46 protein-coding genes and 4 pseudogenes (2 of these 50 only partly in view) are annotated in these 57,671 nt (G+C 60.9%); 27 read left to right on the top strand and 23 right to left on the bottom strand.

Annotated features, from left to right (window positions below; genetic code table 11):
• From NKL06_RS09940 to NKL06_RS09915, 6 genes are all read left to right on the top strand, one after another.
• A protein-coding gene (locus NKL06_RS09940; RefSeq protein ID WP_023692463.1) for an SIR2 family protein crosses the window boundary here: on the top strand, nt 1-12 show its 3' portion. 1,806 nt of this gene lie to the left of the window's left edge; 12 of the gene's 1,818 nt are visible here — the last part of the coding sequence; its start codon lies off the left edge, out of view; the stop codon is at nt 10-12.
• Nucleotides 12-1,463, top strand: a complete 1,452-nt coding sequence (locus NKL06_RS09935; RefSeq protein ID WP_023692462.1) for an argonaute/piwi family protein — start codon at nt 12-14, stop codon at nt 1,461-1,463. The genes NKL06_RS09940 and NKL06_RS09935 overlap by 1 nt, the downstream gene beginning before the upstream one ends.
• Nucleotides 1,464-1,790: 327 nt before the next feature.
• Nucleotides 1,791-4,139 (top strand): sacsin N-terminal ATP-binding-like domain-containing protein, encoded by a 2,349-nt coding sequence (locus NKL06_RS09930; RefSeq protein ID WP_502903735.1) that lies wholly within the window; start codon nt 1,791-1,793, stop codon nt 4,137-4,139.
• A 256-nt stretch (nt 4,140-4,395) separates the two neighbouring features.
• Nucleotides 4,396-5,613, top strand: a complete 1,218-nt coding sequence (locus NKL06_RS09925) for a hypothetical protein (RefSeq protein WP_156939140.1) — start codon at nt 4,396-4,398, stop codon at nt 5,611-5,613.
• Nucleotides 5,532-5,924, top strand: coding sequence for a protein NO VEIN domain-containing protein (locus NKL06_RS09920; RefSeq protein WP_198027051.1), 393 nt, complete (start codon nt 5,532-5,534; stop codon nt 5,922-5,924). Before NKL06_RS09925 ends, NKL06_RS09920 begins: the two co-directional genes overlap by 82 nt.
• Nucleotides 5,925-6,212: 288 nt before the next feature.
• On the top strand, nt 6,213-7,793 hold the full coding sequence (locus NKL06_RS09915; protein ID WP_023692458.1) for a trypsin-like peptidase domain-containing protein: 1,581 nt from the start codon (nt 6,213-6,215) through the stop codon (nt 7,791-7,793).
• 356 nt (nt 7,794-8,149) lie between these two features.
• On the opposite strand, the pseudogene NKL06_RS09910 reads toward NKL06_RS09915, so the two are convergent.
• A pseudogene (locus NKL06_RS09910) lies at nt 8,150-9,340 on the bottom strand (IS256 family transposase).
• A gap of 256 nt (nt 9,341-9,596) precedes the next feature.
• Here NKL06_RS09910 and NKL06_RS09905 point away from each other — a divergent pair.
• From NKL06_RS09905 to NKL06_RS09850, 12 genes are all read left to right on the top strand, one after another.
• Entirely contained in the window at nt 9,597-11,627 is a 2,031-nt protein-coding gene (locus NKL06_RS09905; protein ID WP_023692457.1) for a conjugal transfer protein TraG, read from the top strand.
• 119 nt (nt 11,628-11,746) lie between these two features.
• The gene (locus NKL06_RS09900) at nt 11,747-12,160 is read left to right on the top strand and encodes a CopG family transcriptional regulator (RefSeq protein ID WP_023692456.1); all 414 of its coding nucleotides are present in this window, start codon (nt 11,747-11,749) and stop codon (nt 12,158-12,160) included.
• Entirely contained in the window at nt 12,157-13,125 is a 969-nt protein-coding gene (gene trbB, locus NKL06_RS09895; RefSeq protein ID WP_023692455.1) for a P-type conjugative transfer ATPase TrbB, read from the top strand. Before NKL06_RS09900 ends, trbB begins: the two co-directional genes overlap by 4 nt.
• An 11-nt stretch (nt 13,126-13,136) precedes the next feature.
• Nucleotides 13,137-13,445, top strand: a complete 309-nt coding sequence (locus NKL06_RS09890) for a TrbC/VirB2 family type IV secretion system protein (protein ID WP_023689362.1) — start codon at nt 13,137-13,139, stop codon at nt 13,443-13,445.
• Nucleotides 13,445-13,717: a VirB3 family type IV secretion system protein gene (locus tag NKL06_RS09885; protein ID WP_023689361.1), complete on the top strand. Its 273-nt coding sequence runs from the start codon at nt 13,445-13,447 to the stop codon at nt 13,715-13,717. Before NKL06_RS09890 ends, NKL06_RS09885 begins: the two co-directional genes overlap by 1 nt.
• Nucleotides 13,711-16,161, top strand: coding sequence for a conjugal transfer protein TrbE (gene trbE, locus NKL06_RS09880; protein WP_023692454.1), 2,451 nt, complete (start codon nt 13,711-13,713; stop codon nt 16,159-16,161). Before NKL06_RS09885 ends, trbE begins: the two co-directional genes overlap by 7 nt.
• Nucleotides 16,158-16,883 (top strand): P-type conjugative transfer protein TrbJ, encoded by a 726-nt coding sequence (gene trbJ, locus NKL06_RS09875; protein ID WP_023669263.1) that lies wholly within the window; start codon nt 16,158-16,160, stop codon nt 16,881-16,883. Before trbE ends, trbJ begins: the two co-directional genes overlap by 4 nt.
• Before the next feature lie 36 nt (nt 16,884-16,919).
• Complete coding sequence (trbL, locus tag NKL06_RS09870) at nt 16,920-18,242, top strand: P-type conjugative transfer protein TrbL (protein ID WP_023692453.1); 1,323 nt, start codon at nt 16,920-16,922, stop codon at nt 18,240-18,242.
• Complete coding sequence (gene trbF / locus NKL06_RS09865; protein ID WP_023692452.1) at nt 18,243-18,974, top strand: conjugal transfer protein TrbF; 732 nt, start codon at nt 18,243-18,245, stop codon at nt 18,972-18,974. It begins immediately after the preceding gene.
• Nucleotides 18,964-19,992, top strand: a complete 1,029-nt coding sequence (gene trbG / locus NKL06_RS09860; RefSeq protein WP_031210500.1) for a P-type conjugative transfer protein TrbG — start codon at nt 18,964-18,966, stop codon at nt 19,990-19,992. Before trbF ends, trbG begins: the two co-directional genes overlap by 11 nt.
• A gap of 10 nt (nt 19,993-20,002) precedes the next feature.
• A complete protein-coding gene (locus NKL06_RS09855) occupies nt 20,003-21,220 on the top strand; it encodes a TraB/TrbI/VirB10 family type IV secretion system protein (protein ID WP_023692450.1) in 1,218 nt (405 codons plus the stop codon).
• Between the two features lie 13 nt (nt 21,221-21,233).
• Nucleotides 21,234-21,512 carry a DUF2274 domain-containing protein gene (locus tag NKL06_RS09850; protein ID WP_023692449.1) on the top strand — a complete coding sequence of 93 codons (279 nt, stop codon included), beginning with the start codon at nt 21,234-21,236 and terminating at the stop codon, nt 21,510-21,512.
• Nucleotides 21,513-21,681: 169 nt separating this feature from the next.
• Here NKL06_RS09850 and NKL06_RS09845 read toward each other — a convergent pair whose 3' ends face one another.
• The 5 genes from NKL06_RS09845 to NKL06_RS09825 all read right to left on the bottom strand — a co-directional run bounded on the left by NKL06_RS09845 (nt 21,682) and on the right by NKL06_RS09825 (nt 24,632).
• Nucleotides 21,682-21,765, bottom strand: coding sequence for a MucR family transcriptional regulator (locus NKL06_RS09845; protein ID WP_081731033.1), 84 nt, complete (start codon nt 21,763-21,765; stop codon nt 21,682-21,684).
• Between the two features lie 115 nt (nt 21,766-21,880).
• Nucleotides 21,881-22,186: a hypothetical protein gene (locus NKL06_RS09840; protein ID WP_155922416.1), complete on the bottom strand. Its 306-nt coding sequence runs from the start codon at nt 22,184-22,186 to the stop codon at nt 21,881-21,883.
• A 370-nt stretch (nt 22,187-22,556) separates the two neighbouring features.
• Nucleotides 22,557-22,772: a hypothetical protein gene (locus tag NKL06_RS09835; RefSeq protein ID WP_023692447.1), complete on the bottom strand. Its 216-nt coding sequence runs from the start codon at nt 22,770-22,772 to the stop codon at nt 22,557-22,559.
• Nucleotides 22,773-23,075: 303 nt separating this feature from the next.
• Nucleotides 23,076-23,471: an avidin/streptavidin family protein gene (locus NKL06_RS09830; protein ID WP_023692446.1), complete on the bottom strand. Its 396-nt coding sequence runs from the start codon at nt 23,469-23,471 to the stop codon at nt 23,076-23,078.
• Between the two features lie 393 nt (nt 23,472-23,864).
• Complete coding sequence (locus tag NKL06_RS09825) at nt 23,865-24,632, bottom strand: hypothetical protein (protein WP_023692445.1); 768 nt, start codon at nt 24,630-24,632, stop codon at nt 23,865-23,867.
• A gap of 123 nt (nt 24,633-24,755) precedes the next feature.
• On the opposite strand from NKL06_RS09825, the gene NKL06_RS09820 reads away from it, so the two are divergent.
• The 4 genes from NKL06_RS09820 (at nt 24,756) to NKL06_RS09805 (ending at nt 32,594) form a co-directional block, all read left to right on the top strand.
• Nucleotides 24,756-24,971 carry a hypothetical protein gene (locus tag NKL06_RS09820; protein WP_023692444.1) on the top strand — a complete coding sequence of 72 codons (216 nt, stop codon included), beginning with the start codon at nt 24,756-24,758 and terminating at the stop codon, nt 24,969-24,971.
• 296 nt (nt 24,972-25,267) lie between these two features.
• Nucleotides 25,268-25,855, top strand: coding sequence for a hypothetical protein (locus NKL06_RS09815; protein WP_023692442.1), 588 nt, complete (start codon nt 25,268-25,270; stop codon nt 25,853-25,855).
• Nucleotides 25,856-26,151: 296 nt separating this feature from the next.
• Nucleotides 26,152-31,083 carry an AAA domain-containing protein gene (locus NKL06_RS09810; protein WP_023692441.1) on the top strand — a complete coding sequence of 1,644 codons (4,932 nt, stop codon included), beginning with the start codon at nt 26,152-26,154 and terminating at the stop codon, nt 31,081-31,083.
• Nucleotides 31,080-32,594, top strand: a complete 1,515-nt coding sequence (locus NKL06_RS09805; RefSeq protein WP_023692440.1) for a hypothetical protein — start codon at nt 31,080-31,082, stop codon at nt 32,592-32,594. The genes NKL06_RS09810 and NKL06_RS09805 overlap by 4 nt, the downstream gene beginning before the upstream one ends.
• A gap of 321 nt (nt 32,595-32,915) precedes the next feature.
• On the opposite strand, the gene NKL06_RS09800 is transcribed toward NKL06_RS09805, so the two are convergent.
• The 10 genes from NKL06_RS09800 to NKL06_RS09755 form a co-directional block, all read right to left on the bottom strand.
• Nucleotides 32,916-33,899: a PAN domain-containing protein gene (locus NKL06_RS09800; protein ID WP_023711806.1), complete on the bottom strand. Its 984-nt coding sequence runs from the start codon at nt 33,897-33,899 to the stop codon at nt 32,916-32,918.
• A gap of 55 nt (nt 33,900-33,954) precedes the next feature.
• Entirely contained in the window at nt 33,955-34,572 is a 618-nt protein-coding gene (locus NKL06_RS09795; protein WP_352581192.1) for a PAN domain-containing protein, read from the bottom strand.
• A 55-nt stretch (nt 34,573-34,627) separates the two neighbouring features.
• Complete coding sequence (locus NKL06_RS09790; RefSeq protein ID WP_023692438.1) at nt 34,628-35,815, bottom strand: glycoside hydrolase family 3 protein; 1,188 nt, start codon at nt 35,813-35,815, stop codon at nt 34,628-34,630.
• A 3-nt stretch (nt 35,816-35,818) separates the two neighbouring features.
• Entirely contained in the window at nt 35,819-36,751 is a 933-nt protein-coding gene (locus NKL06_RS09785; protein WP_023692437.1) for a PAN domain-containing protein, read from the bottom strand.
• The gene (locus tag NKL06_RS09780) at nt 36,748-37,491 is read right to left on the bottom strand and encodes a PAN domain-containing protein (protein ID WP_023692436.1); all 744 of its coding nucleotides are present in this window, start codon (nt 37,489-37,491) and stop codon (nt 36,748-36,750) included. The genes NKL06_RS09785 and NKL06_RS09780 overlap by 4 nt, the downstream gene beginning before the upstream one ends.
• A gap of 61 nt (nt 37,492-37,552) precedes the next feature.
• A complete protein-coding gene (locus tag NKL06_RS09775) occupies nt 37,553-38,506 on the bottom strand; it encodes a hypothetical protein (protein ID WP_023692435.1) in 954 nt (317 codons plus the stop codon).
• On the bottom strand, nt 38,503-41,256 hold the full coding sequence (locus NKL06_RS09770) for a virulence factor SrfC family protein (RefSeq protein ID WP_245267107.1): 2,754 nt from the start codon (nt 41,254-41,256) through the stop codon (nt 38,503-38,505). Before NKL06_RS09770 ends, NKL06_RS09775 begins: the two co-directional genes overlap by 4 nt.
• Nucleotides 41,253-44,378 (bottom strand): virulence factor SrfB, encoded by a 3,126-nt coding sequence (locus NKL06_RS09765; RefSeq protein WP_023829579.1) that lies wholly within the window; start codon nt 44,376-44,378, stop codon nt 41,253-41,255. Before NKL06_RS09765 ends, NKL06_RS09770 begins: the two co-directional genes overlap by 4 nt.
• Before the next feature lie 37 nt (nt 44,379-44,415).
• Complete coding sequence (locus tag NKL06_RS09760; RefSeq protein WP_023692432.1) at nt 44,416-45,678, bottom strand: hypothetical protein; 1,263 nt, start codon at nt 45,676-45,678, stop codon at nt 44,416-44,418.
• Complete coding sequence (locus tag NKL06_RS09755; RefSeq protein WP_245261318.1) at nt 45,675-47,303, bottom strand: S1C family serine protease; 1,629 nt, start codon at nt 47,301-47,303, stop codon at nt 45,675-45,677. The genes NKL06_RS09760 and NKL06_RS09755 overlap by 4 nt, the downstream gene beginning before the upstream one ends.
• Before the next feature lie 496 nt (nt 47,304-47,799).
• Between NKL06_RS09755 and NKL06_RS09750 the strand changes: the two genes are divergently transcribed.
• Nucleotides 47,800-48,597 carry a PAN domain-containing protein gene (locus tag NKL06_RS09750; protein ID WP_023692429.1) on the top strand — a complete coding sequence of 266 codons (798 nt, stop codon included), beginning with the start codon at nt 47,800-47,802 and terminating at the stop codon, nt 48,595-48,597.
• Between the two features lie 157 nt (nt 48,598-48,754).
• Here NKL06_RS09750 and NKL06_RS09745 read toward each other — a convergent pair whose 3' ends face one another.
• Nucleotides 48,755-49,501, bottom strand: a complete 747-nt coding sequence (locus NKL06_RS09745; RefSeq protein ID WP_023692428.1) for a hypothetical protein — start codon at nt 49,499-49,501, stop codon at nt 48,755-48,757.
• Between the two features lie 319 nt (nt 49,502-49,820).
• Between NKL06_RS09745 and NKL06_RS32680 the strand changes: the two are divergent.
• A pseudogene (locus NKL06_RS32680) lies at nt 49,821-50,051 on the top strand (hypothetical protein); the annotation flags it as partial.
• 185 nt (nt 50,052-50,236) lie between these two features.
• Nucleotides 50,237-50,868: pseudogene (locus NKL06_RS09740) on the top strand (tyrosine-type recombinase/integrase).
• 62 nt (nt 50,869-50,930) lie between these two features.
• Here the strand turns inward: NKL06_RS09740 and NKL06_RS09735 are convergent.
• Nucleotides 50,931-52,058: pseudogene (locus NKL06_RS09735) on the bottom strand (IS30 family transposase).
• Between the two features lie 229 nt (nt 52,059-52,287).
• Between NKL06_RS09735 and NKL06_RS09730 the strand changes: the two are divergent.
• Entirely contained in the window at nt 52,288-52,800 is a 513-nt protein-coding gene (locus tag NKL06_RS09730) for a hypothetical protein (protein ID WP_023829574.1), read from the top strand.
• A 129-nt stretch (nt 52,801-52,929) separates the two neighbouring features.
• Here NKL06_RS09730 and NKL06_RS09725 read toward each other — a convergent pair whose 3' ends face one another.
• Nucleotides 52,930-53,820, bottom strand: a complete 891-nt coding sequence (locus NKL06_RS09725) for a LysR substrate-binding domain-containing protein (protein WP_023692425.1) — start codon at nt 53,818-53,820, stop codon at nt 52,930-52,932.
• A 677-nt stretch (nt 53,821-54,497) separates the two neighbouring features.
• Nucleotides 54,498-54,776 carry a DUF1127 domain-containing protein gene (locus NKL06_RS09720; RefSeq protein ID WP_023697496.1) on the bottom strand — a complete coding sequence of 93 codons (279 nt, stop codon included), beginning with the start codon at nt 54,774-54,776 and terminating at the stop codon, nt 54,498-54,500.
• A 152-nt stretch (nt 54,777-54,928) separates the two neighbouring features.
• Between NKL06_RS09720 and NKL06_RS09715 the strand changes: the two genes are divergently transcribed.
• Nucleotides 54,929-55,375, top strand: coding sequence for a winged helix-turn-helix transcriptional regulator (locus NKL06_RS09715; protein WP_081730871.1), 447 nt, complete (start codon nt 54,929-54,931; stop codon nt 55,373-55,375).
• 380 nt (nt 55,376-55,755) lie between these two features.
• On the opposite strand, the gene NKL06_RS09710 is transcribed toward NKL06_RS09715, so the two are convergent.
• The 3 genes from NKL06_RS09710 to NKL06_RS09695 form a co-directional block, all read right to left on the bottom strand.
• Nucleotides 55,756-55,983: a DUF982 domain-containing protein gene (locus NKL06_RS09710; RefSeq protein ID WP_245263944.1), complete on the bottom strand. Its 228-nt coding sequence runs from the start codon at nt 55,981-55,983 to the stop codon at nt 55,756-55,758.
• Between the two features lie 172 nt (nt 55,984-56,155).
• Nucleotides 56,156-56,344: a hypothetical protein gene (locus tag NKL06_RS09705; RefSeq protein ID WP_023692422.1), complete on the bottom strand. Its 189-nt coding sequence runs from the start codon at nt 56,342-56,344 to the stop codon at nt 56,156-56,158.
• 1,092 nt (nt 56,345-57,436) lie between these two features.
• Nucleotides 57,437-57,671, bottom strand: the final stretch of a protein-coding gene (locus tag NKL06_RS09695; RefSeq protein WP_196814803.1) for a tyrosinase family protein. It continues 1,142 nt past the right edge of the window; the window shows 235 of its 1,377 coding nt (coding positions 1,143-1,377); its start codon lies off the right edge, out of view — the gene reads right to left on this strand; its stop codon occupies nt 57,437-57,439.

Here is a 57,671-nt window from a genome sequence, read left to right as displayed (position 1 = left end):
AGGACCACGTAATGAACGCTCCTGCCTCGTTGACAAAACTTCCGCCGTTCACGCTGCTGGACGAGCCGGACCTGTCCTTCTCGCCTTCGGATGCTACCCAGGTCGACGTCCATCCGCTCCGGGGGCTTGCGAATTTCGGGCCCTATTCGAAGGGGACGTTCGGCAGCTTCACCTCCCGGATAAGGATCGCGACCGTGGGCCCGCAGAGCGCCTTTAAGCGACGAGGCGAGTTGATGCTGTTGCTGCGCAACGTGCATCGCCCGACTGACAGGTCGGAATATGTTCCGCAATATCCGGGCTTTGAGCGGCTCTTCCATGTGGCACTAGAGTCAGCCCCACGCGACGCCCACATCAAATGGCCCGAGCATCTGCATGAGCTGCCCGGTGAGGGCGATCCGCAAGCCCGGCTCTACCTTGCGATGGAGGCGGCGCTCCGGCGGCTCGACATGGTTCGCAACGCGTTCGATGTCGTGTTGGTCCACTTCCCCGACAGTTGGAACCCGGCCACCCGCAGCAAATCCTTCGACGCGCATGATGCACTCAAGGCGCTGGGCGCCAGATACAATATCCCGACCCAGGTGCTGAACGATCGGGCCTTCACCTTCACCCATAAAGCGTCGCTCGCATGGCGGCTGGCGACCGCCCTCTATGTAAAGGCCGCCGGCACGCCTTGGAAGCTAGCACCTCTGAATGGCGTGCCGGCCGATACTGCCTATATCGGGCTGGCCTATGCGCTACGCGGCGACCAGCGGGACGCGCATTATGTAACGTGCTGTTCGCAGGTGTTCGACATGGACGGCGGCGGCATGCAGTTCGTGGCATTCGAAGCCCAGGACCCCGTCGCTGACGTTGCCGAGGCGCGCAGAAATCCGTTCCTGAGCCGCGACGACATGCGCGCCGTTCTTGCACGCAGCCTAGAGCTCTACCAGGGACGCAATGGCGGCAACTTGCCTAAGCGAATGGTCATCCACAAGACCACAGCCTTCAAGGACGGCGAGATTGAAGGGGCCTTCGATGCGCTAGCTGGCGTCCCAGAAATCGAGTGCGTCGAGGTCAGTTCGGCGTCGTGCTGGCGCGGCGTCTGGCTGATCGAGTCGGGCGTGACAAGGCCCCCTACCAAGCCGTCAGGCTATCCGGTGCCGCGGGGAACGATGGTGGTGCGGTCCGGCAATTCTGCGCTGGTCTGGGTCGCGGGCAACGCGCCCGACGTCTCGACCAAGGGCGATTATTATCAAGGCAAGAAGAGCATCCCAAGGCCGTTGCAGTTAATCCGACATGCCGGCAGGGGCCCGCTCGAACTGATTGCTCACGAAGCGCTGGCGTTGACCAAGATGGATTGGAACAACGACGCGCTCTACGATCCGGTGCCGGTTAGCATCCGCTACTCACAAAGACTAGCGCGCACGATCGCGAATGTCCCGGACCTGCCGCGGAACGTCTATCCCTATCGCCTGTTTATGTGAGTTTCTTTCGCGCCCGCTGCCGCCAAGTTCACCTGATAGGATCGGCCCTTTGCCGTTGTGCGAATCGCAGCCAGTTCAGCACATCCGCTCCTATCCGAACATGCCGCCGGCGGCCGAGCTGCCCGATCCAGGCACTGTCATCCAATCGGTCCCAAGTGATGCCCTGAGAGCTGCCGTTCGTGAGCCGCGCCGGCGGTCGGACTGCAATAGTCGAGCCCTTCGAACTGTTACGGACCAGCAATAAAGGGATGGCGTCCGATCGGTCCCCCGGACATAAGGTGTTCATGGAATCTTTATCACTTAGGGAACAAAGCTCCGCCGCCGAAAGTGAACCCACGCCTCTCGGCGCGGCGCATTGGGGCGAATGGATCAAGGCGCGGATCGAGGAGACGGACACCGCCTATCTTGCCAAACCGTTCGACAGCCCGGGATTATGCTGGCCGCGAACTTCTAGAACTAGTCCAAAACGCTGCGGACGCGGCCGCCGAGCACCAAAATCATGGACGTGTCCGCATCGAAATAACGGATCACGGCCTGTGCGTCGCGAACAGTGGCATGCCATTCCGAGCGGGCGGAGTACGATCACTGATGACAGCGCACACCAGTGACAAGCCGGATCGTCAGGCAACGCTGATAGGAGCCAAGGGTCTGGGCTTTCGAGCTCTACTGAACTGGTCGGCGGAACCGTTCATCACCAGCGGCGCGCTCGAGATCGGCTTCTCTCGGGCGCATGCCGTGCGGCACACCCGGAGGCTCGCCGAACGTAGTTCCCAATTGGCTCAACTAGTCGCGTCCGCCCGAAAGCCGTTGGCGCCAATTCTCGCATTTCCGGTCTTCGGCCCCACGCTCGACGAACTCGACGGTGAGGCAATTTGCGCGTTGATGGCGCGTGCACGCGCACTTCGCGCCGACGGCTATGACACCGTGGTGGCTGCCGCATTCGATAGTCGGAAAGCCCATGATCGGGCGCTCGCCCAATTGACGGAGTTCCACCCCGATTTTCTGCTCTTCGTAGAGGCGCTCGACGAAATCATTCTTGTGGTCGAGGACAAGCCTGACGTCATTTGGAAGAAGACTGAGACCACGGCTGGCGATTTCGTCCTTGAAATCACCACGGGCAACGAGAGCGAGAAGCAGCGATGGGTCTGTCATCGCCGGCGCCGGACCGTTCCGGATCCTGAGGATGCCGACGGTGGTCACCGACCCTGCGAATTTGCCATTGCTCTGAAGCGAGGCCCAGACAATCAGGGTGGCTACCTTCATTCCTATTTTCCAACGTCCGTGAAACTGCCGTTTCCGGCACTTTTCCATGCGACACTCGAACTCGATTCCAACCGCAAAACTCTGAACGTGAACTCGGACATCAACACTACCGTGCTGTTAGAGCTCGCCGATTTTTATGCAGACTTCCTATTGGAGCTGTGCGAGTCTGGAGTGATCGCGGATCCGATCGTCTTTCTCTCGCGAGACGAAAGCTTTCCCGATGCGCTCCGCCCCTTCGAGGAAGCCGTCCATAGCGCTGCCCAATTACGCGACTTAATCCCGACGATTGCGGGGCGCCGCGTCGCCGCCATCAAAACTCAGCTCGGTCCAATCGGTTACGCTGAGTTCCTGCCCCAACGGTTCTTCGGATCTCTAGCGAGATGCAGAAACGACCGCGATCGCAAGACTCTTGAACGCCTCGGCGTAAGCCAGCTGGATTCTGGCGTGATGATATCCAACCTCAAGACATCGTCCTTGACGATCGCTGAGCGGGCAAGCGCCATCGTCGGCATCGCGAAAGGATTGCCTCCGAAGTTTCACGACCGCGGACTACTGCTCGATGCCAATGAACGTCCGCTCACCCGCGACAATAGCTGCTTCCCGCCGCCGACAAACGGTCGCCCCCCAGCGTTGCCGCGCTGGGCGCGTGCGAAGTTCCTCCACCCTGAGCTTTGGGCAAAAATCAGCGCAGGTCTCGGTGGGTCATTGCGTGAGCGGTTCGACCGCCTTGGCGATTTCGGGATCCAAGAATTCAACGCTGCCGGGGTCATTACATCCTTGCGGAGGCAGGCTGCCGATACGATGAGGCGAGGAAGAATCGATGCCGACAAGGTCCGCCTCGAGTTTCTGAATGCGCTATTCGACCTGCGCCAGACTGTTGCGAAGGATTCCCTGTACCCGACTGGGCGCACCGAGGTAGTCTCGGCCGATGGATCATGGCGCGACGCGACGGAGGTCCATCTGTCGACTGGATACAGCGCAAAAGGTCAGATCGTCTCCACGCTTTACGCCTCGCAGCCCGGGTTTTTGCTGGGAAGTTCGTCGGCGAACGGGTTCGAGCGGGACGCATCTGAATTGGCCGAGTTCTTTCGCTGGATTGGGGTCCATGACTGGCCCGCACCCAGACCGCAACCTGTGCCACCAACCTTGCAAGCCACCGTTCTTGCGCCGCTGCCAGCGACCTTCGATGTTTCGGACGAAAATCAGAGGCGGTCGATAAAACGGAGCGAGCTCTATTGGGGATCGACCTGCCGCGCCGACCATCTCTGGCTGGCTGGCCCTCGACGGGATTCTAGATTCGGCGCCCAGCGCCGCCATCCTCGCCTGGCTTGCATTCGACCCGCGATTCGACCCTGTCACGGGGATCAAATTCTGGACCCGTTTCTGGGCAACATCAGGGCGCGCCACCTCTAAGCAGTATCATGGCGAGCTGCCGGACCTTGTCAGGCATGCGCTGTCCATCCGCCCTTGGCTTGAAGTAGCGAACGGCGTGCGTGTCGCGCCACGCGACTCGATGGTGTCACCTGGACGACTGGGGGAACTGTTCCATACGCCGGCGCGTCCACGGGAAAGCGAGGTAGCAGATTTTAGCCTTACCCGAGACGTCTGGTCGAAGGGCCTCCTACACGCCAAGGTGCCCAATCGCCTGCCAGATCTGGACGAGGCGCAGGTGTACAGGGTCCTGGGGGCGCTCAAAAGCCGCAACCTGGGGTCCGACATCGTGCGCAGGCTCTATGCGCAGATTCTTGATCTCGAGGGGTTTACGCCGGGGCGGGCAATGGAAGACGCGCAGCGATTTTGGAGTGAAGGCGAGGTACAAGTCAGGAAGGGTGGGGTAGTATCGTGGGTACCGGTCGGCGAGGCCCTGTATCTCGATCGGGACAATTTCCCCGCAGCCGCACGCGACTATTTCAGTCTCATCGACCTACCGCCGAGACGCAACGCCACCGAAGTGTTCGCTCGCTTTAAGGTCGCGCCGATGAGCAAGCAGAATTTCAGCCTCACGATCACGCGTGTGGTCGAGGAGGACGGCGTGATCGCGGCGCGGCTGCGCACACGTCTCGCGGCAAGCCTCCCCTTCATCAAGGCCCATCGGGCGGCAAATTCCGTCGACACGCAGCGCTTGAGGCGCCTCGATGCCATCGGCGTGAAGGCCCTCGTTGAGGCGGATCTCGAGTTCAGCCTTGGAGGCGACCTGTTTCAAGGGCAGCTCGAACCGGGCCTGCTGACGGGCGATAGCTTGCTGATCGGCGTGAACGTAACAGAAGGCGAGGAAGAACTTATGCTGCGCGCGATCACCGCCATGAGTGACGGTCTAGCGGAGTTCTTCGAGCTGCAGAGTGGCGATGATTTCGAGAAACTGCTTGCGCCAACGGCCAACGGTCTTCGGATGATGCAGCTCAAGCGCTTGCTTAACAACCAGACTCCTGAAGAGATTGAGCGCCTGATAGTGACCTTGGACGCGGAGATCGCCGAAACCGATCATCAGGGCGGAATCGATGCCGCGACCTTTGCTCGCGGCGCTGGTCCTGGCGAAACGAGGACCAAGGAGGCACAAAACGTACCCTCATCGAGCGTCGTCGATAGTGGCGCGTCGACGACAGGATCAGTCACGCCTCAATCCCCGCCACCTCCTACGGAGCGGACGCCAGCAACGGCGGTCACTGTCACGAAGCTTGAGATCCACGATGGTGGTCGCGGCGGGGGTGGCGGCACCATCGGCATGCGAGTGGCCGGGGAACAGGGCCGACGGGTGGCAAACCTTCCGATATCTACGCTCCGTCCGACGCTGAACAATGGGCGATCTTGTTCGAGCACAGCGAAGGTCGCTTTCCAATCCAGGTCTCGCGTCTGCAAGGCGGGGACGCGTTCGGCTGTGATTGCCTGAGCTTTGCAAGCCCCGATGACCGCGAAACTTTCAAGGAGGATCCGACGCGTCTTTCCCTAATCGCGCGCTTTATCGAGGTGAAGTCGGGTACCGTCCGATTGACCCCAAATGAGGTGGCGGCTGCAGAGCGGCACAAAGCGAAATACTTTATCTATCAGATCGCGTTCGATGCCGGCTCGCGAGCCTCGGCGCATCTGACAATCATCGCCGACCCGCTTAGCCATAAGTCGGCGCTCGCGCGGGAGTGCGAGGTTCGGATCGAAGAGATCCGCGGCCGCCTGAAGCTGCGTCTGAACGCGGTCGCGAGCTAGGGGCTGCGCTCTACACGCGCTCGAAGGGCGCGACAGTACATACTAAGGGTGCGGCGGAGGTGAAGGCAGCGTTTTCCGGCGGCGAGGAAGACCGCTGCTTGAGAGCATCTGCATTTCCAGTGGACATATACTAGGAGGCATAGATCAACTAGGGCGCCGCTGATAAGCAAGCTGGACGGGGTCACTCTTCGCATACGGGCTGTGTAACTGCGGCCTAAGAGCAAACGTTTCGACACATCTTGCCCGCCGAATACCTATGGTGAGCGGCGTGATTGGAAGGGGGGCCCCGTGCCGTCGGCTGCTAGAATTTTCGGCAAGCTCTATCCTATCGATATCCCTGCCGAGTTCAGCGATGAGGCGACGCTACTGGCCCATCTCGGAATCAGCCCTCCCGAGTTGAAGAAGATATGGTGGTATCGCCGCAAGATGTATAGACAGTTCTCGATCGCGAAAGGGCGTGGAAAGACACGTCTGATCTGCGCGCCGGACCGTCGACTCAAGATTCTGCAGCGTAAGCTCGCGCCCTTGCTGGATCAGATTTATCGGGTTCGAAACCCAGTCCACGGCTTCGTGATCGATCGATCCGTCAAAACAAATGCTGAGGCTCATGGAGCGCGACGCTTCGTACTGAACCTTGACCTTCAGGAGTTCTTCCCGACGATCACCGAGAACCGGATCGTTGGCCTGCTGACGTCCGTCGGCCTTGATCGTCGGGTTGCTGAGATCGTGGCGAGACTTGCTTGCTATGACGGCCATCTTCCCCAAGGTGCACCAACGAGCCCAGTGCTGTCGAACATGATCTGCTATCGCCTCGATACGGAGCTTCTCCGCATCGCAAAGAGCGCGAGAGCGATCTACACCCGGTATGCGGACGACATCACTTTCTCAGGTTATCAGCCTCCGGCTCCGCTTTTCGACGCCGGGCCGCCGGCGGTCGGAAAATTCTCCCCAGACTTGCTCTCGGCCGCCTTGCGTGCAGCCATCCAGGGCAACGGCTTCACCGTCAATTCGCATAAGGTCCACTACGCCGACCGAAACTCACGGCGTATCGTGACCGGCGTGAAGATCAATTCTGGGCTGAATGTTGATCGCCGTTACGTCCGCGACATCCGAGCAAAGCTTAACTCGATAGAGAAACATGGGCTCAAAGCCTCGCAAGCAAGACATTCTGCTAAAGGCGGCAAAGGTGATATCGGCTCTCACATTCGCGGAAAGATCGCATACGTTGTCCATTTGAAGGGGCTGGCGGACCCAGTCGTTCGCTCGTTGGCTTTGCGCTACAACCGGAGCTTCGCAGATCACCTTATGAAGGTCACACCGACCGACAGTGAGCGGCGGGAACGGTCGGTTTGGATCGTCGAGCATTCCGGGAATGCAGGGGAGCAGGGTACCGCCTTTTTTCTGAGTGGTGTTGGGCTCGTCACGGCTGCTCATTGCGTGGAGGATCCAGAAGATCTACTCGTCTATCATCCGAGCACGCCGTCGAACCAAACGAGAGTCTCGGTCCGCAAGCGATGCAAACATCACGATTTAGCGATCCTCGACCATGCGATAAATTCGAATGAGTTCTTCGAGATGGAAGCGGCGACGGTCGCGGCAGGCGTTGGTGATGACGTCACTGCCTATGGTTATCCTGGATATGGACCCGGTGACCGTCTCAACATTCGAAATGGAAAGGTTACGTCTCTGCCTCGGAAGAACGCGATCGATCGAGTCGAGGTCTCGCAAGAACTCAGTCAGGGCATGTCAGGAGGCCCGGTATTAGATGCCGGCGGGAAGGTCGTCGGCGTCATCCACAAGGGTGGACCGAGCGAAGGCCGGCAAATCGCAACCGCGATCCACGAACTGAGGAAATGGGCGGCGAGCTAGGTGTTTAGAAATATCATGCTCCGCGCATCGGTGAGCACGCCCCGCCCATCGATTACTTCGTCGAATTATTGTCTTAAATCTTGCCAGCCGACGCCTGACCACCTTCGTGACCCGTCGTGAGACCACCAAACCACCCCTTTCGTTCAGACCGCCGCCAGTCATCCTCTGCGCACTGGCTCACGTCGCGACATACGTTCCGGACCCGACGGCCAAGTCGGATCGGTCTTTTTTGCTTCGACTGACAGCTTTCTGCCTACTTCGCCCGATAGCTGTCAGTCCGCTGTCGGCCCCATACAAGTCATTCGCTCGTGGTTGTGTGCGTCAAGTTCTGCAAAATGGGGCGGCCATGATGCTGGTCATGCGGCTTGGCGCAGAGCGAGCTTCTTGTGCTCGCGCAGGTCGTCCATGTTGATGTATAGGTTGGCCTCCATCCAGTTTTCGTTGGTCTCGACGGCCAAGGCCCTGACCAGGCGCAGGCAGCTTTCGGTATTGGGAAGATGCGCACGACATAGGTGCGCCGGCGGATTTCCTCGTTGAGCCGCTCCAGCATGTTGGTGGACTTGAGATGCTTGTGGTGCTGTCTCGGCAGCCTGAAGAAGGTCAGGGTTTGTTCGATGGCATCCTCGGCCCAGCCTGTCAGGCGCGGATAGCGTGCCGACCATTTGGCAAGCCATGCGGCAAGATCAGCCCTGGCCTCTGCGAGATCGCGCCGGTCGTAGAGCCAGCGCAATTCCTGCAGGCAGTCGTCGCCGTGCTTCCTCGGCAGATAATCGAGCGCGTTCCTGAGGAAGTGCACGTAGCAGCGTTGCCAGGCGGCTTCGGGGATCACCTCGCCGATCGCTGCCACCAGGCCGGCGTGATCGTCAGACACAACCAACTCGACGCCCTTGAGGCCGCGCGCCTTGAGGCCGACGATCCCTCCAGGCCGAGCGGCTCTCGCGATTGGCCATCTCCACGGCCAGGATCTGGCGCCTTCCGTCCCAGTCGATACCGACCGCGATCAGCACCGCCTGGCTCATGACAACACCGGCTTCACGCACCTTCTCGTAGCGCGCATCGAGGATGAGGTAAGGAAACGGCTCTTGAAGGGGGCGCCTGGCAAAGGCAGCGAGGCTCTCGTCCAGCCGCTTGTTGATGGCCGAGATCGTCGAGGCCGAGAAGGCATGGCCGCACAGTTCTTCCGTGATCGCCTTCACCTTGCGGGTCGACACGCCCTGGACATACATCTCCGCCAGTGTCGCCACCAAGGCCCGCTCGGAACGCTGGTAGCGCTCGAACAGCTCGGTGGAGAAGCGCCCGGCCCGGTCCTGCGGAACCCGCAGCTCGAGCTTGCCGACCCGCGTCACAAGGGTACGGCCGTAATAGCCCGAGCGATAGCCAAGCCGTTCGGGCGTGCGCTCGCTCTTCGAGGCACCCAGCGCCTCGTCCATCTCGGCCTCAAGCACCTCCTGCATCACCGCACGGAGCACTTCGTGCAATCCATCCGGGTTCGAAAGCAAAATGTCTTTGACGGCAGCGCTGGCGGTCTTAACTTCAGTCTTGGTCATGGCGGCGTTCCTTCGCGGGAATCAGTGACGTGAACAATCACCAGCCTGCCATGACCGCCCCCTCTCAGCGAATTTGCAGAACTCTCAGCACACTACCTCGCTCGTCGCCCTTCGCGATGACACTTCTTGGCGCCCCAGTCTTCCAAGCCTGCAACGTTCACTGCATCGCACGGGCGCGTATATTGGGTATCTTCGATATTCTGAAACGTCACGTCATGCTGCTTCCATCTACTACCAAACAGTGGAGGCTGTGCCCGTGACACCGACGAAGCTCCTTGTCGGCCAGATCGTAGTTGTGTTCGCCATCGTCATCGTTGGCGTATGGGCGGCAACGCAATGGTGCGCCCACATGCTGGACTATCAGCCGCAGCTTGGCGCGCCATGGTTTGCCGCGGCGGCCCGGCCGATCTACAAGCCGTGGAAACTGTTCGAATGGTGGTTTCACTTCGACGCCTATGCGCCTGAGGTCTTCGACAAGGCCGGCATGCTTGCCGGAGCCAGCGGATTCTTGGGGTGTGCGGCCGCAATAGCTGGCTCCCTCTGGCGCGCGCGGCAGAGGGGGTTGGTCACCACCTACGGTTCCTCACGATGGGCCGCGGCTCGGGAAATCGAGAAGGCAGGCCTGTTTGAGCCGGCCGGCGTTTTCCTTGGCAAACTGAAGGATCACTATCTGCGACATGACGGGCCGGAACATGTCATGGCCTTTGCGCCGACACGTTCGGGCAAGGGCGTGGGATTGGTCGTTCCAACGCTTCTTTCCTGGACCGGCTCGGCCGTCATTCACGACATCAAAGGCGAGAACTGGCAGCTGACTTCCGGCTGGCGGTCGAAGTTCTCTTTCTGCCTCCTGTTCAATCCGACCGACTCGAGATCGGCGCGCTATAACCCGCTGCTGGAAGTGCGCAGGGGTTCAGATGAGGTCCGCGACGTTCAGAACATCGCGGACATTCTCGTCGATCCGGAAGGCGCGCTGGAGCGGCGGAATCATTGGGAGAAGACTAGTCATTCACTCTTGGTCGGGGCCATCTTGCACGTGCTCTACGCGGAAGAAGAAAAGACGCTCGCCCGCGTCGCCACTTTCCTGTCGGATCCGCAACGCTCGTCTGCCACGACACTGCTGCGGATGATGACCACCAACCACCTCGGCACGGCGGACAAACCTCGGGTCCATCCCGTCGTGGCCTCGGCGGCTCGCGAGGTGCTTAACAAATCAGAGAACGAGCGCTCAGGCGTTCTCTCGACCGCCATGTCGTTTCTCGGTCTCTATCGTGATCCGACCGTGGCCGCGGCAACATCGGCCTGCGACTGGCGCATTGCCGACCTCATGGATGCGGAACGACCGATGTCGCTCTATCTAGTGGTGCCGCCATCGGATATCTCGCGCACCAAGCCACTGGTGCGACTGGTGCTCAATCAGATCGGCAGGCGACTGACGGAGCGGCTGGAAGGTGACCCGAAGAAGAGCCGCAAGTACCAACTGCTCATGATGCTGGACGAATTTCCGGCTCTTGGCCGCCTCGACTTCTTCGAGACCGCGCTCGCCTTCATGGCGGGTTACGGCATCCGCGCCTATCTGATCGCGCAATCCTTGAACCAGATCTCCAAAGCCTATGGCGAGAACAACGCCATTCTCGACAATTGCCATGTGCGCATTGCCTTTTCCTCCAACGACGAGCGCACGGCCAAACGCATCTCGGATGCGCTCGGTACGGCGACGGAACTCAGGTCCATGCGCAACTACGCCGGCCACCGGCTGGCGCCCTGGCTCTCGCACGTCATGGTCAGTCGCCAGGAGACCGCTCGCCCGCTGCTGACGCCTGGCGAGGTGCTGCAGTTGCCGCAAGCTGACGAATTAATCCTTGTTTCGGGGTTGCCGCCGATCCGCGCCCAGAAGTTGCGTTATTATCAGGATCCGAATTTCACCGAACGGGTGCTGCCGGCGCCGGTGTTGCGCGACGGTCTGTACGCTGACTGTCCTGCGTCGCGCCCCGACGATTGGAGCGGACTAGTCCGCAGTGTTGACCGCCGTCTCGCTGCCGATGACGAAAACGCCGGCGAGGCAATCGAAGAAGAGGGCGGCGTGCAACAGCAGCGTCATCCAGGCCTGCCTGAAGAACACGTCGTCGTCTCTCAGGAGCCTGATCAAGACGACCTCTTCAATCTGGCGGACGATGACGCCGAGGCACTCGCAGACAAGCGCGTCATGGACCGGGTTTCCACCGCAGCCAGCGCCTACGGTATCAACGAGGGAAGGGGCGACGACAAGGACATCATCCCCGGCTTCTAAGCGCTTTCGCAGCTCAGGCGTATCTCAGCGTAGATAACGCCCATAAGCGATTTTTCAGATATCGGCGATGTTCGTTCGCACCGCCGGCGCATCAGCGCCGGCCAGTCGGAACGAGCCCCATGAAGCCCCATCGCATTCGCCACCAGTTTCTGCTCGAACCCGAATTGAGCGAGAAGCTGGAAACGCTCAGCCGCAACCCGTCGACCACAAAATCGGCGATCGTCGCGAAAGCGGTCGAGGCCTTCATCGAGCGGCGTGGCGAGAACGAACTCGACAATCGTTATGGCAGGCGGCTCGACCGTCTTTCCCGCGACCTCGACCATATCCGAACCGATGTCGAGGTGATCCTGGAGAGCCTCGCACTCTTCATACGGTTTTCGATTACGCTTCATTCCCACACGCCGGTCCCGGATCGGGCGACACAGGCGATTGCCCAAGAGCGCTTTGACAAATTCGTCGAGCAGGTCGGTCGCCAGATCGCCTCCGGGAAGCGCTCGCTTGGCAACGGCAATGGCAATGGAGGCGAAGGATGAGCTCTCATCCCGCAGCCGACCACCGCCGCCGAGCCATGCTGCGCACAGCCATGGGCGCCGCGATCACCGAGGCCCTTTCCGATTCGACCGTCATCGAGGTGATGGTCAATCCCGACGGCGCGCTGAGGCTCGACCGGTTGGGAGAAGGCCGGGTCGATACAGGCGTGCATATGCATCCTTCCGAGGCGGAACGCATCATCCGGCTCGTCGCCTCCCATGTACGCGCCGAGGCGCATGCAGATAGTCCGATTGTCAGTGCCGAATTGCCATCAGGCGAGCGCTTCGAGGGTCTGCTACCGCCGGTCGTGCTGGCGCCATGCTTTGCCATCCGCAAGCCGGCAGCAAAACTCTACACGCTGGCCAACTATGTCGCCGATCGCATCATCCTCCCGCTGCAGGCTGATGCCCTGAGGAAGGCAGTGCGTGAGCGGCGCAACATCCTGGTCGCCGGCGGCACGTCGTCGGGCAAGACCACGCTTGCGAATGCGCTGTTGGCAGAAGTCGCCGAATGCGATGAGCGGGTGATCCTGATTGAGGACACCCGCGAGCTGCAATGCGCAGCCGAGGACTGTGTTGCCTTGAGGACGAGGCGGGGGTCGGTCACGCTTGGTGATCTCGTGCGCTCGACGCTGCGACTTAGACCCGACCGCATCATCGTCGGCGAAGTGCGGGGCGCGGAAGCCCTCGACATGCTGAAGGCATGGAACACCGGACATCCCGGCGGCATTGCCACGGTTCACGCCAATTCGGCACGCTCCGCACTCTATCGTATTGAGCAGCTCGCCCAGGAAGCCGTTGTCACCGTTCCCCGCCGGCTGATCGCCGATGCCGTCGACTTGGTCATCTTTATTGCCGGAAGAGGACCCGCGCGCCGCGTTGACGCGATCGCCGAGGTCACGGGTCTCGACGGCAGCGGCGATTACGCCGTCACCCCGCTCACACTTCCGCAACTCCAGCAGCTCTGAAAGGTCACCTCATGCGCAAGAAGCTTCGCTTTCTTTCGTTCGCCGCCGTCGCGCTTCTTCTCACGGCCCAGGCCCACGCTGCCGGCTCCGGCATGCCGTGGGAACAGCCGCTTCAGCAGATTCTGGAATCGGTGCAGGGGCCGGTCGCCAAGATCATCGCGGTGATCATCATCATCACCACCGGCCTGACCCTTGCCTTCGGCGACACGGCGGGCGGTTTCCGCCGGCTGATCCAGATCGTCTTCGGGCTGTCGATCGCCTTCGCGGCCTCGAGCTTCTTTCTTTCCTTCTTCTCCTTTGGCGGCGGGGCAGTCGTCTGATGAGCACCGGAGAGCAGCATATCGAAGGCTTCGAGGTTCTGGTCCATCGGGCGCTCACCGAGCCGATCCTGCTCGGCGGCGCGCCGCGGGCGGTGGCGATCCTCAATGGCACGGTGGCCGCGGCCATCGGCCTAGGCCTGCAGCAGTGGATTGCCGGTCTGATCCTCTGGATCGCCGGCCACACGCTCGCGGTCTTTGCCGCACGGCGTGATCCGGATTTTGCCAGCGTGCTTGTCCGTCATCTTCGTCAAAAGGGCTGGCTTGCATGCTGAAGCTTTCCGAATACCGCGGCAAAGCCGACCGGCTTGCCGACCATCTGCCGTGGGCAGCACTCGTCGCGCCCGGCATCGTGCTCAACAAGGATGGCAGCTCCCAGCGGACATTGCGGTTTCGTGGCCCCGACCTTGAAAGCGCGACGGAGGCCGAACTTATCGGCATATGCGCGCGGGCAAACAATGCGCTGAGAAGGCTCGGCTCCGGCTGGGCATTATTCTTCGAGGCCGAGCGCAGCGAAGCGCTGGGCTATCCGAGCTCGGCGCTTCCCGATGCTGCCTCATGGCTGATCGATGAGGAACGGCGCGCGGCCTTCGAGGGCAAGGTCGCGCATTTCGAGAGCATCTATCATCTGACCTTGGTCTTCATGCCTGGGCCCGATGGCCAAGCGCGCGCGGAAAGTGCTCTCGTCGACTCGCATGACTTGGGAGGGGAAAGAGACTGGCGCCAGGAGCTTGCCCGGTTCCGAGACGAGACTGACCGTGTTCTCGATCTTCTTTCGGGCTTCGTGCCCGAGGTGCGCGCGCTCGACGATGCCGAGACCCTGACGTACCTGCACGGCACGATCTCGACACGCCGTCATCCGGTCGCCGTGCCGGAAACGCCAATGTATCTCGACGGCGTCCTGGTTGACGCGCCGCTGACCGGCGGCCTAGAGCCGATGCTGGGTGACCAGCATCTGCGCACGCTCACAATCCTCGGTTTTCCGAACGTCACCCGGCCAGGAATCCTTGATGCGCTCAATAACCAGGATTTCGCCTATCGCTGGGTGACGCGCTTCATTCCACTCGACAAGGCGGAAGCCACGAAGACGCTGACTCGGCTCCGGCGGCAGTGGTTTGCCAAGCGCAAATCGATCGCGGCTATTCTGCGCGAGGTGGTGACCAACGAACCGGTGCCTCTCGTCGACAGCGACGCCGACAACAAGGCGCTCGATGCCGATGCAGCACTGCAGGCATTGGGCGGCGATCATGTCGGCTTCGGCTATCTCACCACAACGGTGACGGTGTGGGATCAGAACCGTAAAGCCGCCGCGGAAAAGCTTCGCGCCGTCGAGCGGATCGTCAACGGGCTCGGCTTCACCACCATTCGCGAAAGCATCAATGCCGTCGAAGCGTGGCTTGGTTCATTGCCGGGTCATGTCTACGCCAACGTTCGCCAGCCGCTCGTTCACACGCTTAACCTTGCCCATCTCGTGCCGCTGTCGTCCGTGTGGGCAGGTCCAGCGGAGAACGAGCACCTTGCCGAGGTCACCGGCGATTACGCTCCGCCGCTTCTTTTCGCCGAAACCAGCGGCTCGACGCCGTTTCGGCTTTCGACCCATATCGGCGATGTCGGCCACATGCTGATTGTCGGGCCGACCGGTGCCGGCAAGTCGGTTCTGCTTGCCCTGATCGCTTTGCAGTTCCGGCGCTACGCTGGCGCACAAATCTATGTCTTCGACAAAGGCAATTCGGCCCGCGCCGCCGCGCTTGCCATGGGCGGCGACCACCATGCGTTGGGTGCGAATGGTGCGCTTGGTTTCCAGCCGCTGCGCCACATCGACGACCCGGCCACACAGAGTTGGGCGGCCGAATGGATCGCCGGCCTCATAGCCCACGAGAATGTCACCGTCACCCCGGAGGTGAAGGAGGCAATCTGGTCGGCGCTCACCAGCCTCGCCACCGCGCCGGCGCAGGAACGCACGCTGACTGGCCTGTCGGTCCTGCTTCAGTCCAATGCGCTCAAATCGGCGTTGATGCCCTACACGCTCGACGGTCCATTCGGCCGCCTGCTCGATGCCGATGACGACCGGCTGGCCATCTCGGATGTGCAGTGTTTCGAGACCCAGGAGCTGATGCACAGCCAAGGCGCTGTGCTGCCTGTGCTCACCTATCTGCTCCATCGTCTTGAGGACCGGTTTGACGGGCGGCCGACGCTGCTCATGCTCGACGAGGCCTGGGTCTATCTCGACAACCCGCTCTTTGCCGCCCGGATCCGCGAATGGCTTAAGGTGCTGCGTAAGAAAAACGTCTCCGTGATCTTCGCGACGCAGTCGCTTGCCGACATCGCCGGCTCTTCTATCGCACCCGCAATCATCGAGAGCTGCCCGCAGCGCATTTTTCTCCCCAATGATCGTGCGGTGGAGCCGCAGGCACGGGCAGCCTATGAGCGCTTCGGTCTTAATGAGCGACAGATCGAATTGGTCGCCCGCGCCACGCCGAAGCGCCACTACTATCTGCAGTCGCGCCGCGGCAATCGCCTCTTCGAGCTCGGGCTAGGCCCGATCGCTCTCGCGCTTTGCGGCGCCTCCGACCCGGCCGCGCAGACCCTGATCGACAATATTCTTTCCGAAGAAGGGCAGGGCAGCTTTGCCGCCCGTTTCTTCAGTGCGCGCGGCCTGGATTGGGCTGCCGAGCTTCTCCAGCAATTTCCTCAACCTAACAAGGAGCAATCGTCATGATCGGACGCCGCCTTTTTACTAGCCTGGTCACCGTTTCCCTGATCGCCAAACCGATGGCTGACTACGTCCAGCCGGCCTATGCGCTCATCGTGTTTGACCCGTCCAACTATACGCAGAATGTGCTGTCGGCAGCACGCGCATTGGAGCAGATCAACAACCAAATCCAGTCGCTTCAGAACCAGGCGACCATGCTGCAGAACATGGCGCGCAACCTTCAGCGCCTGGATTTCTCTTCCGTGGGCCAGCTTACCGGCTCGCTCCAACGGATTGACGGTCTGATGACCCAGGCGAGCGGCCTGAGCTTCGATCTCGACAAGCTGCAGGACCAGTGGCGCCAGCAATATCCGGAAAGCTACGACGCCACCATCAAGGTCAGCGATGTGGCGAGCGCCGCGCGCGAGCGCTGGCAGAGCGCCATGCAGGCGTTCCGCCAGACCATGAGCGCGCAGTCGCAGATCGTCGAGAACGTGCAGGCCGATGGCGACCTGCTTACCGATCTCGTCAATCGCAGTCAGGGCGCGGCAGGTGCCCTCGAGGCAAGCCAGGCTACGAATCAGCTGATCGCGCTTTCGACCAAGCAGCAGATGCAGATCCAGACGCTGCTTGCGACCCAGTTCCGGGCCGAGGCCGAGGATGCGGCGCGCAAGGCGCAGTCTGAGGAAGCCGCTCGCGAGACGACGAAGCGTTTCCTGGGCACCGGCACGGCTTATCCCGGCAACTGAGCGGCAGTTCTTCAAGACAACGACGAAGGCGGCGACATGAACGACCTCGGAGTCATCGATCGCTTCATGGAGACCTTTACCCGCTACATTGACAGTGGGTTCGGTCTGCTTTCGGGCGACGTCGCCTTTCTCACCACCATTCTGATCGGCATTGACATCACGCTCGCGGGCTTGGTCTGGGCGTTCGGCGGCGAGCCCAACATTCTTGGCCGGCTTGTTCGCAAAGTGCTCTATGTCGGCGCCTTCGCCTTCGTCCTGAACAATTTCAAGAACCTCGCCGACATAATTTACCGCTCCTTTGCCGGTCTCGGCATCAACGCATCGCCCGGCAACCTGTCCGCCGACAGTCTCCTGCGGCCAGGCCGCATTGCCGCGGCCGGCTTCGAGGGCGCCTGGCCGCTCCTCAATCAAGCGAGCCAGCTAGTAGGCTTCCCCGAGATCTTCGGTAACGCGCTCACCATCTTCGTGCTGCTTCTGGCCTGGTTCCTGGTCCTCATCGCCTTCTTCATTCTTTCCATCCAGCTCTTCATCACCATCCTCGAGTTCAAGCTCACCACGCTGGCCGGCTTCGTCCTGGTGCCCTTCGCGCTCTGGAACCGCTCGGCGTTTCTGGCCGAGCGCGTGCTCGGCAATGTGATTTCGTCGGGCATCAAGGTGATGGTGCTTGCCGTCATCGTCGGCATCGGCTCCACGCTCTTTGGCGAGTTCGCTTCCGCCCTGCAGGGCCAGGAGCCGGACCTGGCGGCGGCCATGTCTCAGGTACTGGGTGCGCTGGCGCTGCTTGGGCTCGGCATTTTCGGCCCCGGGATTGCCTCGGGTCTTGTTTCCGGCGCGCCGCAGCTTGGCGCCGGCGCGGCACTTGGAACAACGGCGGCCGCAGCTGGATCAACGCTCGCTGCCGGAGGCGCTGCGTTTGCCGGCGCGCGCATGGCAACAGGCGGCGGCCTCGCCGCAGTCCGTGCCGGCGCCGCCATCGGGTCCGCTGCCACCGTCGCTTGGCAGACGGGGCGCGCGACATCGCCCGAGTCCGGGCTGTCCGGGGTAGCTGCTGGGCTGCAGGGGGTTGCGAGTGCCGCTAGCGGCGCCGCGATGCGGGGAATGCGATCCGCAGCAGAACCATTCCGCCGTAGTGCCGACGCCGGTCGCGATGCCGGCTGGACCGCGACCGGCGGCATGCCGACCAGCTCGATGAGCGGAAGCTCTCCAGTTATAGCTCCCGCGGCCGCGCCTGCCTGGGCAAGGCGTCTGCGTTCCGAACAGACCGCACGCGCCCATCGCAATGCTGCCACGCAGGCGGTGCGCGATGGAGATCGGGGCGGAAGCGGCGCCAATCCCTCCCTCAATGACAAGGAAGACTAGATGCTCTTCAAGCGACCCGTTCAGCGTTATGGAAAGACGCCCGAACCCGTAACACCCTACCAGAAGGCCAGCCAACTCTGGGATGAGCGCATCGGCGCGGCGCGCGTGCAGGCCAAGAACTGGCGCTTCATGGCCTTTGGCTGCCTGGCTCTGACGACGGGGCTTTCCGGTGGGCTTCTGTGGCAGTCGATGCAGGGCCGCGTCGTGCCTTATGTCGTCGAGGTCGACCGCTTTGGCGAGGCGCACGCGGTCGCGCCGGCAGTCCAAAACTACCAGCCCGACGATGCCCAGATCGCCTGGCATCTCAGCCGCTTCATCCAGAATGTTCGTTCGGTTTCCACCGATGCGGTTCTGGTGCGGCAGAATTGGCTGTCGGCCTACGACTTTGCCACCGACCGAGCGGCGCTCTTCCTCAACGAATATGCCAAGGCGAACGACCCTTTCGGCCAAATCGGCACGCGCAGCGTGTCAGTACAGGTGACCAGCGTGGTCAGGGCTTCCGACAGCTCGTTCCAGGTCAAATGGACCGAGCAGGTGTTCGAGCGCGGCAGCCTCGCCAGCACGACGCGCTGGATCGGGATCCTCACCATCCTCATCCGCCCGCCTAGGACAACCGAGCAGCTGCGCAAGAACCCGCTCGGCGTCTTCATCAACGCCATCGACTGGTCGCGCGAGCTCGACAGCGCCGCGCCAACCCCCGTTTCCCCTAAGGAGCCCGCCAATGACAAATAGAGCCCCATTGCTTCGTGCTGCCTTGATCCTGTCGGCGTCTGCTGCGGTTCTTTCGGCCTGTGCCTCGAAGCCAGTGCCGCCGCCTCAGATTTCCTATGACCACGAGGACTTCAAACCAGCCGCGATCGAGAAGGCGCCGGAGAAGCCGGTCAAGGTCGTGGAAGTGCCGAAACCGTTACCGTTGCCTGGTCAGTTGATGCCCGCACCCGGCAAGCCCGCCCCAGATAAGCGCTCGCCGGAAGAACAGGTCGCCGATGCCAACAAGGCGGCGACGCAACAACCCACGAAGTTTGGCTATGTCAATGCGGTGCAGGTTTACCCCTTTGCCGACGGCGCGCTCTACCAGCTCTACGCCGCGCCGGAGCGCGTCACCGATATCTCGTTGCAGCGGGGCGAGAAGCTGACCTCGGTCTCAGCCGGCGATACGGTCCGTTGGGTGATCGGTGACACCGTTAGTGGCTCAGGCGATGACCAGCGCACTCATGTGCTGGTGAAGCCATTCGCGCCGGGGCTTGCCACCAATCTGGTCATCACGACGGACAGGCGATCCTATCACCTGCAGCTTCAAAGCACTGAGAAAACTGCCATGGCGGCGCTCTCCTGGATTTACAGCGAAGACCAACTCGTGGCGCTTCGGCGGCGCAACGCTCAGGCAGAGGCTGAAATGCCCGCGGCCTCGAACGTAGCACTCGAAAACATCCGCTTCCGCTATTCGATCACCGGCGACAAGCCGCCGTGGAGACCGACGCGCGCCTTCGATGATGGCAGCAAGGTCTACATAGAGTTCCCGAAGCGCATCGATCAGGGCGAGGCGCCACCGCTCTTCATCGTCGGTGCTGACGGGGACAACCAGCTCGTCAACTATCGGATGCACGGCAACTACTACATCGTCGAGCGCCTCTTTGCCGCGGCTGAACTCCGTCTCGGCGCCAAGCAGCAGCAGGTGGTGCGCATCACCAGGACCGACGGACGGCAACTGCCGCGGCGGATATCGCTCTTTTCGCGGTTTGGCAGGTGAGGGGAGGCTCATGACCGACACGTCCCGCCCCAATGTTCCGCCCAAACTCGATCCCGAACAGCTGCAGCTGCGGGCCTCACCGCGCCGGGCCGTGCGCTTCAAGCGCGGCATAATCGTCGCGATCGCAGCTGTTGGCTCCGCCACCATCTTTGGCGTCACGATGATGGCGCTGCAGGGGCCGGCACTGCGCCTGAAGCAGCAGGCTGAAGAGCTTTACAGCACCGACCGCAACCCGACCGCCGAGGGACTTGAATCGCTGCCCAAGGACTATTCCGGGAGCAAGCCGAAGGCTCCGGTGCTTGGACCGCCGCTGCCCGGGGATCTCGGCCGTCCTATTCTCGAGCACCAGCGCCAGCTTGGCATCGCACCTGGGCAAGACGTTTCCGCCGAGGCGCAGCGGCTTGCACAACAAGCGATTGAGGCGCGCGAGTCGCAAGTCCTCTTCCGCATCGAAAACCGGCCCCAGCAGACGGAAGCTTTTGGCAATGGGCAGGGCGGACGTTCGCCTTTCGAGACGGCGTCTCCGCAGCCAGATACCGAAGGCCAGCGAGCTTCCGTCGCGCCGGCCGAGGGCGACCAGAACAATCAACAGCGCAAGCTCGATTTCATCGATCAACGGAACACCGGCGGGATCTACAACCCGCATGCACTGCAGACGCCGGCTTCGCCCTATCAGATCATGGCCGGTAGCGTGATCGCTGCAAGCCTGATCACCGGCATCAATTCCGATCTGCCCGGCCTTGTCGTCGCCCAGATCACCGAGAATGTGCACGACAGCGTCACCGGCAGCATCCTGCTCATCCCGCAGGGCTCACGGCTGATCGGCACCTACGACAGCGTTGTAGCCTTTGGGCAAAGGCGCGCTCTGTTGGTGTGGCAACGCATCGTGATGCCGGACGGCTCCTCTACCGAAATCGACAATCTGCCCGTGACCGACGCGGCCGGCTATGCCGGGCTCGAGGACAAAGTGGATTTCCATACTTGGCAGCTGATCAAGGGCGTCGCGGTGGCCACATTGCTGGGGGTTGGTACCGAGTTGAGCTTTGGGGAAAATGAAAGCGACTTGGTCAAGGCAATTCGTGAATCCGCCCAGCAGAACGTCAGTCAAGCCGGCCAACGGATCACGGAAAAGAACCTGAACGTCCAACCCACGATCACTGTCCGCCCTGGTTGGCCGTTGCGCGTCGTCGTGCACAAGGACCTCGTGTTGCGGCCATATACGGGGTGAACAGGAGGACTTGATGGCTAATTTGAAACTCGGAAAACTTCCGGACCGGACACCTTCGAAGATCACCATCACCGTTGGCGCCGACTTGAGCCAAGCACTTAATGACTATGCCGCACTTTACCGTCAGACCTATGGCGAGTCCGAAACCGTGGCTGAACTGATCCCCTTTATGCTGGTCGGATTTCTGGAAGGTGACCGGGCATTTGCCAAGGCCAGAAAGGAAGGTTTACTGGGCGCTGGCGCGTCGGAGAAACCACGAAGGCAATCATCTTCCACGCTGGACAACGGGTAGCGCTTGGTGTCGTTTGGTCGCACGCTAGGTTCTTGATCCTGACCGCGTTGCGGCCGGTCCCAGCGAGCGCTTCGCAAAATTGAGATCAGGCTTTCGCTTTACGCGTTGAGGTAGGTTTTCTTGGCCGGAGCAGCCTTCCTTCCCAAACCTAACGATTTTGCAGCGCTTATCAGGCGGCCGAATAGTTCAGGGCGACCACGGGATAGTCCTTCGCCAGTCCCCACCTCGCCTGGTATGTATCGGGGCCGTGCATGCGTGCGATCTACCGGTGGGAGTTTTTCTCGAGCCTTTCGGCCGCGTCCGCCAGTTCCTTCGATCATTTCTTGAGCAGCGAATTCGCTTCCTCCCGGAAATATTCCCCAAGATGGTCAAGCAAAGCATGGATCGAACGCGGATGGCTTGGGGTCTGCGAGGTGAGCGGGGTCGCCACGCCGAATTAGGGCATGTAGCCAAGCCCACTGCCGCGGTTGCGGTTGGTCCGGCAAAGCGGCGATGCGCTCTGCGGTCTCGGCGTCGGCCTGTTGCTGTCGCAACGCGACCAGAGCCGCCTTTTCAACCGCTTCTGACTCGCCGTCGACCAAGCCTTCGAGAAACTCCACAGACTCCTCGATCGGCATCCATCCCGCAAGTTCGGCGACCATCAGACGGTCTGAACTGTCTGTGCACTCGCTCATGCGAGTGATCGTCTCGACCAAGCGTCGCCGTGGTGCGGCACGGCACAGCAAGCGCCTAATTTGATGGCGAACGGGAACCGGCGCTGCGGCGTGGTCGCCCAGCACGACGTCCGCTGCCCTTTCGGCATGAGCTCCAACAACAGGTAGGCGGCCGACTCTGCGCGGGACGCAGCACGCCGGCGGTGATGAGCCGATCGCGAGTCGCGTCTGCAACGGCCAGTCTGGCAGCAACGCTGGCCGTCCACGGATAGATCGCACTCCCATCAAGTAGCGTGCCAGCGAGACGGAGCAAAGCATATCCGTCGCTGGCATGGAACGCGCCTGGGTGCGGTTCTCTATCGTCGCCCTTCGCCAATATCGATCGATTAGCTCATATTCGCTGACAGCCGGCCCAGCGCTCGCTTCCGGGAATTCGGCAATAGATCGCCGCCAATGTGGGACGTGTAAGCGACAGCAGCACGTCGTCAGGGAGGAACTTAGGATCGCGGCCGGACCGGCGGAGATGTTCACGCACTTGCGCCAAGGTGAAGTCAGGCACGGCCACTTCGCTCAGCCCCTCGGTCGTCTGATGCAGCAGCCTCGTCATACGATTCTCCGCTGAAATCACCGTCCTGATACCCAGGCGCGCCCAGGGCACCGCTGCCAATTCGGCGGCTAGATCCGGATCGGGCCAGGTGGTCGAGGAACAAGGTCAGCCAGACGCCGTCCTTGTTGCCAAGTTGCGGAAATCCTCGCAATTGGCAAGCTGCGGTCAAAATCGGTGCGCCAAATGGTCTGACGAACTTATACATCCGGGACAGGTAAGACCGGCTATTCTAGCCTTCGTCAGATCACAGGTCCACCATCGCCGAACCTTCGAGCGAGAGCAACAGCCGAAACCTGGCAGCGGCTATTCCCGAACGAATTGATCCGCACCTGCGTTGATTGAAGCCCACATATCGTCGGGTTCCTCGGCATCGGCAACGTTTTGCGTCATCTGCCAAAGAGTGTCGAGAACGTCTGAACCATCTGCAGCGGTAGTCAGTTGCCCTACCCAAGCAGTTATCGCTGCTACCGGCCAGGCGACGACAAACGAGATTAGATCGCCATTTACAAATCCGGCCACGTCTCCGGTCAAGGACTTCCCGCTCCCGCTTTTCGCGGTCGTATATGAACCGGACACTTTGTTCCCCACAACGGCAAGAAACATCTTCGAACCAAGCTCGTTTTTCCAATGTCCGGCAAAGTCGGGACCGTTGCCTGAAGTCATCGAAAGCAGCTTGAGCGCCGTCTCAACTTTTCGCACGTTACATTCCTCCCAAGGTCGACCTTGTGTGGCTTATATCCAAAGGGAGCTTGACGAAGCAAGGCACGTTCCGTCAGTTGTGGGAGAAAAAGGGGTGATAAGCAAGCAAGACAGAAAACCAGCCAGCCTAGATTCACCACTCGTCATGGCCGATGAATCCAATGCGCTGACGACGGCGACAAGAGACCGCCGCCCCTCCGGAGCCAATCCATCATTCCAACCAATCTTTCTGTCCCGCATTGCGCTTTGTTGCCGGCAATAGAAGAACGACTCTGTCCAGGATCTGATTTCAGACAGAATTGTTGCCCGCACCGGACGGCAGTTTCTAGACGCAGATATTGAATGCACCCCTCAGATCGGCGCACTCCCCCTGCGCCACTGAACATTCGCTGACTAGCATTGGGCTTGTTCTCGGATTGCCGCTTCGTGTTCGCGTACGAGTTCTTGGAAGCTAGCGAACGCGACGTAGAACAGCATCTGTTCTCGCTCCAGCAAGGTCACAATCTTGGCAAGGTCGAGCGGCTCACGTCCGCCGAACCCGTAACGGACCTGGCCCGTCTTCTCGTTGACGATCCGCGTTACGAGTTGCGTCATTCCAACCACAAACCGCGGCGAGAAACGATGATTGTAGGCATTGCGGAAATCGTCGGTGCCACCGCGGAAGGCACTTGCGCCAATGGCGTCAAGCGCGCGCTTAAGTCCTTTGTAGCCTCGCCAAGACTTGCCATACTTGTCAGCCACGTGGGGATAGATGTCGTAGTCGAGCGGCAGGTCGTCGCTCCAGGTGGCTGGCCGCTTGAGCATATTCGCCTGATGGCACAGATGGGCGGCGGCGAAGCCGAAGCGCCCCTTGACTACATAGGGAGAGTTCAAGGCGTTGGTGGCGAGTGTGTCGATGAATTCATGGGTCGCGTCAAATTGTTTCTTCTGCGTTAGCGACTGGATCACCCTTGACCAAGCTGTCAGGCTATGGACGTCGTTGGTAAATCTATTGATGGTATTGGAGAGCTCACGCCCAAATTCGTCGAGCATCCACGAATACGCCATCCATTGGACGCCAATCGGATTGGGCAAGTTCGACCAATTGTAGGGCATATAGCGCCCGGTGAGCGGCGTCCCCTTTAAGGTTTTCCGGAACTGTCGATAGAGCGAGATCCCCATAGCGAGAGTTGTACTCGACGGCGTTCAAAAAGCCATACGCGTCAGTCGCCATTTCAATCGGATCGCGCCGGTATAATTCGGCTTAGGGATTGGGTTCGAGGGCGTCGCGGATATGACGTTTGCATGGCGAACCAGCGCGATGGCGGCGCATTGACGGTCGGGAAATGGAACTTTTCCGGTGTCCTCTACCAGTTGCTTGCAACGTTGAAGGCCGGCCTCACCGCAATGATCGAAGAAGTGGTAGCCAACCGCGACGGTGCCAGCGTCCGCATCGTCGTCGAGCGCGCGAGAGGCGGCGATGCCCAGACGCTCCAACCTGTGGTCCGCAGGGTCGACTAAATCAAGATCCGCCGGGGAATGGCGCCTTGGACTTCGCGCACGATCGTTGAAGAGGTGCTGCCAGATCTGTTTGAGGCCGCGGGCAATGGTGCACAGCCAACCGAATTCCGGTTCATCACAATCTCGATGGGACGGATGCGTTCGCAAAGTTCGTCGAGTCAATCGGCAACGCGCATCGAAATGGCAAAGGTCCAGCGGATCTCGATACCTTAGAGCTGCGCTTTCGCTGGCGGACGGAAAGAATATCACCGGAAGGTGTTCAGCCACATCGCCGAGACCTTGGACGCTCCTGAAGTGTGGCGTTTCTGGCGACCCTCATAGTGGCGGGCTGGTCGGAGGCAGCAATCACCGATGAGATCGATGCTATGCTGGCCGAACTCGTCGATGAGCGCGAGGAGATCTCCGTCAAGCGCAAGGCGTTTGTGGCGCAGCTCCTCGGCTTAGGCACGGGGTCGGCGTGTCGCTTTTCGCAAACGCCCTGCTTCAAGCGGTCGATCTCATCCTGCGCGGCTGACCTTGGCGCGGCGCATACCGTGGATTCTTCGTCAAATCGAGACGCCCTGCAGGTGGCGAGATATGATCGGACCATTGGATGTGCGGGGCGTGCCGGCGTCGATCGAAGCCCCACTTTCGGTTCCGGACAAGGCAAGACCTGTCGGCTGTGCCGCGCCGCACAGGAGATGATTGATGCCGGCCAATGCGCGATGTTGTTGGCGGCGAGGGGGGAACTTGCCGACATCGAGGCCAAGGAAGGTGTGCTTGTGAAGGTCGGCAACAGGGCGGTATCGCGCTGCGGCGGCGATGAATGCCGCACGGTGCACAGTTGGCTTAGTTGGGCTGTGTTGTGGATCACTGGAGGCTGCACTGCTGAGAGCCTCACTTGACCAAGGCTGCTTCGCGCCCAATTTCGGACGGTGAGGCAAACTTTGCCTTCGCCTGGAAGCAGACATTCCGATCGCCATCTTGATAGTCCACGGCAGAGCCCCGAAGCCGCCGTTCGGTCGAGGACTGCGACGTAGTCGGTCGACCCGCGCCAGTGGCCCGCGATCTTCTGGACAACATTGTTCGCTATGATCTACCCCCTTCCGCCAAGGCGCGTATCCTGCTCAAAGGAAGTTGCCAGCGCAAAAACGAAAGCTAACATCTGGAGTGGCCGCGGTAGCGGCTCGGGGGAATTCGCTTGAAGATCATCAACTGCGGGAACGGCCTACATGTGCGCGAGGTGAAGGGCATCGAGACCTTAGCTTCATTGCCTTCGCACTGGTTCGCTTATACGAACCTCGACCTTGCTACCGCGCCCGGCTCAAGCCGCGAGATCGACGTCATCATCGTGGCGGACGACCGCATACTGGTCGTCGATCTCAAGGATTGGTTCGGCCCGATCGAGAGCCGCGATGGGCATTGGTACAACGCCGGGCGGGACCATGGCCCGTCGCCGGTCGCGAAGATATCTGCCAACGCGCGCCACGTCTTCATTCAGCTCGAGGCCCACCTCAAGCGCCACGCCAAGGGCGCAAAGCCGATCGTCCCTAGGGTACAGGGCCTTGTGGTCCTGACCAAGGCCACAGACCTCAGCGGCATTTCGGAGACCGAGCGGCGGGCGGTAATGCCCGTCGCGGCGTTCACTTCTTCGCTCAAGTCGGTTCCCAAGCGGATCGAGGTGTTCGGCAAAGGGCCACCCGCTGGCATCCTGACCTCGGCGGAGTGGAAGGACCAGCTCTCGAAGTTCTTCAATATGAGCAAGGGCGTCTTCGTACCTGGCCGACGGACCTATGGTGGCTTCTATGCCACGTCCGCCGCACCGGTGTTCGAGCACCCCGAGGGAATCTTCGCGGAGTTCGAGGCGAGCGACGAACGGCAGTCGCCAACCCTCGGAGTCCTGCGGCTATGGGATTTCTCCAAGGCGGAAACTCGCTTCCAGACCGAAGAAGGACGTAGCGAGATCGCCGGTCGCGAGCAGGAGGTCATCGCCTACCTGCAGGACCGAAGCGAACAGTGCGACAGCGTGATTGTCGGCGGCAAGACGCGCGACCCGACCTTCGGCGTACGATACTGGGAGGTCTATGACCGCCGGCGCCGGCTTCACCGTCTGACAGATTTTGGCAGCTCCGAGCTAGCTGACCTTAGCCGGGTCGATCGAATCGAACTGGCTCGCCAATTGCTCTCATCCCTCGACGCGCTTCACCTCGCGGAGGCAGCGCACCTCGACCTCGGACAGCACAGCGTCTGGGTGCAGCGACCGTCAACCGTTCGGCTCTCGCACCTGATGGCGGCAAGCTACCCCGATGTTCGCTCGCTCGGCGAGTCGCGCTTCCAGTTTCTGTCAACAGGCAAGCTGCCAGAGGACATCTTCGGAGTCGAAACAACCCCTAAACGTCGCGACGTGTTCCTCGCCGCTTCCGCCATTCACCGCATCCTCCTGGGCACGGGCCCTGCAACCTCGAGCGGAATTCCCGAGTGGGACAGCGAGTGCGACAAGGCATCCGACTACGTCGAACTTTACGGCTGGCTGGCGTCCGCGCTCGCGCCCGACCCAATGCACCGGTTCAAGGACGCGGGAGACGCGCTGACGGCCTTCAACGCTGCAGTCGCCATCCGGCCCACGCCTGCGGAAGTCATAGCAGGGCTTGAGCGGCATCGCGGCGCGATCAAGAGTCAGATGGCTCTCTTCCAGGCCTATCCGCCTGCCGAGATCCTGCGAGACGACGAGACGCGCGCCTTGTGGCGCTCCTGCAAGGACGGTCGCGAGGTGCTGGTAAAGGTCTGGAAGCGTGCTTCGTGGGGCGACCAGAAGAAGGAAGGATCGCGCATCCTTGATTTCCTAGATCAGCTCGCCGAGCTCTCGGCAGTCGAGCCCGAGGGATGCGCGAAAATTCTGGGTGCGATGTGGCTGGGCGATGCGATCGTCATGATCCAGGAGTGGATCGATCGCCCCGACCTCGCGCTGTTGATGGCGGAGCACCCGGAGCAATTTGGCGAGGAAGCGCGGCTTCAATTAATCGACGCTCTTGCCCGGCGGGTCGAGGAGTTGCACACCCTTCGCCTGGCGCATGGCGACCTCAAACCTGCCAACATCCTCGTCGATCCCGCAGCACCGAGCGACCCGGTTATCGTCGACCTGAGTGACTTTACGACGGCCACCGAAGGCGACACTGTAACTGCGCGCTATGCCCCCGAGAGCGGCGGTCGCTTCGAACGCGATTGCTTCGCGGTCACAGTCATCGGCGAGGAGCTCCTCGCCGGAAGCGATTCGAGAATATCCGGCCGCCTTCGCGAGGCAATCGCGAAGGTGCGAACCGACGACCCGGCGAACGCGACGTTGCTTCCCTTGATCGATGTGCTGGCGGCCGGCGAGCCGCACGACGCGGACTTGGCGACGATCCGGCTCGCTAGCCCACACGTAGGGGCAGGCCCTTTGCTACCGGACGAGGGCCATTATTTCCTGCGCCGCGCCCCCTGGGGACGTACGCTCATTATCCGCGGGGCCTGCGAGGAGCTTGAGGTCAGCATCGGGGCTGACGGAAAGCCCTACCGGCTCAACCGGCGCGCTCTGGAGCAGTCAAGGATCAGGCTTTTCCAGAGGTTCGAGTTCGCGTCACTCGAAGCTGCCATCATCGTCGAGGACGGTCCAGTTACCAATCTGGAAGACCTCACTCCGCTGCTCGAACGCGAGGATGTCACTGCGGCCCTGGGTCCGACGCAGCCCAGGGCGACGGACGCCGAGGTGAGCGCGGAGGGCGAGCAGCCCGCCGAACAACGCGACATCGTTTCAGGCGAGTCGCCCGAGGACGACCTGATCGAGGCGATCGCTGCTGAGCCACCGCCGAACGGTCAGGTAGACGTGGCGATGCTGTGGGGGATCCTCGTCGATGCCGAGCGGGAGTTGGTCACCTATGGGCAGGTTGCCGAGGACAGCGTCTTCGACATAAGCATCAACCGGCACAAGGTCCAGTTTGACCTGCTGAGTGGGTCGTTTGACTACAATCGGCGTGACCGTGTCATGGTCGAGCGCGAGGACCGCCGAGGCAATTGGCGGCCCGTCGGCCAACTCGACCTCCAGCGATCCAAGCCTGACACGCTCTATCTGGAAAGCATGCGGCCGGAGCAGCGAAACGGACCGCCGCTAGTGGAGGAGGGCGACGAGCTTCGCTTCCGGAGCCGCATGGAGGAGACCAGCCTCGACCGTCGCCAGGCTGCGGTCAGGCGGATCGTCGGGCGCACCTCGCGTACGCGCAACCTGATCGGAATCCTCGATCCGCGCACCGCGGCAACACCGCAGTCGTTGCCCGATCGCCAGCCGGTCGAAAAGTTGAAGGAGCAGTACGAGCTCAATGACCAGCAGGCCGAGGCCTTGTCAGCTGTGCTCGCCACACGCCCGCTCGCCCTCGTGCAGGGGCCGCCGGGAACAGGCAAGACGGTCTTCATTGCGGCGTTGGTGCATGCCGCTCTCACCTTGGGGCTGGCGCGCAATGTCCTGCTCGCAAGCCAAGCGCATGAAGCGGTCAACAATGCCGCCGAGGCCGTGCTTAAGCTCTTCGCTCGGGCGGGTGAGATACCGAGCATCCTTCGCGTCGGTAACGAGGGTGTTGTCTCAGACCGCCTGCTGCCATTCCACGTCGAGCGAGTCGAGCAGCTCCAGAAGGATAGGTTCCGTGCCGAGATGCGCGAGCGCTTGGCCGTCGCCGCCCAGGGACTGGGCATTCCAGAGGCGCTGACCGACGCGCTGACCCATGTCGAGATTGCGATAAGGCCCGTCGCGGCCCGGCTGGCCAGCTTGCAGGACGAGGAAAGTTCGGCGCAACGAGTAACAGCGCTTCGCGAGACAATCAGCCAGCAGGTCTTGCCGCTTGGCATAGACGACACGCTGCCCGCCGACCTGGCGGCCGAGAAGATTGTCACGACGATTGTCGACGCCTGCCTCCAGGCCATGCCGCAGGGCGAGCGCCCGAGCGCTGACCGTGTTGCTAGGTTCCAGGCAGTCGCAGGGCTAGCACGCGACTTCGTGGGAACAGTCTCGACCGAGCAACGGAGCCTCGAAACTTTCCTCGCCGGAACGCGCCAGATCGTCGCTGGGACCTGTGTGGGGCTCGGCAGATCGGCGCTTGGCTTGACCTCAACACCCTTTGACCTCGTGATCGTCGACGAAGCGGCGCGCTGCACCGCCAGCGAGCTCGCGGTGCCGATCCAGGCGGGCGCATGGATCGTACTCGTCGGCGACCATAAACAGCTTGAGCCACAGCATCCGGAGTCAGTGGTCGACGAAGTCGCCGAGCGCCTCGGCGTGGGCGTGGCGGAGGTTGCGAGGAGCGACTTCGAGCGCATCTTCGAGACACCCTATGGGATTGCCGCGGGTCACACGCTGCGACGGCAATATCGTATGCTCCCCCCGATCGGTGAGATTGTCTCGCGGTCATTCTATGGCAAGCGCCTTGAGCATGGTCGCGTGACGCCGATCATCGACGCAGAAGCGCTACCTGCCGACCTCAGCGCGCCTGTCACGTGGTTCGACACGGCGCCGTTTGGCGAGCGCGCCAAGCAAGCCGATCCCAATCATCGCAAGAGCCTGACCAATACGGTTGAGGCAGACGTGATCGTAAGCCTTCTTAAGCGATGGAGCGAATGCCAGCTGTTCCTCGACTGGCTTGCCCAACAAGCAACGCATGCCCATGGCATCGGGATCATTTGCGCCTATTCGGCCCAACGTGACCTCGTGAGGCGCAAAATCGCCTTGGCACCGATCCATCCCTCGCTGCGAGCCGCGATGAAGGTGGACACGATCGACAGCTACCAGGGCAAGGAAAACCCCATCGTGATCGTGTCGCTTGTTCGCAATAATTGGGACGGGCCCGTGCAGGGCGGCTTCAAGACAATTCGGCCTGGATTCCTCGCAAGGCCCAACCGCATCAACGTCGCGATCAGCCGCGCGATGGACCGCCTTGTTATCGTGGGTAGCTTGAAGCGATGGGAGGAGGCCGGGCCGATGGACCGGATCGCGCGGGCCTTTGCCAGTAACGTTGAATACGGGCACGCAAGGGAAGTAGATGCAATGGCTTTACTGGAGAATCGGCTCAACGCCGCGCCCATTGATGGCGCCTTGGAGAAGGCACAATGACCGTCCAGCCCCGCAGTAAGCTGACGCTCGGCCCCGTGCGCGAGGGGCTCGTCGAAGAATCGGAGGACGGCCCGCTCCAGTTGGCGACGATCGACCTAACGCTGCCCTGTCGTCGGTTCGTCGTCGAGCACAAAGTCGCTGATGTTGGCAAGGTCTCCGTGACAGCCGAGTTTCTAATTCGCTTCGTCCGCGCAATGGGAAGCTGCACAGAGGAAGCGGTCCAGTCCTTCTTCGGATATAGCCGGCGCGAGATGGCCTACGTTTTCCACGAGGTCGAGGACGCCGACTACATCCGTCGGAGCGAGGGACGCATCACGCTGACACAGACGGGGCTTTCGCTCTTCCGCCCTGGTGTCGAAGAACCACTTATCTACGAGGTCGAGCGCAAGATCGCACGCGTCGGCTTCGACCTCATCTCGCTGGCGCCCGCCGAAAAGAAATTTCTGAGCTACTTCGAGCGGAACCTTCCCGAACTGCCGCTGGCCGACGTTGAGCAAGTCAGCTCGGCAACGGAAAGGGTGCCGTCGTCGTTCCGTCGGTTCTTTCGCGAGTTCGCGCTGAAGATCGATCCAATCTCGACCCCGCGACGCACGCTCTATTCCATCGACGGGGTGGCGGCTGAGGAGCGCTTTTCGACGCTCGTGCGCGTCCGGTTGATGTCATCGGGGCTCAAGCCAACCTTACCCGACATCGACCTTTCCGAGTGGAAGTCAGACTACGAGTTGTCAGATCGTGAGGCAGTGGGGCTTGCGGTCGCCGAGATGGTCGAGCGCATGGCTGTTGCGCGGCGGGAAGACGATGGCGAGGCATACCAGCTCCTGATCCAACTTGCCCAAGACTATCTTAAGGAATGGACGCGCCGCGATGGGTTAAGCGTGCAGCGCTTCTATCGACACGCCTTCACGAGCCACGGCGACGTCCGTGCTGACCGCCCGACCGTGCCGATCATCGGCAGCCTATTCACCAAGGAAAATGCGCGTAGGCTGTTCGATGTCGCAAGCTACGGCCTGCGCAAAACGCGCCACGCCGCAGCTGCGATCTATTGGGTGGTGCCCCAGGCCCCACTTTGGGGAAGCACCTCGATCATGGCCGAAATCGTCGAACAGTTCCGCGAACAGATCAATCGCTTGAACGAGGATCTCGGTGTGCGGCAGAACGTAGAGACGATTTCGTTGACCGCACAGCGCGCCGAGCGCTGGGTGAAGGAAGCCTTCACCCGCGGGTACGAGTCGAACGCCCGTGTATTTCCCGGCGGGTTCGAAATGCTGCTCGTCCCGGGTGCCTTCGTCGCCGCAACGGTCCACGCGCCGATCGGCCAACAATCGGGCTTGCCGGTCCCTTTGGGCTTTGCGAGTTTCGACTCGCACGTGTTGGCGCGTGCGGGCGAGTTGCTCGACGCGAACGCCGAAGCGTTCAAACTCGGTGACGTGCTCAGACGAAACCTTATCGCGCCGCCCGCAACGGAAAAGACGGAGGACAGTGCAGGAGGGGCCGTGCCCGCCTCAAAATAGCCGCCGCACCCCTCGAACGGCGAACATGATCCAGAAAAGTTGCGGTTCGCGACCTCGGAGACAGCAGCAGCTTCGCGTCGCACGTTGTTGACAACTCGCGGTGTCGAAAGGGGTCAATGCGCAACGTGATCGAACGAAGCATAATTTTGAGCGTCGTCGAAACGGCATCTATCCCCAAAAATTCTATAAGCGGTCAGACCGCATGCGGCCCCAAGGCTGCCGGACCGCAATGCGCCCAATCTCAGTCATTCGATCGCCGGATCTCGATTCCGGGAGCTGCCGTTCGCCGACTTGGCCATGGATCCCTAGCTCACATTCTGATTAGTCTTGGCGTATTGCTCCGCTGTCAGTTCCCCGACTGCTTGAATATTCGCCCGGTTGGTCGAAAAGGACGCAGCGCTGCTGAGATTGGGTGAATCCGAAGGCGATGCATTGGTCCAGTGCCGAGCAGCCCCGTTCGCACTCGTTGCGAGAGCGGGCGCTCAGCACCCGGAACCCGTTGCCTGAAAAAGCCTTGCCGTTGAAATACTCGAAATAGGGAGCCGCACTCGACGCCGGCGGCATGTCATCTCCCGAGATAACGCCGCTAGTAGCGCGGGCGTTCATCAAAAGTTGGCCTTGTCGCTCCTTGAGAAAGCACTTTCTGTTCCACGCGTCGTAAGTGAAAGCCCTGCACCAGCTCTCCGAAGCTCGGCACATGGATTCACACTGTTCCACGTTGTCAGCTTGACGGGTCTCTGCGGCCTTACTCTTTATATCCCTGTTGAGGAAACGCCTGAAAGATCCGGATGGTGGCGCGACGGCCACCGCCTCCTCTTCCAACTCGCCAGGCTCCGGCGGCGGTTCTGCCTGTGGAGAGGCAGGTGGATTGACTGGTGGATGATAGCCAGTGACCAGACTGCGAGTGCCGGCCGTGTGTCCTTGGCTTTCCTGCGCGCCTGCTACGCTCGAGAACAGCCTGCAGACGCCGCCATGCGACGAATGATCAAAGCCCGCGCACCCCGAGCGCGCGGAACAAAGCTTGCTGCAGGCCTCAAGCGGCACGCTGACCGTGGCGCTGACCGCCCCGTTCAGGAAGGTCTGCGGGTAGCGGAAGAGCTCCTGGGCCGATTGCGCGTTTGCGGGCCGACCTCCGGCCGGCGGAACAACAGCAGCCGCAAATGCGACCACAAACCCTATCAGTAGTCCAACGGTTCTGCCGCTTAATTGCCGAATGCGATCAGCAAACCTCCGCGGGCACGCAGGATGCATGTCCGATGGTGGCTCGGACACTTGGAGCACCTGCGGATTGTTCATCTGTGACATTGGTTGCCTTTCTCCGCCGCTTTCCGAAGAGAGCCTCAAAAGCTTCCGGGACCGCTCAGCGGACATTTCCGGGATGCGAGAACCGAGAAGGTCCCAAAATGGTTGTTGCAGATGCGGAACTTAGACGGACGTGCCCTCGACGCCGAGGAGGTCGGATCTGGTGAGGCCGCTTTTGACTTTGCTGCCGGCCGCTGACTTGTCGCCTCTCGTTGTTTTTTACGTCTTGGTTTCGCTCGGACGATCGCCGCAGGCTTGCCAGTCTTTTGCGATGTGGCGCTTTTCTGCTTCGTCGCTTCCGCTTCCGACGCACCCTGGCTCGGCTGCGATGTCGGTTGAGCTGCGACTGGCGGATTGGCTGGCGGACGGTAGCCCATGACGAGACTGCGTGTTCCGGCGATGTGTGGCGGGCTCTCACCGCGCCAGCCACGTTCGCGAACAGCCGACAGAAACCGTCGGACGACGAGTAGTCGAAGCCGATGCATCCCGAACGCGCGAAGCAGAGGTTTCTGCACGACTTCAGCGGCACGCTGACCGTCGCGCTGACGGTACCATTCAGGAGGGTTTGTGGATAATTGAAGAACTCTCCTGTCGACTGCGCGTTCGCTGGCAGAATCCCCGTTGGCGGCACGACAGCAGCAAGCGCGCCCGCAAGTCCCAAAAGAAGTCCCGCCATCCCGCGACGAAGACCACCTGCCAGCATGTTTCCTCCTCGCCTGCTCAGCCTCGCGCTACCGTTCCTGTAAAATGGTCGTGTCCTCGGAAACGGCCGGTGCGAGCTTCCTTTTCAGGCGCATGATGTTCTCGTAGGATTTCTGTATCCGCTCAAGCATTTCCGGGTCCTTGCGCGCTTCCTCGGACAGGAGGGCGGCAACTTTTTCCGGGACCAGGGGGTCTGGATGTTTGTCGTTGGCAAATATCAGGATGTCGTTCCCTGCCAAAACGGCTCGGCGCACCGAGTCCTCAAAGGTGATGGTGTCGGTAATGGCCTGCATCTGCATGTCGTCGCTGATAACCACGCCCTTGAAGTGCATCTTGTCCCGCAGCAGCCCGGTTAACGTCGCGCGGGAAAGCGAGGAGGGGATTTGGGCCGAAAAGGAAAGCTTGTTATTTATCACATGGGCGGACATGACCATGTCGACATCTCCCGACGCGATCAGGTTCTTGTAGGGGAGAAGTTCCTTATCGCTCCATGTCTTGGAAACGTCGGCCATGCCCTTGTGGCTGTCCTTGGTGCTGGAACCGTGCCCAGGGAAGTGTTTCAAGACCGTTAGCACTCCCTTCGCCCGATGCGCTTCGACGAAAGCCTTCGCGTATGCCTCGACCGTCTGCGGATCGGCGGAAAAGCTCCTGCCAAGCTTGCCAATGATGGGATTTGCCGGGTTGACGTTGACATCGACGACGGGAGCCAAGTTGAGGTTGAATCCCAGATCCGAGAGAGCGGAAGCGAGGTCCTGGTAAATCACGCTGGCCTCGTCTGGACTCATGGACTTAGCCACAGTCGCCTCGCTCGGCGTCTCGTTGAACCCCATGGCTCCAGTGAACCTCTGGATACGGCCGCCCTCCTGGTCGACAGCGATGAGCAGCGGGCTTGCCGCGAAACGCTGCAGGCCCTCGTTCAGTTGCCGCACTTGCTTCAGGCCGTCGATATTGCGCCCCAGATAAATGACGCCCGTGATCTTTCCTTCCTCCGCTTGCCTGACGACTCTCGCGTATCCCTCGGCACCGGGCTCGCTGCCGACAAAGCCAACCAGCACCATCTGCCCGATCATCTGACGCAGCCTGGCGTCTTCGATTATGCGATGCAGGTCGACGTTTGGGATGCGGGCTCTCGGCACTGGGGGGTCAGCCTTCAGCGGTGAGGAAAGGCCAAAAAAGGCGCAGGCAACAGCGGTGAGAAATGCGATCCGCGGCGGCATGTTTTAATCCCTCGGAGCGACGGGATGTACAAAGTCGGGAGTGACCGTCCGGCTGTTTTTTCGCGCCGACGTCATGCCTTTTCGCCGCACCGGGTACAGGTTGGTTCCCTGGACCAGGAAACATCGGTTGGGTCTCACGGTCACCCACGTAAACCCACCGCATCCACCGTCCGAGTGACATTGCCCCATGCATTCCTGATAGGAGATCGCAGGCGATTCCATGCCGTTTCCAATGAAGCCGCTCAGGGTGAAAAGCTCCCAGTCGGCAGTCAAGGTCGGAGGAGGGGCCGATGGTTTAGCCTTGAAATAGAGGCCGGACCGTCCCAAAGGGTAGGATTGCACGAAATCGAAGCCCGATTTTAAAAAGCATCGATTCACCTCCTGATTGTAGGTGAACGCCCGGCAGGAGGTTCGGCTGTCACACAGAGCCGAGCAGCTTTCGGCGTTGGGCGCATCGATGCCTTTTGACACGAGATCGCCCCCCCAAAGGTCAACCCCGCTGAAGGACGCATAGTACCAGGACTCGGCATTGGCGGGATCGTGATAGCCTGGAATCCGCTGGCGGGTGCCGCCGGTCGAGAGCGGGTCAGGTTGTGCTGAGGCGACCGCTGGAAACAAACGGCAGAGGTTGGTTGAAGAGGAGTGATCGAACCCGGCGCAGCCCGAACGCTCCAGGCAGATTTTCCGGCAGTCGTCCAAAGGTCGCCGGAACTCGGCACTGGGGGTTCCCCTCAATGCGGTCTCTGGATATTCGAGAAGTTCGCCTCCTGACGCCTGCGCCAATGCCTGCGTAGCAATTCCAGGCATCGCAAGCGAAAATGTCAGCAGAAACGCCGCCGACGCTGTTCCGACCACGCGCAACCAATGCCGCCTCCGCTGCATTCCGCTTCCCTTGGCCCAACCCATGAAACCGATATGTAAGAGCGGTTGGGTCAAGGACTGATCGACCCTTCGCAGTAGGTGGTGCGAAGGAAATTCTCGTATGCGTTGGCGTGGTTCGAGCCCGTGTCGCTAGCGTCGACGCAAAGCGAGCTCAGCAGGTTGTTGGCTTGCGCATTGCCCTCTAGCGCGAGTTCGAAATACGAACGCGCCGCCTTATTGGAGTCGATCGCGTCCACGCGGTCCGGCGCGAAGGTCCTTGGATCATACCATTTCGCCATTTCGAGCTTCGCGTCCTGGTTGCCTCTCTGCATTGCGAGATTGATCGCCTGCAGCCCGACGCTCCGGTCTCCGCGCTTGAAAGCCTCCTCGCTTAGCGCGAAGAGTTCATGGCCGTCAGTGTCGGTTTCCTTGAGCTTCGCCAGCCTGGCTGCAAGCGGAGGATTTGTCGGGTCGGTGTAATTCGAAAGCAGGCTGCGCGTCGCAGCGGTCGAACCCACGTTCACGCGTCCGGCGCCCACGCTCGCGAACAGGCGGCACTCGTCCTTTTGAGAATGGTCAAACCCCTGACATCCCGAACGCGCCTCGCAGAGTTTCCGGCATTCTTCTATCGGCTTGGAAAACTGGGCGCTGACGATCCCGTTCAGCAGAGTGTCCGGGTAGTTGAAAAGCTCGTTCGCCGCGGAATTTTCCTGTGCTCCCGCTGACAGGGTCATGCCCAGCAAGATTGCAGCAGCCATGGCCGCCATGTACCCCCTGAAGTGGAGGAAATACTTGTCGAAGCTGCTCTTCAGCATGCCATTGTCCCTCTGACGGTTCCATAGGCGGCGAATTGCCGGACCTTGTGATTTTCAATCATTATTCCAGCGTCCCCTCGCAATAAGTGTCCTTCAGGAACCCATTGAACCCAAGGTCTTGAGGAGAACTCGCGCTCTTCGCGCAGAGGGAGCGGAGCATTTCCCTGGCCGCTGTCTCGCCTTCTACCGACAGTTCGAAATAGGCCCTCGCCGCCCTGTTCGCATCCGGTCGATCTGCTCTGCTGGGCTCGAAGGAGCTTGGATCGTACCAGCGCGCAATCTCGAGTTTCGCGTCCTTGTTGCCCCGCTCCATCGCAAGATTGATCGCCTGCAAGCCGATTCCGCGGGCGCCTTCCCGGTATGCCTCGCCGCTTAGGGCGAACAGCTCAACGCCGTTAGTGTCCGTCAGCTTCAGCCTCTCGAAACGCGCGAGCAAAGGCTCGGGGTTGTTGAACCAACCCCTGCTGTCGGCAATGTAGTATCCTCCCCCTGCCAGAAGCAGCGCCAACGGGATCAGTAGGTACAAGAACCGCCTCTTCTTTGGCGGCTGGGCCAAAGGCTGGGGTTTCGGCTCCACCACCCGTGGCAGCTCAACAACCTGTTCGAGGGCCTCTTCAAGCTCCCGTTCTATAGCCTGAGGAATGGACATCTTGAAAGGGGTCAGTTCCTGGGACCAAGCTCCCGGGCTAGGTGGGATCGGCGGCCAGAAGGCGCTCCCCTCAATGTCATGGCCTTCGACTTCGATCTTCACCTGCAGGTCGACCGGGATCTGGTCGCAGACCTCGGGTCCGACGACCAGCGTGGCCGAATTCGCGCCGCGGCTGACGACCGCTGCCTCTACGGTTGCGGGACGCGCCTGCCATCCGGCGGCGCCAAGATAGGGAGCGTCCTTGGACTTGCGCATGATCGACAGTCGCAACCCCGGAGAGCTGCCTAGTTCCTGCGGGAACGTGATCAGGGCATGCCCGAACAGGCGCGTCTCGTCCTCGCTGACTTTGACCGCAACCTTGTTCATCGAGCAGTCCCAAGGGGCGCACCAAGCAGCGGCGCGGACTCATCGAGCGCGTCCAGTATGGCCCTCAGGCGCTCGTTCTCCTCGACGTTTATAATGATCCCTTCGCCCGAGAGGACGTTGTCAGTAACCACTTGGTGGAAGGCGTACATCCACTCCGAGAGCGCGAGGTAGGAGAAGTTCCGCCGCTCCACCCCAAGCCCGTCGCAGTCTGAAACGCTCGGACGGCGGGCAAAAACCCTAACTTCACCGTTCTCAGTGCCGTCAGGAGCCAGAGGCCGCTTGTTCTCGGGCATCGCGTCGAAGCCAAGCGTGCTGACGAAACGGTTGATGTGGCTCGTGGCAAGAAAGCCAGCCTTCTCGAGCAGGATGTCGGACCTTTCGACTGAACTTCCCGAGAGCTTGGCAAGGTCCCTGGCTATGCGCTCTTCGAGCCCCGATCGCCGCGCGGCAGATGTAAGCTCGGCGACCAACTCGCTTGCGGACTCTTGCCCGAGGCCAATGGCCTGCAACGCATTGTCGTTTCTCGCGAGTGCGAAAAGGCCGTCCGTCCAATGCCTGATGGCTGACCGGGCGAGATAGGCTTCGCGCGGCAGCGCTTTCTGCGAAACCGACTCCCCGGAGGAAACCACGGCCGCGGCCACCTTCTTCTTGCTGCCGGGCAATGGAGGGGCGCCGGGCCGCTTGCTGCCGGGCAATGGAGGGGCGCCGGGCCGCGGAGGCGCCGGTCGCTTCTTCGCCGCGGCGTCTGTCCGTCCTTCGGAACCTTCCTCCGGCGCGTTCTGCCGCTTGAGGCGGTTGCCGTACTCGATGTGAAGGTGTTCGGAGATTCCGTTCTGCGATATCTGCAGCATCTTCATGGCGGTCCCGAACTGGTCCCGCTCCCAAACCTCGGTGAAGTTTGCGAGAATCTGGTCCGAGACTTCCCGACGCTCGGCTATCCGCTTGTTGATGTCGCTTTCGATGAAATACGGAGCGAGCACACGGCGGATATCGTGGGCTATGTCCCCGACGCGGCCTCGTATCTGTGAATACTTGATGTCGGGACGACAGATGGCCGCGAGGTTCTCCGCCAGATAGCTTACGCCGCCATCGTTCAGCCTGAGGGCCTCGTCGAAGGCCTTGGCCGGCTCGCGGAAGTGCTGCTGAACTTCACTGACCTGAAGATACGCCTCGCGCAGCGCGGCGACCTTCGCGACCTTGTCGGGCAATATCTCGGTCTCCACGCCGCCTTTGTACTTGATCAGGGACTCTGCCTTGAAGTTCGGGTTGCGCAGCCAGTAAGAGTTGTTGAAAGGCCTGTCCGGCATCCATTCGAACGGCCACTTGTGGGCCTTGCCGAAAAAGCGCGTTAGCGAGGCGCCCAGGCGCGCGCTGAAACGATCCGCCAGGCTCTGTCCTTCCTCGCCCGCCTTTTCGCTGAAGTGCATGTCGAACATCGTCAGCACCAGGAACAGCGCAGTCTCGGTCCGGGCCCGATCGAGCGGGCTTTCCCCGTGCGAGGTTCTGATCCAGTCGTCGATCATGTCGGGAAGGGTCGCGACGTCCTGGTTCGAGGGCTTGATGCACAGCAGCATGCTCGAAAGCTCCTGCTCTGCAACGTAGCGGTCGAAGAGGTAGGCAACCTTGCCCCGGACGAAGAGTTCCTTGAGCGCGTCGGGGTGGCCCTCGATGAAGGCCTGAAGGTCCACCTTCTGCCTGCTGCGAGCGCCCGGGAAGTCCAGGAGGTCTGTGTGCTCGAAGAACGGCCATGGCTGTTCCGATATCGCAATCCGGAGTTCAGCCACCAATGCGGCGATAACGGGTCTCGGCAACGAAACCGTCGATCCTTTCATTGGCCGGATCAGCAACTCGTCCTGGCCGGATTTTCCGAGCCCCCGCAGCGTCTCGACGTCTATGATGCTGCTTTCCCGGGGAACCAGCGCCTCGACAGGGCAGTAGGCATCCTTGGCGAACCCAAGGCTCTCAAGGGCGGTGACGAGTTCGACGAAGAGATCGGTAAATTTCTGCAGACCGCCCCATAGCACGGAAAAAAGGTCGCCGCGGTCGGCAATGGAAAGCCGGGAGCCAAGGAAGGCCGCTTCCTCCCAGTAGGCCCCTAGCGTCTCGATGTTCGGCAACCCGGCGAACTGCTTCTCGAAATACTCCTGGAGGTCCCACACGTCCTCCTCGGCCAGGCCATCCGTCGCTGCCTGCGGCATAGCCCGGCTCTTCGCCCTTTCCAGGGTGGACAGGACGCTGTCGGAAGTCAGCGGCGCGCGTTTCTTCGCGTCTCCGTCAAGGAAGAAGCTGTTGCCCAGGACCTTGGCCACGTCCGTTTCGCTCAGCATCCTCAGCACAACGGGCGCGCCGGGCGGACTTGGCTCTTCTCGAACCGAAAAGCGGGTGACAAGCCCGGTCGACTCCCGATCGCCACCGGGGTTGATCTCCCGGATGAAATCGACCTCCCGCCCGAGATCGCCGAAGCGAGCCATCAAGGGCGCGCTTCCATTGCGGGCCAGGACGGACACAAGATAAGACTTGCCAGCCTGGCTGGGGCCGAACACCCCGACGCACATGGGGCGGTCTATGGCCAGGATCGCCTTCCGGGTGGCAACGATCGACTTCTTGAGCTGCTGCTCGGCGCCCGAGCGCGTGCTGCCGACCCGCTCCGCGTTTGCTGAGGCTCCGATCCAGACAAGGCCCTCCTGCGCCGATTTCAGCGCCGTGTCGCAGGTCTTCTTCAACTCTTTACGCATGCCTTCAGCTTTCACTGGATGGAGATAATTCCGGTATCGAGCCAGTAGCCGTCGCCCGCCTCGACCGCGAGCGTGTCCAGCTTCAGCTCCATGATGCGCTTGACCGGAGAGCCGTCGGCGTCCTCCGCGTCCTGAACCACGAACTCCTCGCGGGTCGCCTCGCTCGTAAGAAGCGCGATCTCGTTCGCCTCGTCGTCTTCCGGCACCTGCACATTGCGCGCGATCGTGACGCGGACCGGCTTTCGCACGCTCCGCGCCGATCGCGTCTGCGCGGTGGTCAGCTTGTAGAGCGGAGTCGCCACCCAGCGCTCCAGTGGAAGCTGCCTGAAGCCAATGCGAAGCGGGCTGTGGTAGTCGAATTCCGCCTCGGCTTCCGCCGTTGCGGCATCGAGGTCGATGTCCGAGAAAAGCAGGGTTTCGTCCGGCAGCACGGAGCTGCCCTGAAGCCGACCGATGTACCGGGCCGTCGACTTCATCCTGAGGTACTGGGAATAGAGGGTGAAGTTGGTGATCTGCCGTTCCGCGAGCGCGCACAGCATTGCGCCCACGACCGCGGTCGTCTTTGGATCGTCGATGTGCGTGTTGCTGACGCCCCGGAAGGGATACCACGTGCCGACGCGATAGTCCTTGATCGGAATGACGCGGTCAGGCCGGACCGACATCTTGTTCATGAACAGGCTTATCATCTGTGGCAGGCGCATCGGCCGCCCGGTCAGCAGCACCACGTCAGCGTCCAGATGGTTGATCGCTTCCGCGATGTTGTCGAACACGCCGTCGAAGATCGACAGGACGCACTCTTCGACCGCCAGCGGGTCGACTGCTATGTCGCAGTCGGAGACCGTGAACTCTCCGGCTCCCAGAGCCCCTATGCTGTCCTTGAGATATCCGAGGATGCGCGCGTCAACCGGAATGTCGCCTCCGGCCGTCGTTCGTCCCCCGGTCTCGAAGAAACTGCCTGCCTTCCGGATTTCCGTCTTGCGGCTCGTCGCAGGCATCGCTTCGCATTCGGACAGAACCGCGATGGCGATTGGCTGCAGAACCTGCAGAACGAACTGGCGTCGCAGGTGCTTTTCCTGCTCGGACATGTTCGGGTTGTCGCCTGCGAAGCGGTCCTTGAGATAGTTCCGCGCGTTCGGGAGGCCCGCTTGAGCCAGGCCTTCCTCGAGCCTGGGTATGACAAGCCGCTCGATAACCACCTTGAGGAGGTCGTCCCCCGCGATACGGAATCCCTCCCGAAAGTTCTGGTCGGGGAAAAGGGCGACATTGTCGGTTTGAAAATAGGTCGTAACCATGAGGTCGGTGGTGCCGCCGCCCACGTCGACGCTGGCGACGCGCAGGGACCGTTCGAGCTTCTCCTTGGCCTTGGACGCCGGGAGCGCCTTCGGCCTCTCCCTGTCCTTGCCGAGCATGTCGAACAGCGTCCTGATCGACCCGCCCAGCTTGTGCACGGCCTCGCCGTAGAGATAGACCAGATGAACTGAACTCGCCTCGTCCCAGGAGCAGTGGATTTCCGGACGCTGGCTGTTTATGCCGCTGTCGCTGTCGCCCCATCCCGACAGGGACCAGAGAAGCTTGACCGCGGCTTCTGCGCGCGACCGCAGGATGCGCTGCTCCTGGATCGGGGTCGCTGACGGGATCGTCAGGATGATCCTGCGCAGGCGTCGCGGAGAATCTTTGAGTCTTCTCTCCCGGCGGGTGCCGGGGTTGTTCATCATCGACATCGCCTGCGCAATGATTTCGACAAGCATGAACGTGAAGAAGGACGACCTCGAGAAGCAGAAGCGGCTCGCCGTCTGCAGTTCGCTCTCTTTGACTTTCAACCTGAACTGGCGCCTGTCGCTCTCGAGCTGTTCGAGGACGTCGCCGCGGTCGTTTATGAAGCGGTACATGGAGCGCTCGATCAGCGGCTCGGTTCCCGCATGGCCCGCCGAGGCCGAGCGGAACTTCCACTCCTGGAGAACCGGATCGGAACTCCACAGGTACCGCTTCGGCGAAGAAAGCCCCGTGGCCGCCTCGGTGCCTTCCGACTCCCCGCGCAGGCGGGAGGCCTCGGGGCCGATGCGGAGCAGGCTTGGCCAAAAGAATGCCCGCGGTCGGCCTGACCGCCTGGCGATGTCTTCCGCTCCGAATTCCCCGGCCACCAGTTCGCACTGGCTTTCGAACGGATCGCGATAGACGAGTTCGGGCTTGGAAAGGTCGCGCAATTCCAGCACGACGGAGTTGTTGAGGTCGACGTTCACGTCGTCCGGGAACGACTGGATCAGAAGTCCGCACGACCGCGAGTTCCCGATGTCGAGCACCAGGTCGACGTCGACTGGATGGACGTTCCTGTTGTCGCTGACCGTGTCGATGAGGGTGACGCGAACGGGCTTGATCACGCTGGCGAGAAACTGGACGAAGGTTATGTAGCGGGCGAGGTGCTCGAACTGGAAAGGAAAGTCATCGGGCCTCAGCTCCTTGCCCTTCCTCTGAAGCTTCTTGAAGGAGTGGAGGATGTCCCTCAGCCAATCGTCCAGCCATTTCTGGGCGTCCACGGGCCCTTGTCCGGGAACGTCGACCTTATGGGACAGGAACGAGATGACGTCTGGAAGCTGGCTGACGAACCGGAACGATTCTGTCCGCATCGCGTCTTCCGGACAGGGCGCGAGATAGGGACGGTTCGTCTTGCGGGGCGCAAGCGAGCTGTCGAATGCGAAGATTGCCCTGTGCGTTCCCTTCCGGTCGCCATGGGCGTTCCTGGTTTCCGTAACCCTTACCCGGACCCAGTCGGTCGGGCCCTGTGCGTAAATTTCGTTGCCCAGCGAGTCCTTTCCGGGTTCGATCTTGAAGAACGGCACCGGAACCCAGCGGTCGAGGAAGGTCTCGAGCGCCCTCGACTTCGCGATGTCGTATACCACGTCGTCGCCACTCGGGGGATACGGCGGCTGGTCAGAGTCGGGGTCGTCATCGTTCCAGTTCGGAAGCAGGCGGATCAGCGTCTTTCCATCCGACCCCGTTTCGCCCGGCGACACACGCTCGATGAACGACCTCGTAAGACGCGGCGAAGCGTCGAAGTCAAACCCGAACTCGACGAACTGGAGGCCGCTGTCCGGCACCAGCGTGAAGCCGTCGCTGAAATCGGCGAGGTTGGTCAGCATCGATTCGTCCTGTCAGGCTGGTGGCGGCTTGCTGCAGTCATGGAACATTGAACTCCATGACTTTCATCTGCGTCGCGTCGTGAGACTCTTCAGTCACGCTGCCCGGGTAGCTTTGAGTGGCGTCACCCTTCTTGAGGATGACGTTGAAATCCGTCCGCCGGGCAGGATCTCCGCGCTTGTTGAACATTCTCAGGTAGACCTCGTAGTGTCCGGGCGGTGGCTTGCTCGCCCACGTTATGTGTTCGACCGGCTTGGTGCTCTCTCCATTGAGATTCATGTCGATGTCGTGCACGCCCCCGCATTTCGGCTGTCCGTCCAGAAGCACCATTCCGCCGTCCGGGCACTTCACGAAGAGGTCCAGGTCGGTCCGGTTGTTCCAGATGAGCGTCACCTGCGTCTGGCCTTCCGCACCGCCTGCGCTTTCGACGCGATTGTCTGCTTCCTGCGCTGGGTCAGTCTGCTCGGCCCTTGGCGCCGGAGCGGGGGGCTGGCACGAGTTCAGGTGCCGCCGCAGCTGCTCCTCGATGACAGCTTCTTCCGACATGAGTTCCCGCGTGCGCAAGCTACTATGGTCGACAGTCGGCTGCGGCGCCGCAAGGGCGCAGTAAGCGCCTCCGCCCTTTCCAAATGCGGTGACTCCGAACGGAAGGACCAAGCCGCAAGCCGGGAGCAGCAGCCACGCGGTCGCCCCCGCGAGTGCTACGGGAACAAGCCAAAGAAGCCTGCGGGCGACCGACTGCCACCAGGCAGGTCCAGCAGATCGCACGGGCCGCTCCGTTGCTGTGTCCGCAACAGAAGCCGTCGGCGGGCGGTCCCGGGCGGCTTCAGCAATCTGTCCCTTGCCGCTGGTTTCCGCGTCATGTTTTTCGTAACCCCATGCCGTAAGCACGAGCACTCCGTCGCTCCCGTCGGAGCCGCCGGAAACCCATACGTTCTCGTCGTCGGGGAATGTCACCGCGTTGCGCAGCGCAGTAGCCGTCGAGCGGGCTGCCGGGTCGGTGCGAGCCTCATGCGCGGCGGCCGCACGAAGAACTGCGCGGACGGATTGGTCGAGCCGCGCCTTGTAGACGGACGCCGTTTCGGGCGGGAGGTCCGTCAGCCGGACAAGAGGCTCGTCGCGCTCGGTATACCAGTCGATCCCAGAGCCGTCCTTTCGCGGCACCGGTTCGGCCAGCTCGAGCCCTATGCCCCCGGGGAATTCCCGTCCGAGCACGGCTTGAAGCCTATGGACCGAGCGCTCCGCGGTCGACCCGAGGGAACGCATCAGGCTGAGGGTCGTGGTCGCGACGAACTGGCTCATTTGACAGGGCCTTCCGTTGGCCCTGCGGCCGCGGCTATTCCCGTGGCCGGATTACACGGCTGATCGGCGCCGGCCACCGTCACGCCGTTGGCTGACAGGAACCGGATGGCGTCGCTCGCGCCGAGGGAGAAGTTCAGCTTCTGAACGTTCCCCCCGTCGAGGACTATGAAGGTGTTGACTCCGACGGCCCGGCCGCAGGCGTCCGAAAGGGGACCTCCGCTGTTGCCGGGGGAAATGTTCGCGGAATGGGTAATGACCTTTGCCGCCCCGCCCTGAGGCATGGCCATGACGTTGCCCTGCGTGACGACCATCTCAAGATTGGCAAGCCCCGTGGTGTCGCCATTGAGGATCGCTCGATAAGTGCTGTCCATCGACATCACGAATGACGGAAAGCCCCCCGCGATGACGCTGTCCAGCCTGGCGATTTCCGTAGAAAGGTGCAGGGGCCTCACAGTGCTGGGGGCATCATCCACCCGAAGGAGGGCAAAGTCCGGATTTCCAGTCTCGCTGCTTGCGGATCTTGCAACGACACGGGCGGGAACCGCACGCCCGAGTGCCTTGCTGGCGACGAATACCGTCCCCCCGGCGCCCTCGACAACGTGGTTGTTGGTGAGGATTTCCCTCTGGCTCACAAAGAACCCGCTTCCAGTGCTGAGGGAGTCCGCCGAGGGTGCGAGCACGAGGACCGTCGCCGAGTCCAGGGCGGCGAGAAGCGAATGCGGTGAGCCGGGGGCAGGCGCCTGCCCGCGGGCGGCTCCTGACGCGCCGTTTTCTGTTCCACCGCCGGACTCATGGAGCGGCGGACCGAGAACAGATGAATCTGCCTCGCATGCAGCCTTTGCGAGCTCCCTTTTCATTTTGCCGATTCGCTCTTCAAGGCTCCGGTTGACCTCCTCGTTGTTCACGAGTGGAGCTGTCGGTGGCGGCGGGAGCGCTTCCGGATAAACGAGGTTGCCCGGCGAGGCCGCGTAGATCAGGCAGGCGGCGAACACCAACGAAAGGGCAGCTATGGGCCAAAGCCAAGACTGTTTGTGTCGAGCTGGCGCCGTTGATTGAGCCTCTTGCGTGGATGCTGCGGTGGCCTCGGGTGCAATCACGCGCCGCGGGGGAGACAGTCCGGCAGTGGCGAAACCTCCCAGGGCAGCCCACGCCTGACCAGGCACCCGGGGGGACATGCCGCTTGGAAGGTAGGGGCCAATTGTCTGCTCGCTGTGCCGCACGAATGCGGCGCGGGAGGAGCGGGCTTCCTCCGGCAGCACTCCCCAATTCGTGAGGACGGCGTTCTCGCCGACGGCGACGATAGAGGCTTCGTCCGCGACATTGAGCATCGCCCCAACGGTCCCGCCGATTTCCCGGTCCGCCAGGGCTGGTCGAAGCGCCTCGATCCGCGCGGCCAAGTTCGACTCGATCCGCGACCGTTTTCCCCGATCGAGTTCGCCCAGTTGCTTCGGCTCCTCGTCGAAGCTGCTGAACCACGCCACGACCAGGCGGCCGCCCTCCTGCTCCTTGGCGTTCGGTTCCGCGAACAGCCGCGAGGTGTTGTCCCCGCACAGTTCATCTATGCGGGCGAATGCCGTTTCGCAGTCGCGCCACAGCGGTTTCCCTGCGACAGCCAACACGTCCACGGCACGCGCGGACGTTGAACGAACGAAGTGGACATTGCCCCCCCGAGCCATTAGGCACCTTCCCCTTGCCGCAATAAATCGTTGACCATGCGGCGTCCCCGGCCTCATATTTCGACGTAAAAAACGCAGTGTCAACGAGCCCTCAAGTAGATTCGACTCAGATGCTTAACCTGTAGCGGGCTCGCAGCCTATTTCACGTCTTGGCGACCGTTTCTATCTTGAACCCAATTTCGCGGTGCTCATCCCCCATTTATAGCTGGAAATGCAAATTCTGGAGAATTACGGTGGCGCCGGGCTGGTATTGCCGGGCCCTAAAGGGGCATTGCCTACGGCAAAGAAAAATGAGGCAACAGGAAAGATCGCGACCTGTCATGAGAATCCTGGCTGGCCGTCTAGTTCGACCCTTCACGTCGCCAGTCATGACATCAAGCCGGCGAACTTCGCTGACTTGGCGATCAAGTCCACTTGAAACAGAATAACAGCGGCCGGGGGAAACATGTTTGCGCATCTTTTTCGCTGCGGATTCCAAGAGTTCGTGCTCGGAGTCGCCGGGTCGTCTCTGGCAACTCTCGTCCTTCTAGTCGGCATTCAACCGATCGGCGCGCAAACCACGGCAGTGTTCTTCGACTATCCCGGGACCTCACTGAACGGGTTCGTCAGCGCGCAGGTCATCGCACCCTTGGAGGCGTGTCGTTCCCTTTGCACCTCGCGTTCGGGCTGCGTTGGGTTTGACCACTCGACCGAGGGCGGCGTTTGTCGGCTTTTGGCGAGCGTAGGCTCCGCCAGCCAAAATCGGCTTTCGACGGCAGCCACGCGGAACCTGGTCGCCGGCTATCGTCCTCCCTCAAATCCACCCGAGGCGCCTTCCGCCGTCCAGCCGAAACCCGCAGTTGTGCGCTCGGAGCCGCCAGACATCAGTGGCCGCAAGGTGAGTTATCGATCGATTCCTGGCGACCCGAGGCCGATAGGCTGGGTCTATATCAATGTCTGCAGCGGAGCCCCGGTCGATGCGGCCTCAATTCGCAGTTCGATCAACGGATATGTTTTTGAATCGTTGCGCGTCATTCCGGGCAGAATTGAACAGTTTGACAGGAACACCACACCGCAATGTGCGCTGGTGCCCAAGGCCGTTGGCTATGCCTCGCCGAGCGCCGAGGAATGGAGAATTGGAGCGGTGCTGGAGGAGATGCGTCCGATCCTTCGTGCTGCAGGAGTGGGAACGCGCGCGGACGGTCTATTGCCCATGCAAGGTTCTGACCGCTACCGCATCGATATATGGCTTAGTCACGAGTGAATGCCTCGGCTTCACTGCGGGACCGGCAGCGCGGCGAAATCCGAACCGATGCCGTTGGGATAACCGAAAAAATCGTGATCGGGATGTCCCAAGACCCTTCGACGCTAATATGCGAAGGTAAGCCCCACCGAATGGACACTTCAACGGCTCGATCCTATCAGCAGCCATCGAGTGCCTTTATGCCTTCGATGTAGTCCTTGCCGCCCTCATTCACTGTCCTCACTTCGGCGCGGCCAGTGCATGTCGTCGCACCCTTCCTGAACGCATAGCTGACGAAGAACAAGTCTTCTGCCTTCGCTTGTATGCCGAGAAGCTTAAGGGGCGCCTGCATCCCTCCGTAGAAGCCACTCAGGGCGGCTGCTGAGAGAGGACCCTTGGTGCTCTTTTCTGGAACTACAAACCGCGCCGCCTCCTTGCCGTCCCCAGTGCCGAGGGCCAGATAAAACGCCCGCACGACAGTCGCGGCAGTGCCATATTGTTCAGTGATGTCCTCTTCAGGCGCGATGCTCCCGACAACGGCCATGAGCGGGGCTCGGTGATTTGCGTTATTTGCAGCCCATCGATCAACGACGCCGACAGTCACGCGGCGTCCGATCAACGATGCCATGGCGCTTTCCATACCGCCCACCGGCACGACGTGAACCTCGCGGAAACTGGATGCGGGATCAGCAAAGTCCGCGCCCTCAAGGCAGATGTCGGCATCCAGTTCCAGTAGGTAAGTCGGCTCGGGCTGATCTCCTGCCTGCACGTCTTTGTAGTTCGGCGGCCCGGGAAGTATCCGACGATCGAGTTGGCCGCTCAGCTGCGATGGCTGCCCTTTTGAGATGTCGTAGCAGGCGGCCTGCGCTCCGCTGACCGCAACGACACCGTAGAAAACCAATGCGGTTGCCCCAAGATATTTCATAGTTCGCTCCCCACAAAGCCAATGCCATATGGCATTCATTCATGGCGTCGTTCAACCGATACATGACCGAGTGTTTTTAACCCTCGTTCTTTGCAAGATCGTCGCCAAATGCTCGATGCGCATCATAACCTCGCCGCGTGACGGCTGGGTCGGCGAACGTCAGGCAAGAGTCGGGCAGCATGTGCGCGCAGGCACTCTGTTGGTCGCCGTCGTTCCTCGGAGCGTAGGTCGTGGCCAATTTTCAAGGAGACACAGATTGCCGCGTTGTGCATTGGCGGCAGGATTGCAGTATCAGTCGAGCCGTCCCCGGGAGGGACGCATTGAGAGCTTGTCGCCAGCCAGCGGGGCACAGTTTGCACTCCTACCGGCAGACAACTCGGCCGGCAATTTCACCCACATCGTTCAACGCATACCAGTTAAGATTACCTTAGATCAGGGGAAAGCAGGCCTCGATTGCTTGCGACTCGGTATGTCAGCTTTCGTCGCAATGTCACCTGCTAGGCATCCCGGACGACAGAGTGGAACCGCAACGCGCAAATTGATGATCTGAAGTGATGGCCGACGACGGGAGGAGCTCGCCCGCTCCCATGACCAGACACGAACGTCGTCAATGGGACGGCAGCGAAACGTCCGCCTATTCACGACTTCAGCCCAAAAGCTGCCAGTCAGCTGCCGGCCCCGCAACAGTCTAGCGGCGTTTCTCTGGTGGCCAATCATGGCTGCAGGAGAAGCGAAATGGGACACTCGTGCTACGACCTCACCGACTCCGACCGCCGGGCATGGAATGCCGGGAAGAAGGTCGGGACGAAACGACCTCTGAAACCTCGACAGATATGGGCGATACGCTTCTTTCTCGATCGAGAGCTGCGTCTGCGAGACAGAGCGCTCTTCGATTTGGCGATCGACAGCAAGTTGCGCGGCTGCGATCTCGTCAAGATCAAAATCGGCAACCTCGTGGTAGGACCGGAAGTCCGAACTCGCGCGATGGTCATCCAACAGAAAACTGGCCGACCTGTTCAGTTCGAGTTGATGAGCGACGTACGCTCCAGCCTTCTCGCATGGCTGGAGCGACGCGGCGGAACAGTCGATGATTACGCGTTCCGAGCAGGATCAATCCAAGGGCTCACATGAGTACAAGGCAGTATGCACGCCTCGTCGACGAATGGGTCGAGGCGATCGGGCTTAGACCAGAGGAATACGGAACCCATTCCCTGCGTCGCACCAAGGCCTCGATTATCTACAAAGCGACGGAAAATCTGCGAGCCATCCAGATTTTGCTCGGTCATACTAAGATCGAGAACACGGTCCGCTATCTGGGAGTCGATGTTGAGGATGCTCTCGAACTTTCCGAGGCAACTGAGGTTTGATCAGGTGCGGCTCCACTTCACGAGTGGAGCCGTGACCAATTTGCGCCGGTGGGTTCAACCGGTCATCGTAACACCTTCTGTAGCCTATCGGCCGGCGTTTCGAAGTCCAGGGTTTTCGGGGTCGCTGATTGAGCTGCAGGGCGACGGCGTTGAGTTGGGCCTGCGAGACATGGGAGAGGTTGGTTTCTCTCGGGAAGTACTGCCTGAGCAGACCGTTGGTATTTTCATTGCTGCCGCGCTGACAGGGACTTCGCGGATCGCAGAAGTAGACCTGTAGATCGGTTGCAACGGTGAAGCTCATGTGCCGAGCCATCTCCTTGCCCTGGTCCCACGTTAGCGAGCGTCGTAACTCTTCGGGCAATGTGCCGATCGTCTGGGCAAGGGCCGCCACGACGGTGGCCGAGTCCCTCCTCGCCACCTTTACAAGCATCGTGAACCGGCTGTGTCGCTCGACAAGGGTGGCGATGTGCGTGTCGTTCGCGCCGGTGAGCAGATCACCCTCCCAATGGCCTGGGATGGCGCGATCCTCAGCCTCGGCGGGGCGCTCGCGGATGGAGATCATATCGAGTATTTGTCCTTGCCCCGTCCGGCTCTGTGCGCCTTTTGCGAGCCGCATCTGTCGTTTGGTACACAGGTGCGCTGATAGTTCCTTCTTGAGCGCCCCTCGCGACTGGATGAATCGACTGCGATAGATCGCTTCATGAGATATCCGCATGCTTGGATCGCCTGGGTACTCTCGCCTCAGCCAGCCCGCTATCTGCTCCGGGGACCATTGCAGCGCTAGCTTTTGCGCCACCTGCCATCGTAGCCGCCCAGAGCTTGCCAGGCGACACTGCTTCGGGCGCAGCGCTCGCACCCAAGCATGCTTGTCGGCCCGGGTTGCACGATACGCTTGTGCACCGCCATTGCGCGAGATAACGCGACATATTGTCGATGGGGATCGCCCGAGACTTCGTGCAATAGCGCGGATCGCAAGACCCGCCGCGATCCCGCGAGAGATCTCTTCGCGTTCCGCCAGCCCGAGCGCCAAGGCCCCTCTACGCCTAGCTGACGGAGCAATGCCGCTGCGTAAGGATACGATCCGCTGAACGCCGGTCTTGTTCCGGCGGTCAAGTGCTCTGACCTCGGTTCCATCGCTCCCAAAGCTCGACCTTCTGCGCTGACGTAAACCAGATCCGTGACGTCACCATGCAACACCTCTTCATCCTCTCAGATTAAAGCGGGTTGCGACGACCGGTTGAACCCGCCGCCTCATTCCGGTCGTTCGCCCACCTTCCGAAAACGGGTCGCCGGCGGTGAACTCAACTCTAACTTGTCGTCAGTAAGTTGTGTTCCGTGCCTCCTGGCCTAAGCGATTGCGTTCTTGCAATATCTCAGCTCAGCTCCGGCGTTAATTTAGATCAATCTAATGGACCCCTAATGAGTGCGCGCTTATCGACGGCCATTAGGATCGGGGAAGCCGCAAAGGCGATCTTCCGAAAAACTCAGAGCTTTCCAAGCCGAGAATTCGGAAAGCATGCAGACCTGAGCGAACGCGAACACGTCGGTGTTGAACCGATGCTTTTGGCGCTTTCTATGGAGCTGGCACTCAAAGCGTGGTTCGTCTTCGACCACGAAAATCCAAAAGTCGTCAAATCGCACAACCTGATAAGGCTGTTTGATCGCCTAAAGCCCGAAAGCCAAGAGAAACTCGACGCGGAGTTCAAAAGGTCAGTGGTCCCGTATCATCCCAATGGTTTCTACATCGAGTACAGCATTCGTCACATTCTGTATCAACACCAAGATGCCTTCACCGACTGGCGCTATCTTCACGAGGCAAAGAAATCGATGATGTTCGATCAGAGTGCTTTTGAGGCAACGCTCGAAATGGTGCTCCGTGAGTTCGAGAAGAGGTATCGGATTGAGCGGGTGAAGCCGCTTTGGCCATCCTGAATGTAGTCAGGATCGGAGGCCCCGATGCGGCCTTGATTGTTTCGAGCGGTAGCTTTGGGACCGGAGCTTTCCTTGCCGGAAGGGCTAACGACCGCAACGAGGCGGGCAGCGGCCTGACCGTCCCGGGCTTCAGGACCACGTGGCCTCGTCCGAAACCCACTTATGGAACGCGGCGATACGAGGGTCGGTCCAGCAATCTTTTCTGCAACACAAATGATAGGCCTCCGTGTCGTCAGAGATCTGCATATCTTTGAACGGCAGCACCAGTTCTCCCTTGGCAATCTCGTCGTGAAGCACAGAGAGGTCTCCGATCGCGACGCCCTGGCCCATGGCCGCGGCACGATAGGCCATATCGGCACTGGGAAAAACCTCACCCGAGTTCACGTCAAGAAGGTTCGGCGCAAATCGCCCAGCCCAAACTTTCCAATCGTGCCGATCAGGCGTCTCGTGCAGCAGGTTATGGTGAACCAGGTCGGCAGGAAACGTTATTGGCACGCCCCTCTCCAGTAGCTTTGGAGAGCAAACTGGGGTGCCGAACGATTGCAACACCAACACCGCCTCGATATCTTTCGGCCGATTTGGATAACCGCAGTCAAAGGCGAGATCGAACTCACCTCCGAAGAAAATTTCCCAGTCAAAAGGAGCGGTCGTTACCCGAATACCGATTGCAGGCCATTGCTGCTTGAAACGGTCAAGCCGCGGGAGCAGCCACCGAATGGAGAAGGTGGGCGGGCAGATAACCTTCAGATGCCGAGGCTGGCGTTGCACGTCTTGAGCTCCCGCGGCAATGCTTTCGAACGCGGCCGCCAGGATCGGTTGAAAATTGCGCCCCGCATCGGTCAAAACCAACCGGCGCGGCAATCGTCGAAACAATTCCACTTGCAATGCTGTTTCCAACAGCTTGACGTGCCTGCTGATCGCTCCTTCGGTCACGCATAGCTCCTCAGCCGCGCGCGCAAAGCTTTCGTGGCGCGCGGCTGCTTCAAAGGCCCGAAGCGCATTGAGTGAAGGGAGACGCATCGACTGTCACTACCTCAGGAATTCTGAGCCTATCCCAGAGAAAGACTGGTTTGTAGCCGGTACGCTGTCTGCCTACGCTGTCATCTGCAAGCGCGAGGTTGGCACGGAGGCCTGACGGTGAGCAACAATCTTCTTGCATCGACGTTTCAGGACTTGTCCCATGAGGTTCGAGCAATCAGAATAGCTCGCTATGTCTCAAGATGGCGGCAACGGCATTTCTACCGCCGTGACCTAGCGCGACTATCGGGGGTAGCGCCGCACATGATCGACGATATTGGATTGACGGAGGACGAAGTGGAGTCTGAACTTGCAAAGCCATTCTGGCGATGATCGGATCCTGACTAGGCCGACCACTTGAAAGCTGGAACCCTTTGTCGAGTGCGCTAAGCTCCCCCTCAGGTCAAGTCACGACGCGCCCACGCCAACCCTGAATGTCCGGCCTTGAAGATTCGCAGACCGAAGCTGCCGGTCAGCTACCGGCTCAAAAAATCTACCGGTCAGCAATGCGCCTTAACTCGACCAGAGAGTTCAATTTTGCAGCGGCCCGAATGGAGACATCGCCGGCGACCACGCCGGACGCCGCGGTTGCGCCTCAAAATCGTTGTTAAAGAATGGCCCCTAATTCGGCTGATCAATTGCCGCCCTCAAGCGGGCTCAGCCCGCGGGGCTTTCCCTTCTCACCAATTTCCCGTCTGGTTCTGCGCTGCACTCTTAAGCGCGAGAGAGGCGGATGTATCGAAACTGTCGGCGCAGGCCGCCTCGACGTCTGCTTTGGTTAAGCCAACGTCGCGCAGAAGGAAGTTGGACAGGTGACCAAGCCCACGCTTTATGTTGCGGCGGGTCCGCCACTCACAGACAAGGGCCAGCAGCCGTTCGAGCGGAGGATCAAAAAAGGTGCGCGGCACGCGCAGTGCGGTCTCGCCTAGTGTCGTTTGCGTAATGTTACGCCAGGTCATGGTAGCCTCCGTTGGGGGATGCACGAATGACGACCACCATCATGGCAGAGGACGGGAAGGGGCCAGCGCACCTTCGGAAGCACTCCGCTTCAGATTGTGAACTGGCCTTAGAGCTCCGCAAGGCCTAACCTGCGGCAAAGGAGCGGTCAGCCATGACGCGACGGCCTTACGGACTGGTCTGCCCGATCTCGCACGCCTGCGAGTTCCTGGAGCCCCGCTGGACGATCCAAATCCTGACCGAACTCTGGAACGGCTCGACCCGCTTCAATGACATTCGCAAGGGGGTGGGCAACGTCTCGTCCGCCCTCTTGTCGAGGCGGCTCAAGGACATGGAAGCGTTGGGCCTGGTCGAGCGCGTCGAGGACGGGGCGACGGGCGCCATCTGCTATTTCCGTACCCAGAAGTCGATAAACCTCAGGGAAGCGCCATGGAAAGCACGTGCAGTAACGGTTGATTCAACCATTGCTGGTATAAGTGTGGGGTGGGTGGCGGCTCCGACAGTTCGGGGTGGAACTCAATGCCGAAGCCGCCTGCGCAGCCAAGGTTGGGGTTTGACCGCGCCGTCCTATTCTGGGACAGCGCGGTCAACGATTCGTTAAAACGCTCCGGAACTAATTAAGCACGCGCTAATTGACTCGCGGTCTCGGGAGTCAGTGCATGCGTGAAGTTCATTCCTCCGATGATGGAGCCGATTTTGGCGGGACAAGCCTCCCGAGGGCATTGGACAGCGTCACGTACCGGCCGCCGTCTTCGTCTTCCCTCTTCCTAGAGATCCGCCATTCGTTGGGCGAGTGGGTTGTTCGCATCATAGGGAGGAACGGTGAAACGTATTCCCGAGCATTCGAATATGAAGCAGATGCCGTCGCTTTCGCTGGCGATCAGTCTTCTCGTCTAGGATTGGAAGCTCCCCCGAAGCAAGCAACTTGACGAAATCAGCGAGCGACGCGCCTAGGAGACGGCGGTTCATCATCACGATGGTTTATGGCACTTGTCCGACATGCCGAGCGCCGGACTCCGTCTTGGCCGGCTGCAGCAAGCGCTGGTCGATAGCGGCGGCCTTGAACGCCGCAAATGCTACGGCCGGACTGCAGCTTCCATCCTTGGCCTCCGCAATTAATCGGCACGCATTCCTATAGGCCGCCGCTTCTTTATTTGGCCACTGCCCCAGGAGCGCTTCCTCGGCCTCACAGATAGAGGAAACCGTCATTGATTTCCGGTCTTCCATGCAGAACCAGTGCGATGCCATGCGCGGCTTTGCAAATCCGAAGCCTCCATCCTTGCCGCAGCCGGCATGTTCACATGCATGATTGTCGACGCGTCGTCGTCGCGGAGTGGCCCTGTCATGTATGGCCTCTGCCAAAGACAATGCACGATCAAGGTCATGCGGGATAGTTCGCCAGGCACCATATGGCGGTTAATTCAGCGATGGCCGCCTTTTGGCTGAGAGGTGAGAGGCCGCGCATCTGCTTTCCCATCTTGCTGACAGCGCGATGTATGGCCGGCAGCTCGCGCCTTATCGTGGCGTAGATTTCGGGCTGTTCGGATTCAGTCGCAATCGTCGGTTTCATGGTTTGTCTCCAATTTGCCCGCAGTGAACAAAATAGGAACACGGTAGTCAATCCCTCTTGACTGGACAGGAATATGTTCCTCATTTTTGTTCACTATGGCGCACGATCCGATCGACACTCTGGGAAGGCGACCCGGCACAACATGCTTGTGAAAGCCGAGTGCAGCTGCGGCAACGTCCGCTACTGCCGGTCCGCGGACCTGATGATGGTCTAATGGCGGCGGCGTGGATCCCTTGAAGCTCAATTTCGACTGCAACAGGTGTAAGCCGCAGATCAAAATCACGCTTCTCGAGGTCCATCCCGAGCATCTCCCCAAGAGTCACGCATCGAGTTCCCCGCTCCTCCCAGGAAGATTCCCGGTTCATGTCGTTTATTGCTAGGCGCAGAGGCCTGCACCAACGCTTTGAAGGTCAGCAATGCGCCCAACGTCGGCCGTTAAGATCAGGCTCGCCGTTTCCTCAAAGGAGACGTTCGGCTTGGGCGACATGATCTCCGGGTTTGGCCCAAAGCGGGCCTTGGGTGGCCTTTCAGGCCAAGCTCAGCTTGTCCGCTCAGCCGAACGACGGCGTGGCGCAATGTCAAACGGGCAGTGGCACAGGAGAGCATCGAGGGATCAGCGAGCCCCAAGGGCTTACGGCATGGCTTTGCCTTGGGCGCCACCCACTCCGGATTTCCCCTCAATCTGCTCCAGCCTAGTCACCCGCGGCGACGGACATCGCCAATTCCGGTGTGCCGTTGAAGGTCGGCATGGCTCCGACCGCCGATAAGACCGTCGCGATGTTCATGCGCTACATCCACAACGAAGACGACCCGGTCCCGTCGCCGATCGATTGTGACGTCCAACGCGCCGGCAATCATCGTGCCCGCGCCGGAGGCTGCCGAAGCCGCGCCGAGCAAAGGCCGGCGTGGCCTGTCAGCACGGAGACGGCGGCATGAAAGCCCCAAACCCATAGCCACACGTCGGGTATGGTTCGACGCGATGGCCGACCGCACAATCGCGCTCGGTCGCCCCAACATTTCGAACGGGCCGGCAATGTCCAAAAGATTGACGCCTTCATAATCAGGAATTCCAAGTTTCGTTGGAGGCCCTTCCTACTCGGCGACGAGCAATTCCCGGATATTGATCGTTGGATTTCCGACTTCGCTTAGGGCCAGCACACGGTCCTTGCCTTTCGCGCCAAGCACCTCGATGCGTACCTCGAGCTTCTTGCCGGCCACGTCCGAACGATTGGCCCTCAGATCGACGTTAACGGTCTCGCGTTTCACACAGCTTGGGCATTTTTTGGGTTCGGTCCCTTGAAAAAAGGCGTGCCGCGCAACTCTCTTG

Source organism: Mesorhizobium sp. C268A (assembly GCF_040324475.1).
Taxonomy (GTDB): domain Bacteria; phylum Pseudomonadota; class Alphaproteobacteria; order Rhizobiales; family Rhizobiaceae; genus Mesorhizobium.
This window is presented reverse-complemented; position numbering and strand designations above follow the sequence as displayed.

Coding starts and splice junctions, on each gene's coding strand:
- NKL06_RS09935 (WP_023692462.1), top strand. CDS start 12: ATGAACGCTCCTGCCTCGTTGACAAAACTTCCGCCGTTCACGCTGCTG.
- NKL06_RS09900 (WP_023692456.1), top strand. CDS start 11,747: ATGAAGCCCCATCGCATTCGCCACCAGTTTCTGCTCGAACCCGAATTG.
- trbB (WP_023692455.1), top strand. CDS start 12,157: ATGAGCTCTCATCCCGCAGCCGACCACCGCCGCCGAGCCATGCTGCGC.
- NKL06_RS09890 (WP_023689362.1), top strand. CDS start 13,137: ATGCGCAAGAAGCTTCGCTTTCTTTCGTTCGCCGCCGTCGCGCTTCTT.
- NKL06_RS09885 (WP_023689361.1), top strand. CDS start 13,445: ATGAGCACCGGAGAGCAGCATATCGAAGGCTTCGAGGTTCTGGTCCAT.
- trbE (WP_023692454.1), top strand. CDS start 13,711: ATGCTGAAGCTTTCCGAATACCGCGGCAAAGCCGACCGGCTTGCCGAC.
- trbJ (WP_023669263.1), top strand. CDS start 16,158: ATGATCGGACGCCGCCTTTTTACTAGCCTGGTCACCGTTTCCCTGATC.
- trbL (WP_023692453.1), top strand. CDS start 16,920: ATGAACGACCTCGGAGTCATCGATCGCTTCATGGAGACCTTTACCCGC.
- trbF (WP_023692452.1), top strand. CDS start 18,243: ATGCTCTTCAAGCGACCCGTTCAGCGTTATGGAAAGACGCCCGAACCC.
- trbG (WP_031210500.1), top strand. CDS start 18,964: ATGACAAATAGAGCCCCATTGCTTCGTGCTGCCTTGATCCTGTCGGCG.
- NKL06_RS09855 (WP_023692450.1), top strand. CDS start 20,003: ATGACCGACACGTCCCGCCCCAATGTTCCGCCCAAACTCGATCCCGAA.
- NKL06_RS09850 (WP_023692449.1), top strand. CDS start 21,234: ATGGCTAATTTGAAACTCGGAAAACTTCCGGACCGGACACCTTCGAAG.
- NKL06_RS09845 (WP_081731033.1), bottom strand. CDS start 21,765: ATGCACGGCCCCGATACATACCAGGCGAGGTGGGGACTGGCGAAGGAC.
- NKL06_RS09840 (WP_155922416.1), bottom strand. CDS start 22,186: ATGAGCGAGTGCACAGACAGTTCAGACCGTCTGATGGTCGCCGAACTT.
- NKL06_RS09835 (WP_023692447.1), bottom strand. CDS start 22,772: ATGACGAGGCTGCTGCATCAGACGACCGAGGGGCTGAGCGAAGTGGCC.
- NKL06_RS09825 (WP_023692445.1), bottom strand. CDS start 24,632: ATGGGGATCTCGCTCTATCGACAGTTCCGGAAAACCTTAAAGGGGACG.
- NKL06_RS09820 (WP_023692444.1), top strand. CDS start 24,756: ATGGCGAACCAGCGCGATGGCGGCGCATTGACGGTCGGGAAATGGAAC.
- NKL06_RS09805 (WP_023692440.1), top strand. CDS start 31,080: ATGACCGTCCAGCCCCGCAGTAAGCTGACGCTCGGCCCCGTGCGCGAG.
- NKL06_RS09800 (WP_023711806.1), bottom strand. CDS start 33,899: ATGTCACAGATGAACAATCCGCAGGTGCTCCAAGTGTCCGAGCCACCA.
- NKL06_RS09795 (WP_352581192.1), bottom strand. CDS start 34,572: ATGGCGGGACTTCTTTTGGGACTTGCGGGCGCGCTTGCTGCTGTCGTG.
- NKL06_RS09790 (WP_023692438.1), bottom strand. CDS start 35,815: ATGCCGCCGCGGATCGCATTTCTCACCGCTGTTGCCTGCGCCTTTTTT.
- NKL06_RS09780 (WP_023692436.1), bottom strand. CDS start 37,491: ATGCTGAAGAGCAGCTTCGACAAGTATTTCCTCCACTTCAGGGGGTAC.
- NKL06_RS09775 (WP_023692435.1), bottom strand. CDS start 38,506: ATGAACAAGGTTGCGGTCAAAGTCAGCGAGGACGAGACGCGCCTGTTC.
- NKL06_RS09765 (WP_023829579.1), bottom strand. CDS start 44,378: ATGCTGACCAACCTCGCCGATTTCAGCGACGGCTTCACGCTGGTGCCG.
- NKL06_RS09760 (WP_023692432.1), bottom strand. CDS start 45,678: ATGAGCCAGTTCGTCGCGACCACGACCCTCAGCCTGATGCGTTCCCTC.
- NKL06_RS09750 (WP_023692429.1), top strand. CDS start 47,800: ATGTTTGCGCATCTTTTTCGCTGCGGATTCCAAGAGTTCGTGCTCGGA.
- NKL06_RS09745 (WP_023692428.1), bottom strand. CDS start 49,501: ATGAAATATCTTGGGGCAACCGCATTGGTTTTCTACGGTGTCGTTGCG.
- NKL06_RS09730 (WP_023829574.1), top strand. CDS start 52,288: ATGAGTGCGCGCTTATCGACGGCCATTAGGATCGGGGAAGCCGCAAAG.
- NKL06_RS09725 (WP_023692425.1), bottom strand. CDS start 53,820: ATGCGTCTCCCTTCACTCAATGCGCTTCGGGCCTTTGAAGCAGCCGCG.
- NKL06_RS09720 (WP_023697496.1), bottom strand. CDS start 54,776: ATGACCTGGCGTAACATTACGCAAACGACACTAGGCGAGACCGCACTG.
- NKL06_RS09715 (WP_081730871.1), top strand. CDS start 54,929: ATGACGCGACGGCCTTACGGACTGGTCTGCCCGATCTCGCACGCCTGC.
- NKL06_RS09710 (WP_245263944.1), bottom strand. CDS start 55,983: ATGACGGTTTCCTCTATCTGTGAGGCCGAGGAAGCGCTCCTGGGGCAG.
- NKL06_RS09705 (WP_023692422.1), bottom strand. CDS start 56,344: ATGAAACCGACGATTGCGACTGAATCCGAACAGCCCGAAATCTACGCC.